At 56.4% G+C, this 57,671-nt stretch carries 54 protein-coding genes, 1 pseudogene and 1 riboswitch (1 of these 56 cut by a window edge); of the genes and pseudogenes, 23 read left to right on the top strand and 32 right to left on the bottom strand.

From position 1 onward, the window contains the following. Window positions 1–13: 13 nt before the first annotated feature. The 3 genes from HB631_RS15255 to HB631_RS15265 all read right to left on the bottom strand — a co-directional run bounded on the left by HB631_RS15255 (window position 14) and on the right by HB631_RS15265 (window position 3,869). A complete protein-coding gene (locus tag HB631_RS15255; protein WP_213992020.1) occupies window positions 14–526 on the bottom strand; it encodes a spore coat protein U domain-containing protein in 513 nt (170 codons plus the stop codon). A gap of 338 nt (window positions 527–864) precedes the next feature. Next, window positions 865–1,854 carry a helix-turn-helix domain-containing protein gene (locus HB631_RS15260; RefSeq protein WP_213992021.1) on the bottom strand — a complete coding sequence of 330 codons (990 nt, stop codon included), beginning with the start codon at window positions 1,852–1,854 and terminating at the stop codon, window positions 865–867. A gap of 890 nt (window positions 1,855–2,744) precedes the next feature. Next, entirely contained in the window at window positions 2,745–3,869 is a 1,125-nt protein-coding gene (locus HB631_RS15265) for a helix-turn-helix domain-containing protein (RefSeq protein ID WP_213992022.1), read from the bottom strand. Between the two features lie 632 nt (window positions 3,870–4,501). Between HB631_RS15265 and HB631_RS15270 the strand changes: the two genes are divergently transcribed. From HB631_RS15270 to HB631_RS15300, 7 genes are all read left to right on the top strand, one after another. Continuing rightward, window positions 4,502–5,704: an HlyD family secretion protein gene (locus HB631_RS15270; RefSeq protein WP_213992023.1), complete on the top strand. Its 1,203-nt coding sequence runs from the start codon at window positions 4,502–4,504 to the stop codon at window positions 5,702–5,704. Then, window positions 5,701–7,269: a DHA2 family efflux MFS transporter permease subunit gene (locus HB631_RS15275; protein ID WP_213992024.1), complete on the top strand. Its 1,569-nt coding sequence runs from the start codon at window positions 5,701–5,703 to the stop codon at window positions 7,267–7,269. Before HB631_RS15270 ends, HB631_RS15275 begins: the two co-directional genes overlap by 4 nt. 46 nt (window positions 7,270–7,315) lie before the next feature. Next, window positions 7,316–8,863, top strand: coding sequence for an efflux transporter outer membrane subunit (locus HB631_RS15280; RefSeq protein ID WP_213992095.1), 1,548 nt, complete (start codon window positions 7,316–7,318; stop codon window positions 8,861–8,863). Between the two features lie 131 nt (window positions 8,864–8,994). Beyond that, window positions 8,995–9,282, top strand: a complete 288-nt coding sequence (locus HB631_RS15285) for a YjcB family protein (protein ID WP_213992025.1) — start codon at window positions 8,995–8,997, stop codon at window positions 9,280–9,282. 92 nt (window positions 9,283–9,374) lie between these two features. Then, window positions 9,375–9,836 carry a nuclear transport factor 2 family protein gene (locus HB631_RS15290; RefSeq protein WP_213992026.1) on the top strand — a complete coding sequence of 154 codons (462 nt, stop codon included), beginning with the start codon at window positions 9,375–9,377 and terminating at the stop codon, window positions 9,834–9,836. A 54-nt stretch (window positions 9,837–9,890) separates the two neighbouring features. Continuing rightward, the gene (locus tag HB631_RS15295) at window positions 9,891–10,460 is read left to right on the top strand and encodes a TetR/AcrR family transcriptional regulator (RefSeq protein WP_213992027.1); all 570 of its coding nucleotides are present in this window, start codon (window positions 9,891–9,893) and stop codon (window positions 10,458–10,460) included. A gap of 397 nt (window positions 10,461–10,857) precedes the next feature. Next, entirely contained in the window at window positions 10,858–11,481 is a 624-nt protein-coding gene (locus tag HB631_RS15300; protein WP_213992028.1) for a glutathione S-transferase, read from the top strand. A gap of 94 nt (window positions 11,482–11,575) precedes the next feature. Here the strand turns inward: HB631_RS15300 and HB631_RS15305 are convergent, their stop codons facing one another. From HB631_RS15305 to moaA, 15 genes and pseudogenes are all read right to left on the bottom strand, one after another. Continuing rightward, a complete protein-coding gene (locus HB631_RS15305) occupies window positions 11,576–12,868 on the bottom strand; it encodes an ABC transporter substrate-binding protein (protein WP_255557034.1) in 1,293 nt (430 codons plus the stop codon). 18 nt (window positions 12,869–12,886) lie between these two features. Continuing rightward, entirely contained in the window at window positions 12,887–13,963 is a 1,077-nt protein-coding gene (locus HB631_RS15310) for an ABC transporter ATP-binding protein (protein ID WP_213992030.1), read from the bottom strand. Then, the gene (locus tag HB631_RS15315) at window positions 13,963–14,787 is read right to left on the bottom strand and encodes a phosphodiesterase (protein WP_213992031.1); all 825 of its coding nucleotides are present in this window, start codon (window positions 14,785–14,787) and stop codon (window positions 13,963–13,965) included. The genes HB631_RS15310 and HB631_RS15315 overlap by 1 nt, the downstream gene beginning before the upstream one ends. A gap of 10 nt (window positions 14,788–14,797) precedes the next feature. After that, a pseudogene (locus tag HB631_RS15320) lies at window positions 14,798–15,598 on the bottom strand (carbohydrate ABC transporter permease); the annotation flags it as partial. Between the two features lie 19 nt (window positions 15,599–15,617). Next, window positions 15,618–16,490: a sugar ABC transporter permease gene (locus HB631_RS15325; RefSeq protein ID WP_213992033.1), complete on the bottom strand. Its 873-nt coding sequence runs from the start codon at window positions 16,488–16,490 to the stop codon at window positions 15,618–15,620. A gap of 102 nt (window positions 16,491–16,592) precedes the next feature. Beyond that, entirely contained in the window at window positions 16,593–17,264 is a 672-nt protein-coding gene (locus HB631_RS15330) for a DUF1345 domain-containing protein (protein WP_213992034.1), read from the bottom strand. A 123-nt stretch (window positions 17,265–17,387) separates the two neighbouring features. Continuing rightward, window positions 17,388–18,329, bottom strand: coding sequence for a tRNA dihydrouridine(16) synthase DusC (gene dusC / locus HB631_RS15335; RefSeq protein ID WP_213992035.1), 942 nt, complete (start codon window positions 18,327–18,329; stop codon window positions 17,388–17,390). Window positions 18,330–18,648: 319 nt separating this feature from the next. Beyond that, window positions 18,649–20,070: an ATP-dependent RNA helicase RhlE gene (gene rhlE / locus HB631_RS15340; RefSeq protein WP_213992096.1), complete on the bottom strand. Its 1,422-nt coding sequence runs from the start codon at window positions 20,068–20,070 to the stop codon at window positions 18,649–18,651. Between the two features lie 237 nt (window positions 20,071–20,307). After that, window positions 20,308–21,063, bottom strand: coding sequence for an L-cystine ABC transporter ATP-binding protein TcyN (gene tcyN / locus HB631_RS15345; protein ID WP_213992036.1), 756 nt, complete (start codon window positions 21,061–21,063; stop codon window positions 20,308–20,310). A gap of 139 nt (window positions 21,064–21,202) precedes the next feature. Next, the gene (locus HB631_RS15350) at window positions 21,203–22,192 is read right to left on the bottom strand and encodes a D-cysteine desulfhydrase (RefSeq protein WP_213992037.1); all 990 of its coding nucleotides are present in this window, start codon (window positions 22,190–22,192) and stop codon (window positions 21,203–21,205) included. Window positions 22,193–22,250: 58 nt separating this feature from the next. Continuing rightward, entirely contained in the window at window positions 22,251–22,961 is a 711-nt protein-coding gene (locus HB631_RS15355) for a Bax inhibitor-1/YccA family protein (protein ID WP_213992038.1), read from the bottom strand. 278 nt (window positions 22,962–23,239) lie between these two features. Beyond that, window positions 23,240–23,701, bottom strand: a complete 462-nt coding sequence (gene moaE, locus HB631_RS15360; protein ID WP_213992039.1) for a molybdopterin synthase catalytic subunit MoaE — start codon at window positions 23,699–23,701, stop codon at window positions 23,240–23,242. Window position 23,702: 1 nt separating this feature from the next. Further along, window positions 23,703–23,948: a molybdopterin synthase sulfur carrier subunit gene (moaD, locus tag HB631_RS15365; protein ID WP_213992040.1), complete on the bottom strand. Its 246-nt coding sequence runs from the start codon at window positions 23,946–23,948 to the stop codon at window positions 23,703–23,705. Then, complete coding sequence (gene moaC, locus HB631_RS15370) at window positions 23,948–24,427, bottom strand: cyclic pyranopterin monophosphate synthase MoaC (protein WP_213992041.1); 480 nt, start codon at window positions 24,425–24,427, stop codon at window positions 23,948–23,950. Before moaC ends, moaD begins: the two co-directional genes overlap by 1 nt. A 20-nt stretch (window positions 24,428–24,447) precedes the next feature. Further along, entirely contained in the window at window positions 24,448–25,434 is a 987-nt protein-coding gene (gene moaA / locus HB631_RS15375) for a GTP 3',8-cyclase MoaA (RefSeq protein WP_213992043.1), read from the bottom strand. Beyond that, a riboswitch (molybdenum cofactor riboswitch) is annotated at window positions 25,425–25,569 on the bottom strand. Its footprint overlaps the gene before it by 10 nt. 255 nt (window positions 25,570–25,824) lie before the next feature. Here moaA and yvcK point away from each other — a divergent pair. After that, complete coding sequence (gene yvcK / locus HB631_RS15380; protein WP_213992044.1) at window positions 25,825–26,736, top strand: uridine diphosphate-N-acetylglucosamine-binding protein YvcK; 912 nt, start codon at window positions 25,825–25,827, stop codon at window positions 26,734–26,736. Between the two features lie 105 nt (window positions 26,737–26,841). On the opposite strand, the gene uvrB is transcribed toward yvcK, so the two are convergent. Then, window positions 26,842–28,863, bottom strand: coding sequence for an excinuclease ABC subunit UvrB (uvrB, locus tag HB631_RS15385; RefSeq protein ID WP_213992045.1), 2,022 nt, complete (start codon window positions 28,861–28,863; stop codon window positions 26,842–26,844). 954 nt (window positions 28,864–29,817) lie between these two features. Here uvrB and HB631_RS15390 point away from each other — a divergent pair. Next, window positions 29,818–30,528, top strand: a complete 711-nt coding sequence (locus tag HB631_RS15390) for an ATP-binding cassette domain-containing protein (protein ID WP_213992046.1) — start codon at window positions 29,818–29,820, stop codon at window positions 30,526–30,528. 124 nt (window positions 30,529–30,652) lie between these two features. Here HB631_RS15390 and bioD read toward each other — a convergent pair whose 3' ends face one another. The 4 genes from bioD to bioB are packed head-to-tail and all read right to left on the bottom strand — an operon-like array spanning window position 30,653 to window position 34,274. Continuing rightward, entirely contained in the window at window positions 30,653–31,336 is a 684-nt protein-coding gene (bioD, locus tag HB631_RS15395) for a dethiobiotin synthase (protein WP_213992047.1), read from the bottom strand. After that, the gene (gene bioC / locus HB631_RS15400) at window positions 31,329–32,102 is read right to left on the bottom strand and encodes a malonyl-ACP O-methyltransferase BioC (RefSeq protein ID WP_213992048.1); all 774 of its coding nucleotides are present in this window, start codon (window positions 32,100–32,102) and stop codon (window positions 31,329–31,331) included. The genes bioD and bioC overlap by 8 nt, the downstream gene beginning before the upstream one ends. Then, window positions 32,080–33,237, bottom strand: coding sequence for an 8-amino-7-oxononanoate synthase (bioF, locus tag HB631_RS15405; RefSeq protein ID WP_213992049.1), 1,158 nt, complete (start codon window positions 33,235–33,237; stop codon window positions 32,080–32,082). The genes bioC and bioF overlap by 23 nt, the downstream gene beginning before the upstream one ends. After that, complete coding sequence (gene bioB / locus HB631_RS15410) at window positions 33,234–34,274, bottom strand: biotin synthase BioB (protein WP_213992050.1); 1,041 nt, start codon at window positions 34,272–34,274, stop codon at window positions 33,234–33,236. The genes bioF and bioB overlap by 4 nt, the downstream gene beginning before the upstream one ends. Before the next feature lie 101 nt (window positions 34,275–34,375). Between bioB and bioA the strand changes: the two genes are divergently transcribed. The 4 genes from bioA to HB631_RS15430 all read left to right on the top strand — a co-directional run bounded on the left by bioA (window position 34,376) and on the right by HB631_RS15430 (window position 38,019). Next, window positions 34,376–35,665: an adenosylmethionine--8-amino-7-oxononanoate transaminase gene (gene bioA, locus HB631_RS15415; protein WP_213992051.1), complete on the top strand. Its 1,290-nt coding sequence runs from the start codon at window positions 34,376–34,378 to the stop codon at window positions 35,663–35,665. Window positions 35,666–35,733: 68 nt separating this feature from the next. Next, entirely contained in the window at window positions 35,734–36,777 is a 1,044-nt protein-coding gene (locus HB631_RS15420; RefSeq protein ID WP_213992052.1) for an NADP-dependent oxidoreductase, read from the top strand. Between the two features lie 34 nt (window positions 36,778–36,811). Next, complete coding sequence (locus tag HB631_RS15425) at window positions 36,812–37,492, top strand: type 1 glutamine amidotransferase domain-containing protein (RefSeq protein WP_213992053.1); 681 nt, start codon at window positions 36,812–36,814, stop codon at window positions 37,490–37,492. A 44-nt stretch (window positions 37,493–37,536) separates the two neighbouring features. Continuing rightward, window positions 37,537–38,019, top strand: coding sequence for a kinase inhibitor (locus HB631_RS15430; protein WP_213992054.1), 483 nt, complete (start codon window positions 37,537–37,539; stop codon window positions 38,017–38,019). A gap of 732 nt (window positions 38,020–38,751) precedes the next feature. Here HB631_RS15430 and pgl read toward each other — a convergent pair. Beyond that, on the bottom strand, window positions 38,752–39,747 hold the full coding sequence (pgl, locus tag HB631_RS15435; RefSeq protein ID WP_213992055.1) for a 6-phosphogluconolactonase: 996 nt from the start codon (window positions 39,745–39,747) through the stop codon (window positions 38,752–38,754). Window positions 39,748–39,924: 177 nt separating this feature from the next. On the opposite strand from pgl, the gene HB631_RS15440 reads away from it, so the two are divergent. Next, the gene (locus HB631_RS15440) at window positions 39,925–40,761 is read left to right on the top strand and encodes a pyridoxal phosphatase (RefSeq protein WP_213992056.1); all 837 of its coding nucleotides are present in this window, start codon (window positions 39,925–39,927) and stop codon (window positions 40,759–40,761) included. Window positions 40,762–40,778: 17 nt separating this feature from the next. Here HB631_RS15440 and modC read toward each other — a convergent pair whose 3' ends face one another. The 7 genes from modC to HB631_RS15475 all read right to left on the bottom strand — a co-directional run bounded on the left by modC (window position 40,779) and on the right by HB631_RS15475 (window position 46,551). After that, a complete protein-coding gene (gene modC, locus HB631_RS15445) occupies window positions 40,779–41,837 on the bottom strand; it encodes a molybdenum ABC transporter ATP-binding protein ModC (protein ID WP_213992057.1) in 1,059 nt (352 codons plus the stop codon). Then, window positions 41,837–42,526 carry a molybdate ABC transporter permease subunit gene (gene modB / locus HB631_RS15450; RefSeq protein ID WP_213992058.1) on the bottom strand — a complete coding sequence of 230 codons (690 nt, stop codon included), beginning with the start codon at window positions 42,524–42,526 and terminating at the stop codon, window positions 41,837–41,839. The genes modC and modB overlap by 1 nt, the downstream gene beginning before the upstream one ends. Continuing rightward, window positions 42,526–43,305 (bottom strand): molybdate ABC transporter substrate-binding protein, encoded by a 780-nt coding sequence (modA, locus tag HB631_RS15455; RefSeq protein ID WP_213992059.1) that lies wholly within the window; start codon window positions 43,303–43,305, stop codon window positions 42,526–42,528. Before modA ends, modB begins: the two co-directional genes overlap by 1 nt. 153 nt (window positions 43,306–43,458) lie before the next feature. Then, on the bottom strand, window positions 43,459–44,568 hold the full coding sequence (gene ddlA, locus HB631_RS15460; RefSeq protein WP_213992060.1) for a D-alanine--D-alanine ligase: 1,110 nt from the start codon (window positions 44,566–44,568) through the stop codon (window positions 43,459–43,461). Between the two features lie 123 nt (window positions 44,569–44,691). Next, a complete protein-coding gene (locus HB631_RS15465; RefSeq protein WP_213992061.1) occupies window positions 44,692–45,060 on the bottom strand; it encodes a hypothetical protein in 369 nt (122 codons plus the stop codon). A 254-nt stretch (window positions 45,061–45,314) separates the two neighbouring features. Then, window positions 45,315–45,701: a hypothetical protein gene (locus HB631_RS15470; protein ID WP_213992062.1), complete on the bottom strand. Its 387-nt coding sequence runs from the start codon at window positions 45,699–45,701 to the stop codon at window positions 45,315–45,317. Between the two features lie 667 nt (window positions 45,702–46,368). Further along, complete coding sequence (locus HB631_RS15475; protein ID WP_213992063.1) at window positions 46,369–46,551, bottom strand: AcrZ family multidrug efflux pump-associated protein; 183 nt, start codon at window positions 46,549–46,551, stop codon at window positions 46,369–46,371. A 352-nt stretch (window positions 46,552–46,903) separates the two neighbouring features. Here HB631_RS15475 and modE point away from each other — a divergent pair, with 352 nt between their 5' ends. From modE to gpmA, 7 genes are all read left to right on the top strand, one after another. Continuing rightward, window positions 46,904–47,695 carry a molybdenum-dependent transcriptional regulator gene (modE, locus tag HB631_RS15480; RefSeq protein WP_213992064.1) on the top strand — a complete coding sequence of 264 codons (792 nt, stop codon included), beginning with the start codon at window positions 46,904–46,906 and terminating at the stop codon, window positions 47,693–47,695. Window positions 47,696–47,770: 75 nt separating this feature from the next. Continuing rightward, a complete protein-coding gene (modF, locus tag HB631_RS15485; protein WP_213992065.1) occupies window positions 47,771–49,237 on the top strand; it encodes a molybdate ABC transporter ATP-binding protein ModF in 1,467 nt (488 codons plus the stop codon). 259 nt (window positions 49,238–49,496) lie between these two features. Next, window positions 49,497–50,513: a UDP-glucose 4-epimerase GalE gene (gene galE, locus HB631_RS15490; protein WP_213992066.1), complete on the top strand. Its 1,017-nt coding sequence runs from the start codon at window positions 49,497–49,499 to the stop codon at window positions 50,511–50,513. A gap of 8 nt (window positions 50,514–50,521) precedes the next feature. Beyond that, a complete protein-coding gene (gene galT / locus HB631_RS15495) occupies window positions 50,522–51,574 on the top strand; it encodes a galactose-1-phosphate uridylyltransferase (protein WP_213992097.1) in 1,053 nt (350 codons plus the stop codon). Next, window positions 51,571–52,719, top strand: a complete 1,149-nt coding sequence (gene galK, locus HB631_RS15500; protein ID WP_213992067.1) for a galactokinase — start codon at window positions 51,571–51,573, stop codon at window positions 52,717–52,719. The genes galT and galK overlap by 4 nt, the downstream gene beginning before the upstream one ends. After that, window positions 52,713–53,759 carry a galactose-1-epimerase gene (galM, locus tag HB631_RS15505; RefSeq protein WP_213992068.1) on the top strand — a complete coding sequence of 349 codons (1,047 nt, stop codon included), beginning with the start codon at window positions 52,713–52,715 and terminating at the stop codon, window positions 53,757–53,759. The genes galK and galM overlap by 7 nt, the downstream gene beginning before the upstream one ends. A 129-nt stretch (window positions 53,760–53,888) precedes the next feature. Then, the gene (gene gpmA / locus HB631_RS15510) at window positions 53,889–54,641 is read left to right on the top strand and encodes a 2,3-diphosphoglycerate-dependent phosphoglycerate mutase (protein WP_213992069.1); all 753 of its coding nucleotides are present in this window, start codon (window positions 53,889–53,891) and stop codon (window positions 54,639–54,641) included. A 246-nt stretch (window positions 54,642–54,887) separates the two neighbouring features. Here the strand turns inward: gpmA and aroG are convergent, their stop codons facing one another. After that, a complete protein-coding gene (aroG, locus tag HB631_RS15515) occupies window positions 54,888–55,958 on the bottom strand; it encodes a 3-deoxy-7-phosphoheptulonate synthase AroG (RefSeq protein ID WP_213992098.1) in 1,071 nt (356 codons plus the stop codon). A gap of 310 nt (window positions 55,959–56,268) precedes the next feature. Here aroG and HB631_RS15520 point away from each other — a divergent pair, with 310 nt between their 5' ends. After that, on the top strand, window positions 56,269–56,625 hold the full coding sequence (locus tag HB631_RS15520) for a protein YbgS (protein ID WP_213992070.1): 357 nt from the start codon (window positions 56,269–56,271) through the stop codon (window positions 56,623–56,625). A 421-nt stretch (window positions 56,626–57,046) separates the two neighbouring features. Next, on the top strand, window positions 57,047–57,671 hold the 5' portion of the coding sequence (zitB, locus tag HB631_RS15525; protein ID WP_213992071.1) for a CDF family zinc transporter ZitB. 335 nt of this gene lie beyond the right edge of the window; 625 of the gene's 960 nt are visible here — the first part of the coding sequence; the start codon lies at window positions 57,047–57,049; its stop codon lies beyond the right edge, outside the window.

Raw genomic sequence — 57,671 nt, forward strand, 5'->3', positions numbered from 1 at the left:
AGGCTTTACTTTCTTAATAGGTCACAGTCACAGCGACGGTGTCGGCATAATCGGTAGCGACCTGGGCGGAAAGCTGGTTAGCGGCGATTTCACCATAAACGGTCACGTCTTGTGCCGCACCGTTACCGGTTCCGGCTACCGTATCGGTACCGGTGGTATTGCCCCAGGATACGGTATGGTTCGCATCGCTATACAGACCGTAGTTCAACACCGACGTTGTCGACGGGCTGGTCAGAACGCGCACCGTGGTGGTGGCGCCGGCGCCGGTACCCGCGCCGAGGGCCATAACATACGGCGCGGCGTTGGTGCAGGTGACCGTTAACGTCGCCGTGGTATCCACTACCGCAGAACCGGTATAGGCGGGGAACGTCAGCGCGGTGGTGGCCAAAGTACAAGCCGATTCAACCGCGGCGGTAACCGCGATGTTGGCATTTTGCGTACCGGCGGCGAAGGCTTGGCTGGAAACAGCGGCACCCAGACACAATACGGACAGGGCACCGGCTTTAAAAAGACGTTTGCAGGACATGATATTTCCTTGAAAGATGCGACTAATGATTTGAATGGATTTGGCACTTTAGTTATGCCATTTCTCGCAACCAGAATAACGGTTATTTGGGTTAAGTAGGTTTTTATACCATCGCAAATACGGACTAAATAATCGCAATATCGGCCAAAAAAGATAATATTGATTTATGGCGAGCCACCGGCAGCAGGCGGCGACAAGTTTTGACGGGCGAAATATATTTTTCCAACGAATTATTATTCCTCGGCAATATATTTTGCAAAAAAAAATCTCATTTCATTCACTCAAGGACGATGTTATCGCCATTATTTGTAGCGAGGTGAAAATGCACTACGCAATAATCAAAGCCCGCTGCCTCGCCCCTCGGGCAGGCCCCGTTTCGCCGCGAATTGCAACTCCCGCAGCCACGGCGGCGTGGTACGTCCATCAAATAAAGCGGCATAAACCGGATGGGGTATCGGCAGCCCGTCATTGCATTTTTCGATGCGGTACTGGTGCGGTGAGGTTTCGATAAATTTGCGGAACATGCGCGCTAACTGCTGACCGTCGTGCAAACCGCCGCGCCGGGCAATTTTGTCGATGGGAAGATTGCTGTCGATTAACGCCTGGCGCGCGAGTTCCAGACGTAGCAGCAGCAAGAACAAATAGGGCGAGTAACCCACTTCCGTTTTGAAATGACGCCGGAAACTTCGTTCGCTCATGGATAAAAATTCCGCCGAACGCTCCATACTGATATCTTCGTCAATATGCGCCAGCCACCACAGAATGACGCGGTGGGCAATGGAGTCCGTCCGGGCAAAGGCATGGTGGAACGCCGTTGCGCCCTCACCCGCCCGTGGCGCCGTGCCCTGATGCGGCGAGCGAGAGCCGAGGGACAAGGGCTTTTTTATCAACAACATCGCCAGCTCGCGCAAATTCATATGTTCGTTGGTGGTGTAAATATTGCCGTCTATCTGTAACGGCGATAGCGCATCGACATTCACCAGCGGGTAATTTTCGGCCAGCAGCGGCGCCAAAGCGGAGTGGGTGGTTACCCTTCGATGATTCAGCAAACCGGCCGCCGCCAGCCGGATAACGCCGGAACCAAGGGCGACAATCTGCTTCGCCCCGGGGCACACCGCCCGCAGCCAACCAGACAACTCACCGGCGTGATCCGTCACCGCCCGGGTGCCGTGCGCTATAATCAGCAGGTCCGAATTCACCGGCTTCGGCCCCTGGATCATCAGGGTATCCATAAATATCAAACGTGACGCAGGTGAAAAGACGCGTCCTCCGGAAAGAGAATAAATTTGGATCAGGTTGCGGGTTTTCGGTCCGTTTTGCTCCGCCATGGATTCCCCTAGGGATATGAATATCTCCAGCAACCTGATCGCTTCACCGAGAAAACAGCCCGGATAGGTTAAAATCGAAATCCTCCGGACTTCCGCGCCGGTCTCCATTACGAACGGGAACGCGGCGTCGGCGTATATGCCGACCCTGAATTTCCGCAGGGCGGGTTGTCAATCAACGGAGAAGCTGTGTTATTTTTAAGCATGGTTATCATAATCCGGCCGACAGCGTCATTGTGAATGACAAGGCATAATGGGAAAATATATCAATCGCCAGTGAAAATAAATCAAGACCTGAACGTTGATATATTCATGGATAAGTATTCAAAAAAACGACAGCCAAAAAGCATTTTTTGTTCATAAAAAAATAATAAAAAAATAACCGTTCGTACATATTCAGCTATCTGGTTTCATTTTATGGAAGATAAAAAATATAAAGAGGGTCTCGTTATATTCTTTATTAACGTACCTATCGCTCTTTGGCGATGATAATATTCCCAAGGTCTGACAAAAGCCTCCCGCGTATTGGACAACCGGCTACTCGCCAAACCGGGCAAACCGCCGATATCTTGAAGCGAAAAGCCGCCGCCAACGCGGCCCGAGGCGTCCGATAGCGTCTGAGAAAGAGTTCTCTCGTAATAACATATCGCTAACCCATTGGATTTCGTATGTTATACCCGATTTGTTGAGTGCCAATATAAACTGTTCGCTGCTATTGTAGGAAATTCATTTCACAGCAAATCCGGACAGAATGGCTGCAGTTCCGGCCAACCGCCGTAATGCCGCTCAAGGGCGTCCTTTGGTCGGCCGATAACAGGTGTTTTGGAATTTTTTCGCGAAGAATCAAGATACTCAGTCGCGGCCCCTGGGCGTGCGCCTGTTAATCAGGAGTGTTAGTGACCAAGGATTTTCAGCAGCCAGCATGGCGTCCGGCGGCCGTCAAAGACGGCGCCGTAGAGCGGATCTTTTTGCGGCAAGTCGCCCAGACCTTTAACTACCCGGTATTGATTAGGCGAGATGCCGAGAAACTTGCGAAACATCCGCGCCAGCTGCTGGCCGTCATGCAATCCGCCGCGCCGGGCGATTTTATCTATCGGCAAATCACTGTCAAGCAGCGCCTGACGGGCTAATTCCAGCCGCAGCAGCAGCAGAAAAAGATTAGGGTTATATCCCACTTCACTTTTGAAATGACGACGAAAGCTGCGTTCGCTCATGGCTAAAAAATCGGCGGAGCTCTGCATCGTGATGTCATAGTCCAAATGGATTAACCACCAAAGGAGGATCCGGTGCGCGATGGCTCCCTTACTGACGAACGCCGCCGAATGAAAGACGATGGCGGCTCCGGCCTGCCTTACGGGCTTGGCCGGCCGCTGTACCCTTTTTAGCGATGGCGGGTCTTTCACCAACAGCAAGGCCAGTTTACGCAAATCGATATGTTCGTTGGTGGTGAAAAGATTGCCGTCGACGCGCAGCGCACCTACCGCTTTCACTTCCACCAGGGGGAAATTAGCGGTGAGAAACGGCGCAAGCGCGGAGTGGATAGTCACCCGCCGGTGATCCAGCAAGCCGGCGACCGCCAGTTGAAGCACGCCTGAGCCCAGCGCGACGATTTGCTTTGACGCCGGACAAACCGCCTGCAGCCAACGGGATATTTCCCCGGTCGGGTCCCCCGACGACCGGGCCCCGGAGGCGATGATCAGCAGATCGTTTTCAATGGGCACCGGACCGTACACCGCCAGGCTGTCTACATGGATAAGCTTGCTGGACGGGGAATCCACCCGCCCCCCCGCCAGCGAATAAATCCGCGTCACGTAATGGATAACATGATCGCTGTTCAGCGCCGTCATTAGTTCCATCAGCTCGATGGCCTCGCCGAGAAAACATCCCGGATAGGTCAGAATAATGGCTCTTCGCACCTCGGCGGCAGCCATTCCTGATATCGGGGATTGAGACGAAGGGGAGGAGAGCATATCGCCGGCCGTGCTATCAATGATAATCGGCCTGGTATGTTTCAGCATAATTGGCACGGTTCCATTGCCCATACCATTACCCACCGGCCGCTGGGAAGGGGAAACACGCGGGCTGAAGGATAAGCATACAAACAATCAATACTGCATTATATAAGAAGTATGAGGATGAATTGAGTCCTCCATTTGTATAAATATCAGCCTGAAATCACTTTTTCCAATGTTCATTGCTGTCCCGGGCTGATTAATTTTTCTTATCTGTTCTATCCCTGAATGAGTTTAGCAGAGCCTGTTTATTTCGCACCTATCCCGCTGTTTTAACACCCGCTAGGGGATCCATAAACCCTGTCATCCACCCAAAAAAGAAAGGAAACGCGAGGTCAGACATAATTTCTAACGATTTTTTTTCGTCTCCGCGCTCTTCCATTATATGTGCATGCCAAGGTATTGTTTTATCAGGATCCAACCGCAGACTGAGGCACGGCGGCAGGTTCTGTCCCACTATGCCGTTTATTCACCGGCTGTCGGGTGAAAAATGTTAGCCGATGCACACTTTATGGGGAGGCGAAGGGAGCAATAAACTGACGTCGGTCACAGCTTTGCTATAATTCCTTTTAATCAACAACAAGATTCTCTGTTAATCAACGGCGCAGCGCCTTGCTGCCGATATCTTGATGGGGCCTATGGACAGCAATAATAACGACAAATCAGATGACGCATTGCCGGCGAACAAAGATCGCCGTGATGATGACCACCAAGACCAACCACCGGCCCGTAGCCGGGAAAATGAAGACAAACAATCCGATGAGGAAGGCGATAAGCAAGACGACGCGTCGGAGCCGACCCGTAAAGGTCCCGGTAAAAAACCCCTGATCATCCTGGCGGTGGTGGTAGTGATACTCATCGCGGTGGCGCTGTATTTTTGGTTGTCTACCCGCAATCAGGAGACCACCGATGACGCTTATACCGAGAGCGACGCGGTAACCGTAGCGCCGAAAATCGGCGGTTATGTGGTGAATCTGGCGGTAAAGGATAACCAGCGCGTGCATAAAGGGGATTTGCTGATACAAATCGACCCCAGGGATTATATCGCGCAGCGGGATCAGGCCCTGGCTCAGTTGGGTTTGGCCCAGGCGCAGCTGCATCAGGCCGAGGTGCAGCTGGATTTATCCCGCGTGCAGTATCCGGCGCAGCTGGCGCAGGCCCAGGCGCAACAGGCCAGCGCCGAGGCTAATTTACAAAATGCCGAAGCGGAATATCGCCGCCAGCGCGGCGTGGACCCCCGTGCCACTTCACAGCAAAATATCGATAGCGCCAATGCGCAATTACGCGCGGCAAGCGCCAATGTCGCCAATGCCCGCGCGCAGGTGCAGGTGGCCGCTCAGGTGGCGCTGCAAATCCGCCAGGCCGAAACCACCGTCGAGGCGCGGCAGCAACAGGTGCAGCAGGCGAAAGCACAGTTGGAAACCGCCGATCTGAATCTGTCCTATGCCGATGTCCGCGCGCCGTTCGACGGCTTCGTCACCCGCCGCAATGTCCAGCCTGGGATGCTGGTACAGGCCGGCAGCGCCCTGATGTCGGTGGTTTCACCGGATGTCTGGGTAACGGCCAACTTCAAGGAGTCGCAGTTGGAGCGCATGCGCCCCGGCAACCGTGTGGATCTCGAAGTGGACGCCTATCCGAAAATGAAACTGCACGGCCATGTTGATAGCGTGCAGCAGGGCTCCGGTTCGCGCTTTTCAGCGTTCCCGGCGGAAAACGCCACCGGTAACTTTGTAAAAATCGTTCAACGGGTGCCGGTGAAAATCATTATCGACAGCGGTCTGGATCCGAATATGCCGCTGCCCCTCGGATTATCGGTACAGCCCACGGTAATCCTGAAATGAGTGAGGATCGGCACTGGCAGCCGGCCGGGAATCCCTGGGTAGTGGCATGGGTCGTGACCTTGGCGGTGTTTATGGAGATACTCGACACCACCATCGTCAATGTCGCCCTGCCCCATATCGCCGGAACCGTATCGGCGAGCTACGACGAATCCACCTGGGTGCTTACCTCTTACCTGGTGGCGAACGGTATCGTATTGCCTATTTCCGCTTTTCTTGGCCGAGTGTTCGGCCGCAAGCAATATTTCTTGCTGTGTATCGGCATGTTTACCGTCTGCTCTTTCCTGTGCGGCATCTCTACCGAGCTGTGGCAGATCATCCTGTTTCGCGTGCTGCAGGGCTTTTTCGGCGGCGGTCTGCAACCAGTGCAGCAATCGGTGCTGCTGGATTATTTCAAGCCCGCGGACCGCGGCAAGGCCTTCGGACTCTCCTCCATCGCCATTATCGTGGCGCCGGTGCTGGGTCCGACGCTGGGGGGCTGGATCACCGACAATTACAGCTGGCGCTGGGTGTTTCTGATCAATATCCCCATCGGCATCCTGACCATGGTGGCCATTTATCAACTGCTGGAAGATCCCCCCTGGGAACGCCGGGTCAAGGGGCGCAAACTCTCCATTGATTATACCGGCATCGGCCTGATAGCCCTCGGTCTGGGATGTTTGCAGGTCATGCTGGATCGCGGCGAGGACGATGACTGGTTCTCGTCCAATTTCATCCGACTGTTTACGGTGCTGGCGGCGGTAGGCATTGTGGGGGCCATTTACTGGCTGCTTTACACCAAAAAACCGGTGGTGGATTTGCGCTGTCTCAAAGATCGTAATTTTGCCGTATCCAGCCTGCTGATGGCCGGCATGGCCATGATCCTCTACGGCAGTTCGGTGGCGATACCGCAGTTGGCGCAGCAGGAACTGGGATATACCGCCACCCTCTCCGGCCTGGTGATGTCGCCGGGGGCAATTTTAATCGTATTATCCATCCCGCTGGTGATAAAACTGATGCCCATAGTGCAAACCCGCTGGCTGGTGGCCTTCGGCTTCTCGTTACTGGCGATAGCCTTTATTTATTCCAGCCGTCTGGTGCCGAACGTGGATTATATTACCTTGGTCCTGATGCGCAGCGCGCAGTCCATCGGGCTGGGATTCCTGTTCGTTCCCCTTACCACGGTGGCCTATATCACGCTGGCGCCAAAATTGAATGCCGATGCCTCGGCGCTGTTTACCATGTTCCGCAATGTGGCGGGATCCATCGGGATATCCTTGTCCACCGCCGCGATTACCGAGCGCAGCCAGGTGCATAGCGCCTATCTTGTGGAGAATATGACCCCGCTCAATGAGCAGTTCCAGCAGGCGCTGAGCAACGGCGCGGCGGCAGTGCGCAATTTTTCCCTGCAAATCGGCGATCCGGTGCAAATCGCCACCGGCAAGTTATATCAGCAAATGATTATCCAATCGCGGATTATGTCCTACATCGACGTGTTTTCCGTTTGCGCGCTGGTGGCGTTTATCCTGATTCCTTTCTGTCTGTTGCTTTCGCCGGTGAAGGGCGAAGGCAGTGTGGGAGTTCATTAGTATGCCGGCTCGTTTCTTAACCGCTCAGCTGCGGTCCGCTCCACAAATGCGCCGTTTCGGCCTGGGTATGCTGGCGGCCATGATGACCGCCTGTTCAGTGGGTCCGGATTATCACGCCTCCACCCCCGCGACCCCCGCCGCATTCAATAACCTCGACCCCGGCGGCAAAAACCGACCCGCGTCGGCGACCCTGGCGGCGCTGCCCGATCCGTCCTGGTGGCGTACCTTTAACGATCCTCAGTTGGATGGTTTGATTGACCGGGCTATCGCCGGCAATATCAATCTGCAGCAGGCGGTCTTGCGTATTGCCGGCGCACGGGAACAAACCGTGCAGGCGGGTGCCGCCTATTTGCCGTCGGTGCAAGCCAAGGCCAGCTACCAGCGTGAGCAGCTGGGTTTGGCCGGCGAGCTGGATTCCGCGCATGTCGACACCTCCAGCGTGGCAAGCCTCAGCCCGCAAGCCGCCTCCGCTCTGAATACCTTGACCCAGCCGGTGAACCTTTATCAGGGCAGTTTCGATGCCAGCTGGGAATTGGATCTTTGGGGAAAGGTGCGCCGCTCGGTTGAGATGGCGCAGGCGCAAACCCAGGCCTCGGTGGAAGAGCGCAACGACGCGCTGGTGTCGCTGGAAGCGGAAGTGGCGCGGACCTACTTGCAGCTACGGGGCGCGCAGACCGTGGCGCAGACCATCCAAACGCAAATCGATGTGGCCGAACAGTCCCTGGAATTGACCCGCAGCCGCCAGCAACACGGGCTGGCGCCGCAATATGATGTGGAAAATGCCGCCGCCCAGCTCGGTTCGCTCCGGGCGCAGCTGCCGCAATACCAGGCGCAGCAGCGTCAGGCGATGAACGCCCTGGCGGTATTACTGGGGCAGGCACCCGGCACGCTGGATAACGAATTGGGCGGGGCCAAACCCCTGCCCGCCATTCCCGCCGTTGTGGCGGTAGGGGTACCCGCAACCCTGGCGCGCCGCCGTCCCGATGTACGCCAGGCGGAAGCCAGCCTGCACGCGGCCACCGCCAATATCGGCGTCTCGGTGGCCCAGTTGTTCCCTGACTTATCCCTTACCGGCCAGTTCGGCATGCGCAATACCGATGCGGATTATCTGACCCACTGGAGCAGTCATTTTTACAGTTTCGGTCCACAGGTATCGCTGCCGATTTTCCAGGGCGGCCGCCTGGTCTCCAGCGTGAGGCTGGCCCGGGCACAGCAGGCAAATGCGGTATTGGCCTATCGGCAAACCGTCCTGACCGCCTTGCAGGATGTGGAAAATGCCCTGGTGAGCTACCGCGCCGATCAGCAACAGGTGGATGGATTGGAGCAGACCGCCGCATCGCTCCAGAATGCCTTCAATTTATCCAGCGAAAGCTATCGTCAGGGACTCAGCTCGTTTATCACCATGCTTGATGCCCAGAGGCAGTTGGCCCAGGCCCGGCAGCAGGTGGCCGGCGCCCGGGTCCAGACCGGCATCGATCTGGTGGCGCTTTATAAGGCCCTGGGCGGCGGCTGGGAACCTTACACCCAGGTGAATCTACCCAAATATCCGGTATTCGGACCCGCGGAAACGGCGGCGGCCGCTCCGCAAAAGTAAAAAAACCAAAAAAGTAAACAACTTATCTATGTTGATCAAATAAATTAGACCTTCATCACATATTTTTGTAGCACAATGCAAAAAAACAGGAGAAAATTACCACAACCTAATCAACGAGAGGATAGTTCCACATGGGTACGCTGGCCGCAGGCTTTGAGATGATGCGCTGGGAATTGCTCAGTGCTGTGATGATGTTTTTCTCCAGCACGTTAAACGTTGTATGCCGCAAATCCAGTAAAAATACCCTCGCTTTTATCTTCACCGGCGTCGGTATCGGCATGGCCTATTGGTTTGTCACCGGCTTGCTGGGCATTACCCTCTCGATGGAATTGGCGCACTGGCGCAACGTGTGTGCCGGTCTGAAAGAACTGGGGGAATATATTGTCGCCCATACCCCGCCGGATTGGCAGATTACCTGATCTTCATGCCTTAAGCGCACCCAAGATAACCCTTGCCAAAAACTGTACCGATCGGTACAGTCTTATCTCTACTCATGCAAAAGGCTCTTATCATGGCTAACCTGGTTCCCCCTTTTACTGTGGACACCGCAATCGCCAAAGTCCGTTTGGCGGAAGATGGCTGGAACAGCCGCGACCCCCGCAGGGTATCCCTGGTCTACTCCGAAGATACCCAATGGCGTAACCGCGCTGAAATCGTTACCGGCCGCGAGGAAGTGGTGGCGTTCCTGACCCGCAAATGGGCCAGGGAGCTGAATTACCGGCTAATCAAAGAACTGTGGGCGTTTACCGGTGCCCGTATCGCGGTACGTTTCGCTTACGAATGGCACGATGACAGCGGAAACTGGTTTCGCTCCTACGGTAATGAAAACTGGGAATTCAATGAGCAGGGACTGATGTTCCGCCGTTTTGCCTGTATCAATGATTTGCCCATTACCAGCGACGATCGCCGCTTTTTCTGGCCGCTGGGCCGGCGTCCCGACGACCATCCCGGTCTGTCCGATTTCGGTTTGTAGTCGTTTGCCGTAAAGGTTTTGGTAAAGGCATAGCAAAGGCAAGGCGCCAATTGATTGAACAGTAAAGAAAACGCAAAAACCGAGCTGGTGGCCCGCATCGCCGAAGTATTCCGTGAGTGCGGGTTTGAGGGCGCTTCCCTGGTGCGCATAACCAAGGGCACCGGCCTGGGAAAAGGCAGCCTTTATCACTTTTTTCCCGCCGGCAAGGAGGAGATGGCCACCGCGGTGCTACTGCATATCCACCAGTGGTTCGCCACGCAGATCTTTGTGCCGTTGGAGCGGGATACCCCACGCGACGCCCTTAACGCCATGTGGCGGGCGGTGGATGGCTATTTCCAATCAGGTAAACGCATTTGCCTGGTGGGGGCGTTTGCCCTGGACGGTACGCGGGATCGGTTCTCAGGCGCCATCAGCGGCTATTTCAAACGGTGGATAACCGCGTTGGATCGCGCCCTGCAACGCACCGGGGTTGACGGCGCCACCGCCGCCATCCTGGCGGAGGACACGGTTGCCGCTATCCAGGGCGCCCTGATCCTGGCCCGCGCCCTTGACGATCCTGAATTCTTTCCCCGTAGCCTGCAACGTCTGAAACAGCGGCTGGAAGACCGGTTGCCGCCACCATAGCGGGAATTTAACATGCTGCGCCCCACCCCCGATGGCCCGATGGATAGCACCGCAGTGAGATAACCGGCACAAACTACTGGCAAACGTTCTGGGAGCCAAAGAGGCGGGACAGGATGCTGAAAGAGTAAACCGTCCGCGCCAGGGGCCAATACGCCGTCAGACGTCGGCCCGAAGGGCGGCTACCAGGGAGGGTAGCCGTAATCGCGCGGACCGAGCCCCCAGGATGGGTTCTCGGCAGGTTTATTATATCGCTACGATCTAGCAGCCTGTCCCGACCAGACGCTTTGCCAATAACCTCGCCAAGAGATAACCCGACGGTTTCTTATTTCCAGCGGCTTGAAAAAATGCCAGTATGGCTGGGCCATTGTCACCCTAACGTTGATTGTAAAGGAAGCCTATGCTGAAAATACTGGGCAGATCTTCATCCATTAATGTACGTAAGGTTTTGTGGGCCTGTGAGGAGTTAGGCATCGAGTATGAGCGCGAGGACTGGGGCAACGGGTTTAAATCCACCCAGAGCCCTGAATTTCTCGCGCTGAACCCCAATGCCATGGTGCCGGTTATCCAGGATCAGGACTTTGTCTTATGGGAATCGAATGCCATTATCCGTTACCTGGCGCGCGCCTACCGAGGCGAGTTGTTATACCCGGCGGCCCCCAAAATCCGCGCCGGCATCGACCAATGGATTGACTGGCAAGCCGCCGAACTCAATCCGGCCTGGAGCTATGTCTTCAGCGCGCTGGTACGACACAACCCTGAATATCCCGATGCCGACCGCATCACAGCCGCCACCGCCGCCTGGAGCGGGAAAATGTCGATCCTCAATAACCAGCTTAACGCCACCAACGCGTACGTTGCGGGTTCGGCATTCACCCTGGCGGATATTCCCATCGGTCTTTCGGTCAACCGCTGGTTCTCCACCCCGCTCCAGCGCCCCGACCTGCCGGCGGTGAGCGCCTATTATGAGCGATTAAGCCAGCGGCCGGCCTTTATGGCCCATGGCAGAAACGGACAGCCCTAATAACCGGCTCTAAACTGCAGACAAATGTATTCGGAGTCAATAAGGCGGCACAGGCACTTTGTAAACAAGCCCAAGTCTGAGAATTTCCCCGGCCTCAGGGCTGTTTCAACGCCGTTTGCGCCACATAGGGTTTCATGATTTCATCCGCCTGGCGCTGGGCGTCCCGAGCCGCATCCGCCACCAGGCGCGATTTGTCGGTGACTACCGACGCCAGCTGATTTTCCATGGCCTGACGCACCGCCACCGTCTCATAGGTGGCGTACCAGGGATGGGCATACTGCAGCTGTTGCAGCGCCACCGTCGCTCGGGGATCCTTGGCAAGATAATCCTTCATGGCCGGGGTATCGTAAGCGGCCATGCGCGGCGCGAAATAACCGGTGAACCGGCTCCATTGGCCATTCACGTCGGGGCTGATGAGATAGGTGAGAAATTCATAGGCGGCAGCCTTTTGCGCTTCGCTGATGCCCTTGAAACTCACCAGGCTGGCGCCGCCGATAATCACCGCCTGCCGCTGCTGGGCCGGCATCATCGCCACCTCCATGGTAAAATCGCGGCTATTATCGCGCATAAAACCCAATGCGCCGGTGCTCAGCAACGCCATGCCCAGTTTACCGGAGAAAAACGCGGCGCTGATTTGTTTGGTATTTAATACCCCCGCCGGCATCACCCCGTCGCGATACACCAGATTCTGCCAGAACTGCAGGGCCCCCCGGGCGCTGGGAGTGTCGTAATACACCTCCCCCGGATAGTTGTCGTTTGACCAGTTGCCCCCGTTGGCATGGGTCAGCGCGGAAAGCATCCAGCCGCCGTAATCGTCATTGGTGGACGGAATCATTATGCCCCATTGGCCTTTGTCTTTATTAGTGAGCTTTTTGGCGTCCGCCGCCAGTTCCGACCAGGTCCGCGGCGGCTGGCTTATGCCCGCCTGTTGGAACAGATCGCGATTATAATAAAGAATGGGGGTGGAGTTATGAAAAGGGATGGCATAGGTCTGGCCCAGCACCTGGGCATTCTGCTGTACCGCGGGCCAGAAGTTTTTTTGCAGGAAAGCCGTCGCCGATTGCTTGTCCGGTGAGAATTTAAATAATTCGTCCATGGGTAAAATCTCATCCTTCAGCGCCAGATCGACGGTAAAATTGGCGGACATAATCACCAGCGCCGGCGGGGAACCCGCTTTGGCCGCCGACTCCGCCTTAACCTTGGTGGTATCGTAGCCGCCGGTAAAAATGCCCCGCACCTCAACCCGCTGCTGGGATTGATTGAACTCTTTGATGATGCGGGTCATTTCCATCGTCAGCTTACCGTCCACCGGGGCGGGAAACATAAAGTCAATGGCCTCTTTCCCCCAGGCGCCGCCGCTTGCCGCCACGCCGCCCATCAGCAGCATCCAACCTGATATCTTCATTTAGTGCTCCCATAAAAGCGTATGGTGGTTAACCACCGAAAACAGATAACTATCCAGCGGTGAAAACGAGAGAGAAACCTCCTGCCCGGGGGCCGGAATAGCGCCGCGGTTTTCCCGGCGATACTGAATAACCCCCGCCGGGGTGTTTAAAACGATGAGATACTCGGCGCCATGCAGCTCTCGCCGCACTACCTGGCCGTGGAGAAAACCGTATTGCCGGTCCTCCGCCAGGTGCTCGGGACGTATTCCGAAATAGACTTCCTTTTCCCCGTAGTCCTGCACCGCATTGCCCCCCGGCCCGTCGATGGGTCGCCCCGCCAGCCAGGCCTTACCGTCGCCCCAGGGAAGTTTCAGGATATTCATGGCCGGTGTGCCGATAAACCCCGCCACGAACAGATTGGCCGGTCGCCGGTAAAGGGATTCCGGCGTACCGATTTGTTGCAGACGGCCCTGATGTAAAACCGCGATACGGTCCGCCATGGTCATGGCTTCGATTTGATCATGGGTAACGTAAACGGTGCTGATCTTCAGCTTCTCATGCAGCGCCATAATGCCGTCGCGTACTTCGCCACGCAGCCGGGCGTCAAGATTGGATAAGGGCTCGTCCATTAAAAACAGCGCCGGTTCGCGGATAATGGCCCGCGCCATGGCCACACGCTGCCGCTGGCCGCCGGAAAGCTGGGACGGTTTTCTATCCAGCAGCGGCTGCAATTGCAGCAAATCCACCACCTTGGCCAGCCGCTGGGGAAATCCCGCCGCCGGCTCGCCGCGTATTTTCATGCCGAACAGAATGTTATTTCTCACCGTCATATGGGGAAACAGGGCATAATTTTGGAAAATCAGCGAGAAATTGCGCTCCCGTGGGGTCCGGTTGACGATGTCAGCGCCGTTAAACAGCATGCGGCCCGCGGTGGGCTGCTCCAGACCGGCCAAGATCCGCAGCAGGGTACTTTTGCCGCATCCCGAAGGCCCTACCAGCACCAGAAATTCCCCTTCCCGGATGTCCAGCGTCACCTCCCGCAGGACATCCACCTCGCCGAAGCGTTTGGTCAAGCCGTCGATTGACAATAAAGACATCAGAACGTATCCAGCGGGCAGCTGATTCGCGGATCGTATAACCAAGGCCCGGCATAGTGCGCCAGAGAGTGGTAGCTGCTCACCAACCCTACCCCATCCACCAGGTTGTGCATCATCATGGCGCCCGGTTCAAGGCTGTAATAAGCCCGATCGTCCGAGTGGTAATAAGGCACCTGATGCACGGTGGCGGGAGCGGAGCAAATCAGCGCCTGCCGATACTGGGTGGCAATCATGCGATGCACATGACCGCAGAATATTCGCGTCAGGTGGCCGAAGCGCTCAATCAGCGCCAACAGGGCCATGCCGTTGTCACAGGCAATGGGATCCATCTGCGCCGAGCCGAACGCCAGCGGCGGATGATGCATAAAAACATAACTCTCTTTATCGTCCTGAGATAACGCCCGTTCCAACCAGCGCAGGGTATTTTCACTTAAATGGCCGTGGGCGGCGCCGGTCACCGAACTGTCGATAAACAGCAGCCGTACCGGGAAATCATCCACTTGATAGGCGATATTTTCCGGATCCTGGCCCAGTTGCGGACAAAGCTCACTGAAGGCGTCAAGGAAAAAAGCCTTGTTATCATGGTTGCCGGGAATGACATAGAGCGGATAGTCCAGCATGCCCAGCATGCGGCGGGCCAGACGATACTCCCCCGGCTCGCCGCAGTTGACGATATCGCCGGTGATAATCACCGCATCGGGCCGTTCCGCCAGCGCATTGATCCGGTTGATAATTTCTCCATTGGCGGCATTGACATCGATAAAGTCATACAGCTTCGTTCCCTGATGGCGAAAGTGAAGATCGGAAAGTTGAGCAATAAACATAATCGTCCTCTTATTTGATACCGGAGAAGCCAAAACTACTGAGAAAATGCTTTTGACACAGAATGAACGCCACCATCAGCGGCAGGCAGACCATCAGGGATCCGGCGCTGATAAGCCCCCACTGACCGCCGGATTCCGCTCCCAGGGCAAAGGACGCCAAGCCCACGGTAAGCACCTGCTTATCGGGATCGTTCAAGACCATCAGCGGCCAGAGAAACTCGTTCCAATGATAGGTAATGGAGACGGTAGCGAACGCCAGCAGCGCGGGTCGGGTCATGGGCAGCAGAATATGCGCCACCACCTGCCACCAGCGGCAACCTTCCATCAGCGCCGCATCCTCCAGCTCGCGGGGAATATTGAGAAAAGCCTGCCGCATCAGGAAAACGCCGAAGGCCGAGGCGAAATAAGGCAGCATGGTCCCGGTCAGGGTATTGAGCAGGCCGAGCTGGTGCAGCGTCATCATATTGGGCACCATCAGCATGACCGGCATGATCATCAATTGAATCAGCAGCAGGTAAAACAAGGTGGTTTTGCCGCGAAACCGGTGATAGGCAAACACATAGCCCGCCGTGGTAATGGTCACCAGCTGTACCGCAAACGTCCCGAGGGCGAAAATCAGCGTATTGCCATATAACCGCAGCCAATCGGCGCTCTCCCATGCCTCGTCCAACGTGCCGAAGGTCAAGGGCCGGCGGGGCAGGATCGACGCCATGGCGGGGGAAAAACTGTCGGCGCTGAACGTGGATGAAATCATCCAGAATATCGGCGTAAGCCACAGCAGGGCGGCGCAGATCAGCAGCAGCGCGAGGGTATGCAGCGGGAAGCGCGGTTTAACGCTCATAGTGCACCCCCTTTTCCAGGGTACGCAGATTAAGAATGGAAATCACAAACAGGGCGACCATGGTGAAGAATGTGGCGGCTGACGCTTTACCGAAATCGTGGCTGTTGTTGGCCAGGTTCTGGATATAAAACAGCACCACCGAGGTGGCATTGTTGGGGCCGCCCTGGGTCATGATCACCACATGATCGATTTGGGTGATGGCATAGACCAAGGCGATAATGATGACAAAATTCAGCGTTGGCCTGATCAGCGGCAGGGTGATATAAAAAAATACCTGCCGCTGGCCAGCTCCTTCCATAATAGCCGCTTCCCGCGGCGAAGCCGGCAGGCCTTGCAGGGCGGCCAGGAAAAACAGCATGTAATAGCCGGCAAACTTCCAGATACCCACCGCCGCCAGGGCCACCATCGCGCTGTTCCCCATGCCGAGGTAATTCACCGACAGCGGACCGGCCACTTTGCCAAGGTAATAATCCAGCAGGCCCAGATTGGGAATGAAAATAAACGTCCACAGGGTGGCTGCGCCCACCAAGGGAATAATGGTAGGGAAAAAAAACGCCGTGCGCAGCCAGCGATTTACGCGGGTGTTCTCCGTCAGCCACACCGCCAGAACCAGGGCCAGCACGATACCGGGTATGACGGTCAGCAGGATATAAACGCCGTTGTTTCTGAGGGACAGCCAGAACACCGGGTCTTGAAACAGGCGGATAAAATTGTCCATGCCGACGAAAGGCGGATTGTCGGTGGAAAGCCTGGAATCATGCAGGCTGTCAATCAGGGCGCGGAATAACGGAAGATAGGTGAAACCGACGAGGAAAATAAACGTGGGTGCCAGCAGCAAATAGGGAAACAGGCGTTTGCGCATAAGAAGACTTCTGCATAACGGCTTCAAGTGCATCCTATCCTATAGGCCGTTTTTGACAGTTTTAAGTCAGTTATGTTTAACGCCCCGTTTACTCCCTTCCCTTTAGCTCAATAACCCGGCGCAGACGTTTATGGATAAGCCGAGAATAACCAGGTTGAAAATAAAGGATAATACCGACTGCAAAAGAGCAATGCGCCTGACATCCGAACTGCCGATGGCGACATCGGCGGTTTGTGACGCCACGCCGATGGTAAAGGAAAAATATAAAAAATCCCAATAACGGGGTTTTCGTAAATCATTGGGAAATAGCAATGCTAATTCCGGCTTCGCCCGGGTTCGGTAAAACAGATGGGCATAATGCATGGCGAATGTCGTAGGCAACAGAGCCCAGGACGCTATAAGCGTCGTGCCGGTCAGGACAAGGTGCATAACCTTGGAGGTTCCCGACAGCTGTTTCACCGTGCTCAGTTCCAGCAAAATCACCAGGATGCTCACCAGACAGGTTACGCTCACCAGCGACAAAACCGTCGTGGCGCTCTCGTCCTGAATACGGGCGATATGCCTGATATCCTCTTCCTCGGCCCGCATCATCAGCCACCAGAGGAAAACCAGGTATAACCAGGCCAGCACATTCCAACTGATGGTCAGGCGCATCAGCGTAGAAAAGCTCGCAGGCAACAAAAAATAAGCCAGGATCCCGGCGCCGACGGCGATCAGCAATCTCGGACGAGCGGTTAAATAATGTTTTACCGGATGTAGCAAAAGCAGACTCATCGATTGGACCGTGCCTTGAAGAAGATGATGATAGCGTAGCCTACCGGGAGCCGAACGCCAGTCGCCGCGAGGAGGGGCCGGCGGACAGCATACGTAAAAAAACCGGTCCGGACCGGTTTTTTATCATGACGCGCACTCGCGGCGGACTACCGCCGCGATGGCTTCGGCGCTATTCAGCGTCCGGATCGCATTAAACAGCGTCGCCGCCTGCGGGTACTCCTTTCGCAGGAAACCCAGCCATTGTTTAATGCGCGCCACGTGATACAGGCCGGTATCGCCGGATTTTTCCAAACTGACATAGCGATGTAACAGGGCCGCCACCGACGGCCAGGGCATGACCGGCTCGTTATATTTTACCACCCGGCTGAGATTCGGCACGCTCAGGGCGCCGCGCCCGAGCATCACCGCATCACAGCCGGTGACCGCCCGGCAGGCCTGTCCGCTTTGCCAGTCGCGAATCTCGCCGTTGGCGATAACCGGAATGGTCAGGCGCCGGCGAATGGCGGCAATGGCCGGCCAGTCGATGCGCTCCGCCCGATAACCATCCTCTTTGGTGCGGCCATGAACCACCAGTTCGGTGGCCCCCGCCTGCTGTACCGCGTCGGCGATTTCCAGGCTCCGTTGCGAGGAGTCCCAGCCAAGCCTGATTTTCACCGTGACCGGCAGAGAGGCCGGTACCGCCTCGCGCATCGCTTTGGCCCCCTGGTAAATCAGTTCGGGATCTTTAAGCAGCGTCGCCCCGCCGCCGCTGCCGTTCACCGTTTTCGACGGGCACCCGCAGTTAAGATCGATACCGGGCGATCCCAGTTCCACCGCCCGCAAGGCATTCTCCCCCAGCCACTGGGGATATTGACCCAGCAATTGCACCCGCACCGGCGTGCCGTCCGGGGTAAGGCCGGCCCGGTGAAGTTCAGGGCACAGACGATAAAAACTTTTTACCGGCAGCAGACCGTCCACCACCCGCAGAAATTCGGTGATGCACAAATCGTAATCGTTAATGCCGCAGAGCAATTCCCGCACCAACGAATCGAGAACACCCTCCATGGGGGCCAGTAAAACGCGCATGAGATATCCGGAAAAAAGATCGCGCCATAGTAGGGGATTGGAGCAGGAAAAATCAATGGCTATTAATGAAGCTTAAATCGAGCCTGTTAAAGGGAGAGCGCGCCAATGTGGTCGAAGCGGGCGTGGTTTTTCCGCCCGCGGAGCGCCACATGGCACGCTAGGCCCGCCATCACTGAAGCTTAAACCGAGCCTGTTAAAGGGAGAGCGCGCCAATGTGGTCAAAGCGGGCGTGGTTTTTCCGCTCGCGGAGCGCCACATGGCACGCTAGGCCCGCCATCACTGAAGCTTGAACCGAGCCTGTTAAAGGGAGCGCGCGCCCCTATTTTTTATTGCCGCTGCGGCTGTCCCGCGCGCCGGAACCGGCATAGGAGGAAGACGAACCGGCGGAGCGACGCGGGGCGCCGCCACGCCCTGGCTGCGATGCGCCGTCAGTGTCACGGCGACGCTGGGGAGGCCTGGCATCGCGGCTACCGCTATCGTGAGAACCGCCGTTGCCTTCCCGCCCGCCGCCGCTGCGTGGACCACCCCGGGACGGAGCGCCACGAGAAGGGCCGCTGCCGGTACGACTGCCGCGTCCGGTTTGTAACGGCTCGGCTTTGATGGTCGGATCCGGATCATATCCCGGCAACGCAATGCGCGGAATCGGTTTTTTCAGCATACGTTCGATATCGCGCAGCAAACCGTATTCATCGACACACACCAGCGACAAGGCTTCGCCGGTAGCGTCGGCACGACCGGTACGACCGATACGGTGAACATAGTCTTCCGCAATCTGCGGCAGTTCATAGTTCACCACATGGGGCAGCAAATCGATATCCAGCCCGCGGGCGGCGATATCGGTGGCCACCAGCACGCGTATTTGCCCTTGCTTAAAATCCGCCAGCGCCCGGGTACGCGCGCCCTGGCTTTTATTGCCATGGATCGCCGCCGAAGTGATGCCGTCTTTATTCAGCAATTCCGCCAAATGATTGGCGCCATGTTTGGTGCGGGTAAAGACCAGCACCTGACGCCAGTCGTGATGGCCTATCATATAGGACAGCAATTCCCGTTTGCGTTTTTTATCCACCAGATGAACACATTGCTCAATCTGGTCGGCGGGGGCGTTGCGACGCGCCACTTCCACCGATGCCGGATTATTCAGCAGGGTATTGGCCAGCACCTTGATATCATCGGAGAACGTCGCCGAGAACATCAGGCTCTGCTTTTTAGCCGGCAACAGTTTCATCACCCGGCGAATATCATGGATAAAGCCCATATCCAGCATGCGATCGGCTTCGTCCAGAACCAGAATTTCCACCGCCGACAAATCGACGGCGCGCTGCTGTGCCAAATCCAGCAGACGTCCCGGGGTTGCCACCAGGACATCCACGCCGCCGCGCAGCTTCATCATTTGCGGATTAATGCTGACGCCGCCAAAAACCACCAGCGAACGAATGGAGAGCTGGGTGCTGTATTCAACCACATTCTCGCCAATCTGCGCCGCCAGTTCACGGGTGGGCGTCAAAATCAGCGCCCGCACCGGACGGCGGTTCTTGGCCAATGGATTTTGGCTAAGCATTTGAAGTATCGGCAGGGTAAACGCGGCGGTTTTGCCGGTGCCGGTCTGTGCACTGGCCATAATATCGCGGCCCTGCAGAATATAGGGGATTGCCTGTTGCTGCACCGGCGTCGGCTGCTCATAGCCCTTGTCGGATAACGCACGCAAAATCTCAGCACTCAGGCCAAGTGATTCGAATGACATAATATTGAAAAACTCCAGATCCGCCCCGACGTCGCCAGCCATTCTGCGCTCAGGGGGATAATCAGATGGGAGGCTAAGCCTTTCCATGGTGAACGGACGAAAACTATTACAAGGATTGTAGCAAAAATAGTAACAAAATGGGATGGGTATCGGATAAATAACTGTAATCCGGTTGTTGTTACATCGTCCGTTAGCCCTTAGGCCAGCGGACCCGGCGAGCATAAAACGCAATAACCCTTAGCCGGCATTGAGAAATTTATTCAGAAACTGCTGCGTGCGTTCATGCTGCGGGTGGGTAAAAAGATCTTTGGCCGCGCCCTGTTCAGTTATCGCCCCGTTATCCATAAAGATGGCCCGGTCAGCCACATCGCGTGCAAAACTCATCTCATGGGTAACGATGATCATGGTGCGTTTTTCCTCCGCCAGCGCGCGGATGGTATTCAACACCTCCCCCACCAGTTCGGGATCCAGCGCCGATGTCGGCTCATCGAACAGGATAACCTCGGGACGCATTGCCAGCGCACGGGCAATGGCCACCCGCTGCTGCTGGCCGCCGGATAGGCGTTTGGGATACGCGTTTTCCTTGCCGCTCAATCCCACTTTGGCCAGCAGGGCACGCGCCCGTTCGATGGCCTCTTCCCGCGGCTCGCCTTTGACAATCACCGGCCCCTCGATGATATTTTCCAATACCGATCGGTGGGGAAACAGGTTGAAGTTTTGGAATACGAACCCGACCTGCTGGCGCAAGGCCCTGATTTGCCGCTTCTGTGCGCTCAGGGGCCGGGCGCCGTCGATAAGAATCGAACCCACCTTGATAGTGCCGCTATCCGGTTCTTCCAGCAAATTGATGCTGCGCAGCATCGTGGTTTTACCCGACCCGCTGGGCCCGACAATCGCCAGCACATCGCCTGTCTCCACTGAAAGATCGATGCCGTTAAGCACCCGGTGTCCGTTGAAGGTTTTTACCAGTTGCCTGACTTCAATAGTGCTCATGACGACTCCCTTTGTGCTTCCCTATGGCGGATAACCTTGGCCGGATGGATTTTTTTCAGCAGATTAACATGGCCGGGGAACCGACGCATCAATCAAAAAAGTCTGGTACATGGGGTAAAAGACATAAGGGGCACGGGATTTACACAGCGGGATGATAAGCAAACAGCGCCGGTGATCCGCCGGTATGCACAAACAGGATCGGGCCGTCGGGGAAACGGTCTTGATTGACGCCGTCTATCAACCCCGCCATGGCCTTGCCGGTATAGACAGGATCGAGCAAAATCCCCTCCAGACGCGCGACCAGCTTGATAGCCGCCAGCCCTTCCTCGTTGGGCATGCCGTAACGGGGAGCGAAATAGTCATCCCACAGGACGATATCAGCCAGCGGCTGATTGACATTCAGCGCCTGGGCCAGTTGCTGCCGCAAAGCCGCCACTTTCGGGCGCTGCTGTTCGGCGGTGCGGGATACCGTAACGCCGATGACCCGGGTTTCCGGCAGCAGGATCTGCAGCCCCAGCGCCAGTCCGGCATGGGTGCCGGCACTGCCCGAGGCGGTCACCACGCTGCCCGGCCGGATAAGCCCGTCGCATTGGTGGGCAATCTCAATGGCGCAGCCGACATAACCCAACGCCCCCAGCGCGTTCGAACCGCCCACCGGCACCACATATGGCCTGAATCCCTGCGCTTCCAGGCGTTCGGCGATGTCCGCCAGCTGTTGATCCGGTTGATCGAGAGCCTCGCAAGACATCACCTCCACGTCGAACAGATCCAGCAGCAGCCGGTTGCCGTTGGTAAGATAATTGTCGGCGCGGGTGCCGATGGGATTTTCCAATAACGCGACGCAGCGCAGGCCCAGTTTTGCCGCCACCGCCGCCGTCTGGCAGACATGGTTGGATTGGATGGCGCCGGCGGTCACCAGGGTATCGGCTCCCTGGCGCAAGGCATCGGCAGCGAGGAATTCCAGTTTGCGCAGCTTGTTGCCGCCCATGGCCAGCGGCGTAACATCGTCCCGTTTGATAAAGATTTCCCGGCCAAGGTAATCGGATAACCGCGCCAGGTATTCCAGCGGTGTCGGTGGGCCAATAAGGTCCAGGCGTGGATAATCCGCCAGCCGCAGTGATAAATCCATTATCCGTCTCCGGCGCCGGGGGGAAAATCAATGTTTCCCGGCCGGCGCGCTTCAAGGGTCAGCGGCGGTTGCCGAAAATGCGCAGCAGCATCAGGAACAGGTTAATAAAGTCCAGATAGAGGGTCAGCGCGCCGACGATGGAGTATTTGCGGTAGCTATCCTTATCATCCGCTGAAAGCTGCGAACCCATATATTTTAGCTTCTGCGTGTCATAGGCGGTCAGGCCGACAAACACCAGCACGCCGATATAGGTCACTACCCACATCAGTTGGGTGCTTTTTAGCCAGATATTCACCACCGATGCCAGCACGATACCGATCAGCGCCATGAACAGCAGGTTGCCGAAGCTGCTTAAGTCGCGTTTGGTGGTGTAACCATAAAGGCTCATGGCGCCGAACATGCCGCCGGCCACCACAAACGTCCCGGCAATGGACGAGGCGGTGTAGATGATAAAAATGCTCGACAGCGTCAGCCCGGTAAGGGCGGAATAGAGCATGAACAACCCGGTGGCCACCGTGCCGCTCAGGCGCCTGACCATGCCGGAAATCACGAACACCACCGCCAGCTGCGCGATAATCAGGCCGAAGAAGGTGATCTGGCTGGAAAAAATCAGATTCATCACCGCCGGTGTACGCGCGGCGTACCAGGAAACGAACGCGGTCAACAACAATCCGCAGGTCATCCAGCCATACACCTGTGCCATAAATGGCTGAATACCGGCATCAGCACGTTCCACAATGGAACCCTGAGAACGGGGGAATCGATCCATGACTGTCACCTTTAACGTATACGGAAAACCAAGGCCGTAATTTGACCTGATTACACTATCCATATTAAGGCATGCATAATCAGGGAATGCTTTATCAAGGCATGCATTTTTACAAGCATGCGTTACTAAGGCATAGCTACGACCCACCTACCTATAGCTTACCACAAAGCTTATCACAAAAACCCCTGGCCCGATAAAGGGTCAATGGTAAAAAAAAGCGGCCGGCGCGGCGGATTAACAAGGCGGTTAAACGGCCCCGCGGGCCATTGAAGCCGTGTTTAATCAGACCGCCAGCGATCCGCCGCCTGGCGATCGCCGGGACGGGCATCCAGCCAGCGACCGCCGTCCGGTGTGGTCTCGCGCTTCCAGAAAGGGGCGCGGGTTTTAAGGTAATCCATGATGAATTCGGCGGCGTCAAACGCCGCGCCGCGATGGACCCCGCTGACACCCACCAGGACAATCGGGTCTCCCGCCCGCAGCTCTCCTACCCGATGAATCACCGTCACCCTCTGCAACGGCCAGCGGCGCCGGGCTTCATCCACAATCTCCGCCAGGGCTTTTTCGGTCATGCCCGGGTAATGCTCAAGGGTCAGGGCCGTCACCGCGTCTCCCTGGTTATGATTGCGCACTTTGCCAGTGAAAGTGACCACCGCGCCGTCTTCATCGCAGTCCGATAGCCAGGCATACTCATCCGCCATACTGAACGGCTGCTCGCTGATACGAATACGGGTATTTACCATTTCAGCCCCCGGTGACCGGCGGAAAGAACGCCACTTCGTCGCCGGGCGCCAGAGGGTGATCCCGGCTCACCAGCGCCTGGTTGACCGCCGCCAGCAGTGTGTCCGGCTCCAGCGCCCGCGACCAGCGATCACCCCGATCGCACAGCGCCAGACGCAACGCTTCCACCGTGCCGTAGACGCTATCCACCGTCAGGCGGTCCACACCCGCCAATTCCCGGACCTGAGCAAAAAAAAGCACGGTTATCATCAGGCGGCCGCCTCGAAATCGCCGGATTTGCCGCCGCTCTTCGCCAACAGACGCACCGGGCCTATGACCATATCTTTTTGCACCGCTTTGCACATATCGTAAATGGTCAGCGCCGCCACCGATGCGGCGGTCAGGGCTTCCATTTCCACGCCGGTCTTGCCGGTGAGACGGCAACGGGTTTCGATGCGTACCCGGTTATGGGCGGTTTGCGCTTCCAGGTGCACCTCGACGTTGCTCAGCGCCAGCGGATGGCACAGAGGAATAAGTTCCCAGGTCCGTTTGGCGGCCTGGATGCCGGCGATGCGCGCGACGGCGAAAACATCGCCTTTATGATGTTTGCCTTCGACGATCATGTCGAGAGTAGACGCCGACATGCTGACATAGGCCTCGGCCCTTGCTTCGCGCCGGGTCTCGTCTTTGGCGGAAACATCCACCATGAACGCTTCGCCGTCGGCGTTGATATGAGTGAGGGATGACATTACGTACTCCTTGCCGGGTCTCAGCCGCCGATAAACGAAAGGTTGCGGGTACTGCCGGGATTGCCCTGATGCAGGAAATGGGTCTGTTTTTTCATCGTTAGCCCACCGGCGATGCGCAGTTTTAACGCTTCCAGGGATTCGTCGCGGTCCAGCAGATCGCGCAGTGGAATGCCCTCTTCGCCGAACAGGCAGAGATGCAGGTTGCCGGTTGCCGAAACCCGCAGACGATTGCAACTGGCGCAAAAATCCTTGGCGTAAGGCATAATCAGACCGATCTCTCCCTGATAGTCGGCATGACGGAACACCAGGGCGGGACCGTCGGTACGCCCGCGTGGCTGTAATTCCCAGCCAAGGGTCAGCAAGCGCCGGTGGATGCCGTCACCGGAAACGTGGCGCCGGCGAAATAGTTCACCGCCGTCGCCGGTTTCCATCAATTCGATAAAACGCAGTTGAATCGGCCGGGATTTAATCCAGGCCAGGAATGCGTCGAGATGGATATCGTTAACGTCGCGCATCAGGACCGTGTTCACCTTGACCTTGGCAAACCCGGCCTCGAACGCCGCGTCGATGCCGGCCATAACCTGCAGGAACTTGTCCTGTCCGGTAATGGCCTTGAATTGACGGGCATCCAGGCTGTCGACGCTGACGTTAAGCGCCGTCAAGCCGGCGGCGCGCCAGGAAGCGATATCCCGCGCCAGCCGATAACCGTTGGTGGTCACCGCCAGAGTGGTAATGGACGCATGGGAGCGAACCGCGGCGATAATGTCGCAGAAGTCACGGCGCAGGGAGGGTTCACCGCCGGTCAGACGGACTTTTTCCGTCCCCAAATCGGCAAATGCTCCGGTAGCGCGCCGGATTTCATCCAGCGACAGGAAGCTTTTGTTGGTGTTTCCGTTAGGCCGGTAGCCGTCGGGCAAACAGTAGGTACAACGAAAGTTACAGACATCCGTGACCGACAGACGCAAATAGTAAAATTTGCGCGCAAACGCATCAATGAGTTGTGGCACCGTTAACACCTTTCCAAATACGGGAGATGCGGACATTTCTATCCTGCACCCTGGTGGCCTGAGGGACCACGGCCAATACACCCTATCGCTCATCCGGGAGCCACTTAGGCATAAAGGCTAGGAGTTCGGGTTCACACGCCGGAGCAGCACTCCGACGGCAAAACCGGGTTCAGCCTTCATTCTAGTCCTAATCATTTACCTTAGCCATGGCCGGGGTCGGGAAATTTCGCTATATAAACATATATATAGCGAAACATTGATGCATTTATAGTCCGATTTTTCAAAAGATTGCGAGTCAATACGCGTAAATCGCTTTGCAGCCTCGCTTTTAGCACCGAATCCGCTATTTTAAGCATAACGGGGTTATTGATACCTATTTTGAGGAGTGTTATGGGCAATCCCACCCTGGCGAAACTGAAGCATGTCGTGGCTTTGGGCGGCGGCCATGGTTTAGGGCGGGCCATGTCGGCGCTTTCTTCCCTGGGTTCCGGATTGACCGGTATTGTTACCACCACCGACAATGGCGGTTCCACCGGACGCATCAGGCTGACCCAAGGCGGCATTGCCTGGGGTGACACGCGTACCTGCCTTAACCAGCTTGTTCCAGAACGCAGTATCGCGGCGGCGATGTTTGAATACCGTTTCAGCGGTCGGGGAGAACTGGCCGGCCACAATCTCGGCAATCTGATGCTCACCGCCCTGGACGATTTAAGCGTCCGCCCGTTGGAAGCCATTAATTTGATACGCAGTTTACTGAAGGTTGAGGCGCAGTTAATCCCCATGTCGGAACAACCGGTGGATTTACAGGCGGAGGCCGCCGGCGGCGAAATCATTTACGGCGAAGTGGCGGTGGATAATCTGCGGGAGCTGCCCATCGGCCTGGGGCTTTGCCCCACGGTGACCGCCACCCCTGAAGCCCTGGAGGCGATATCGGCGGCGGATCTTATCCTCTTGGGACCCGGCAGCTTTTTAACCAGCCTGATGCCTCTGCTGCTGCTGCCGGATCTCACCCAGGCCCTGCGCCAAAGCCGGGCCCCGCTGATCTATATCGATAACCTGGGCCGTGAGCTGAGCGTCGCCGCCGCCAATCTGCGCCTGCGGCAAAAACTGGACCTGATGGAGCGGGCCATCGGCGGACAACAAAGAATCGATGGGCTGATACTCGGGCCGGACAGCGATGCGGCCGACGCACGGCAACGCCTGGCGATCCAACAGCCTTTGGCGGCCTTGGATATCCCTCACCATCACGACCGCGTGCTGCTGCGGGACGCGCTGGAAAAGCTGGTGTCATTAGTGGGCTGAGGCAATTTGCCATCAGTCCACGAAACTCTTGCTTACGCGCGTTCGATTCTTTCCCGCCTTCAATAAATGACGGCAATATACGCCGGGTGCGCCATCGGCCCCCTGTCACGAAATAGCGATAAAGTGTTCTCGCATCGCGTGTATTTCGTCCCGCACCGCCGCCGCCTGCTCGAATTCAAGATTCTGCGCATGGGCCTGCATTTTTGCTTCAAGCTCGCGAATTTTTTGATCCACGGCTTTCGGCGTCATAGCGCCATAAAGAGTGTTGTAATGCGCTGCGTCTTCCATCGCCTTACGTTTTTTCTGTTTGGCATGGGCCGGGGATTGCCCCAAATCCATAATATCCGCCACTGACTTATTGAGGGCCTGCGGGATTATGCCGTGTTCCAGATTGTAGGCGTGCTGTTTGACCCGCCGGCGTTCAGTCTCGTCAATAGCACGGGCCATGGAGGGGGTAATCTTGTCGCCATACAGAATGGCTTTGCCGTTCAGGTTACGGGCGGCGCGGCCGATGGTTTGGATCAAGGAACGTTCCGAACGCAGGAAACCCTCTTTATCGGCGTCCAAAATGGCCACCAGCGAGACCTCAGGCATATCCAACCCTTCCCGCAACAGGTTAATCCCCACCAGTACATCAAACTCCCCTAGCCGCAGATCGCGGATGATCTCCACCCGCTCCACGGTTTCAATGTCCGAATGCAGGTACCTCACCCGCTCGCCATGCTCTTCCAGATACTCGGTCAGGTCTTCGGCCATGCGCTTGGTCAGGGTGGTCACCAGCACACGCTCGTTAATCAATACCCGCTTACGGATTTCAGATAACAGGTCATCCACCTGGGTGGTCACCGGCCGCACTTCAATTTGCGGATCCAGCAAACCGGTGGGACGCACCAGTTGATCGATAACCTCGCCGCCGGTCATTTCCAGTTCATATTTACCCGGTGTCGCGGAGACGTAAATGGTTTGGGGCGCCAGAGCGGCGAACTCCTCAAACCTCAGCGGCCGGTTATCCAACGCGGAAGGCAAACGGAAACCGTATTCCACCAGGGTTTCCTTGCGCGCACGGTCCCCTTTGTACATGCCGCCGATTTGCGGAATAGTGACGTGGGATTCATCCACCACCAGCAGGCCGTCGGCGGGCAGGTAATCGAACAGGGTCGGCGGCGGTTCGCCCGGCCCGCGGCCGGACAGAAAACGGGAATAGTTTTCGATGCCGGAACAATAACCCAGCTCATTCATCATCTCCAGATCAAACTGGGTCCGCTGCGACAGGCGCTGTTCTTCCAGCAGCTTGTTGTTCTCCAACAGGTTCTTACGGCGATCCGCCAGTTCGACCTTGATGTCTTCCATGGCCTGCAACAGCCGCTCCCTCGGAGTAACGTAGTGGGTTTTCGGATAAATGGTATAACGCGGCACCGTCTGCGCCACCTGGCCGGTCAGCGGGTCGAACAGTGACAGACGTTCCACTTCTTCATCGAACAATTCCACCCGCAGGGCAATTTCGTCGGATTCAGCCGGAAAGATATCGATAACTTCCCCCCGCACCCGGAAGGTCCCGCGCTGAAAAGCCTGATCGTTGCGGCTATACTGGAGCTCCGACAGGCGGCGCAGTATCGAGCGCTGATCGATAATCATTCCCCGCGTCAGATGCAGCATCATTTTCAAATAGGCGTCCGGATCCCCCAGGCCGTAAATGGCCGACACCGAGGCCACGACGATCACATCGCGCCGTTCCAGCAGCGCTTTGGTGGCGGACAACCGCATCTGTTCGATATGTTCGTTTACCGAAGCGTCTTTCTCGATAAAGGTATCCGAGCTGGGAACATAGGCTTCCGGCTGATAATAATCGTAATAAGAGACGAAATATTCCACCGCGTTATCGGGGAAAAAAGCCTTCATTTCGCCATAGAGCTGGGCCGCCAGGGTCTTGTTGGGCGCCAGGACCATGGTGGGCCGGTTAAGATCGGCAATCACGTTCGCCACGGTAAACGTCTTGCCCGAACCGGTCACCCCCAATAATGTCTGGTGGGCCAAACCGTCCAGCAGGCCCTCTTCCAGACGACGGATAGCCTCCGGTTGATCGCCGGAGGGCTTAAAGCTCGAGTGCAATTTGAACTCTTTACTCATTTACTGGGCTACCTGCTGGAGAAAAGAAAGACGGGCTGATGTTTCATAGCTGTTGTTTCATTACTGATGTCAACTGTAGTACGTGTCAACCTTGGTATGTCAACTGTAGATGTAGAGTATGGGGACAGAGCGGTTAATTTGCCAGCGCATCGGCACTGGATACAAAACCAGTATTATAATACTCTATCTCGGCTCGGGCGCAAGGATCATCACCGATCCCTATTTGGAATAAGTGCCGCTTCCATTCATCCGTTTTGAAAGATTTTCTTACAAAGCGTTATGTAATTCATCAGGCTGTCAAGACTGACGTAAAATGACATAGCGTTGACAACGTTTGGACAAATTTGCTTGATTTTAATTAACCAGTTGTATTTATAGCAATTAAAAAAAGCGTGGAGAATACAGGCAAAATGCGACGAGCCCGCGCCTGCTCTCGCCTAGCCAAGCTTTTCTAAACCTAATGCACACGGTTATCCACAGGAATGGTGGATAAGTCGCACCGCACCGCTGGCTACGTGCATTCCTTAATGCCGGCAATAATGACGCACAGATGACAAAACTCTCTTTTTTTAGCTATTTTTTGTCGTCAGCACGAGCCCTGTTATGCTTAAACCAACTATCCCTTTTTACCCTAACTCACTCCGCCACGAACCGCTATTGCACAAAAAGCGCACTGCAATAGTGCCCTAAAAACCGTCTGCACCAATGAATCCGCCGTCGGCACCGAAAAAGTGCAAAAATCCGCACTTTGTTTGGCAAACCCCGCCTGTGGGTATTTATTTATGCTAATGCCCGCAGGGGACGTCAGTTCATCCTGTTCTCTTTCCCCCTTGAGACCCAGATTGGCCTGATAGTTGCTTAACCCATAGGTGGCGCAATGAGGGCGATGACAATGAGTTTCGCGCCACGCCATCCAAAAACACAGTGAAGAGGGTAAAAGGGGGAAGGAATCTTATGTTACGTTTACACGCGGTAAATCAGTTTTATGGGCCGAAGCATATTTTGCGGGATATCAGTCTGGAATTACCCCGCGGCCAATGCACTTATCTGCTGGGCCGCAACGGCGTTGGTAAAACCACTCTGGTTAACTGTATCATGGGCCATTTGCCGGTCAGCAGCGGTACCCTAAGCTGGCAACTTTACGGCGAACCGGAGCTGGATTTACTGCTGTATCCGGTAGAGGAGCGGGCGGCGCTGGGCATCGGTTATGTGCCGCAGGGACGCCAGGTGTTTTCGCAGCTGAGCGTGGATGAAAATTTGCGTGTGGCGTTGATGGCCGGACGTAACAAGACCAACCGCATACCGTTGATGGTCTACGAACTGTTTCCGTTACTCTACGATATGCGGCATCAACGGGCCGGGGATTTAACCGGCAGCGGCCAGCAGCAATTGGCCATTGCCCGCGCCCTGGTGCTTGAACCCGAGCTGCTGATTCTGGATGAACCCACCGGCGGATTCCAGCCCGCGGTAGTGGAGGAAATAGGCCGTAATATTCGCCGATTGCAGCAGGATTTCGGGCTGACCTTGCTGGTAGTGGAACAGCAGTTGCCGTTTACGCCCCATGCCGACGATCTTTTTTGTCTATTGGAAGGCGGTTGCAACGTCGCGCAGGGCAGGCTGGAACAACTGGATGAAAGTCTGATCCAGACCTATCTGGCCGTATAGCAGACCGCCATGAAAAAAACATTTCTGTATATGACGTTATATTACGATATTTTCCGACCTTGCTTCGCTTCTCAGCACCAGACCTTCCAGGGCGTTTATCGCGGTTTTGACGCCCTTGCTTAAGTCATTGCCCCTTCAGTAAAGCCAAATCGATATAGTGTTCCAGGCAAGCCGTCGCCGGCGCGTTCAGCCAGGGAATCTCTCCCAGCAATGGCGCCCCTAGACGTTGTTCAAGCGTCGCCAGATAGTCCGCGCGCCGATGTGGTTCGGGGGAAAGATCGTTGGCCACCCAACCCGCCAGGCGTAATCCTCCCTGCCGGATAGCCAATGCCGTCAGCAACGCATGATTGATGCAGCCCAGTTTCAAACCCACCACCAGGATCACCGGCAGCCGCTCGGCGGCCACCCACTGGGCAAAGGACAGGTCATCACTCAAGGGGGTAAACCAGCCGCCGGCCCCTTCGACGAACACCCATTCGGCGCGGGCTTGCACCGCTGCCAACCCCGAAGAGAGCAAGGCCGCGTCAATGGGCCGGCCCTCATCGCGGCTGGCGATATGCGGCGAGGTGGCCTCACGGAATGCCTGGGGGTTGATAAGCTCATAAGGCAACAGGACATTGCCGTGGGCGGATAACGCCAGGGCATCGCTATTGCGCAATCCCTCAGGGGTCTGGATACAGCCGGAGGCCACCGGTTTATACCCCACAGTGCGGCGGCCGTCACGATTGGCCGCCTCAAGCAGGGCGCAGGTCGCCAGGGTCTTGCCGATATCGGTATCGGTGCCGGTGATAAAATAGGTTTTAGTCACGATAAATCAGGCCATGAATCAATTGATAGGTGAGCGGTAAACCCGCGGAGTGACGCTCCCACACCGCTTCGAGGCGTCGGATGCGCTGGCTGCCGGCAAGTCCCAGCGGCCGGCCGTCACGTAAATAGCCCGCCCCTACCCCTTTGATATCCCGCAGCAGCGGCACCAGGCCGGGATAATAGAGTCGGTGAGGTACGGTGTGCAGTTGGTGCCGGTAAGGTTGCATCGCCTGGGCAATGGCGGCGGCCGACATAAAGCGGTTAGCATGAACGGCGCTGTCCACCTGTCGCCAGGCGCGCGTCAATTCACCCAACGATCCCTCCGCCAGAGTAGAGAAGGCAATCATGCCGCCGGGACGGGTAACACGGTAAAACTCCGCCAGCGCCCGGGGTAACGCATCGCACCACTGGACGGCCAGATTGGAAAAGCAAATATCCAGGCTGCAATCCGCCAGGGGCAAACCCTCGATATCCCCCGCCAGATAAACCGAAGCCGACTCCCGCCGGCGCGCCTCCGCCAGCATGGCGGGCGAAAGGTCCAGCGCAATGACCCGATTGCCGCACCGCTGCCAATACCGGCTGAACCACCCGGTGCCGCATCCGGCGTCCAGCAGCACCTTCCCCTGCAGAGGCCCCGCTGACGCCGCCAACAACGCCGCCAGTTGATCGCCGCTGGCGCGCTGAAAGGCGGCATGGCGATCATAACCGGCCGCCGCGCGTCCGAAGGTGCGGGCAATGCCCTGTTTATGCAGGTCGGCGTACCGCATCCAGGGCCTCCAATAACTTATCTATGTCGGCGCTTTGATGGGCGGCGGTGAGGGTGATACGCAGGCGGGCGCTGCCGGCGGGCACGGTTGGGGGACGTATGGCGGTCAGCCAGCAGCCCCGTTCCCGCAGGCTCTCGGTCAGCTCCAGCGCCCGGAGATTATCCCCCACCAGCAGTGGCTGGATTGCGCTGGCGGAAGGCGCGAGCCGGTAACCCAAATCGGCGGCCCCGGTACGGAAGCGGGCGATATTACGCCCCAGTTGCGCCCGCAGCTCGTCGCCCCCGATAATGGCGTCCAGGGAGGCATTAATGGCGCATGCCTGCGCCGGCGGCATGGCGGTGCTGTAGATTAAATGACGGGCATATTGCAGGAGATATTCCGCCACCGGCTCGGCGCAGAGCACCGCCGCCCCCGCCACTCCCGCCGCTTTGCCGAAGGTCACCACCAGCAGGTCGGGATGGCAGCCCTGCCGCCAGGCGCTGCCCCTACCCTGCTCACCCACCACGCCGAAACCATGCGCGTCATCCACCAGCAGCCATCCGCCGGCATCGGTGATCCCGCGCTGCAAATCCACCAGCGGCGCGCTGTCGCCGTCCATGCTGAATATCCCTTCCGTAATCGCCAGCCGGTTACCGGAACACTCTGTTTGCGCCAACCGCCGCAGCGAATCGGGATCGTTATGGTGAAAACGGCGTAACTGGCCGGGGGATAACAGGGCCGCCTCCAGCAGCGAGGCATGGCTGAGCCTGTCCGCCAATACCATATCCCCTTTCTCCACCAGGGCGGCCACAAGGCCCTGATTGGCGGCATAACCGGCGTTGAACAACAGGGCCCGCTCATAACCCAGCCAGCCCGCCAGCCTTTGCTCCAGGGCCTGGTGCACTTCGCTGTAACCGGCCACATGCCCCGAGCCGCCGCTGCCGACGCCATGAGCCGACGCCCCCCGCCCCCAGGCGGCGATAATGTTCGGATCCCGGGCCAACCCCAGATAATCGTTGCTGGAAAAATTCAGGTACTGCCGCCCCCGGTATCGGAGGCAACGGCCGTTGCCGCCGATAATGGCCCGGCGCCGGCGATAGGCGTCCGCCTGCTGCCGGCTTTGCAGGCCCTGAGTAATGCGTTCGCACCAGGTCATCCGCGCGCCGCGTTATAAAATTGCTCGGTGTCGGCGGTCAGCAGCGCGTCGGCCAATTGCCGCCGACGCTCTTCATCGCCGGCATCGGTATGATGGGGCTGCGGATTAAGTCCCAGCTTATGGAACAACGCCAGGTCCCGGTCTTCTTCCGGATTAGGCGTGGTCAGCAGCTTGCAGCCGTAGAAAATCGAATTGGCGCCGGCCAGGAAACACATGGCCTGAGTCTGTTCATTCATCTGCTCGCGACCGGCGGACAGCCGCACGTGGGAGCGGGGCATCATGATGCGCGCCACCGCGATGGTACGGATGAAATCGAACGGGTCGACATCCGCGTTTTCCGATAACGGCGTGCCTTTCACTTTCACCAGCATATTAATCGGCACGCTTTCCGGCGGTTCCGGCAAATTGGCCAACTGCACCAATAACCCGGCGCGGTCTGCAACGGTTTCACCCAGGCCGACTATCCCCCCCGAGCAGACTTTGATACCGGCTTCACGCACTTTATCCAGCGTAGCCAAACGATCCTGATAGCTGCGGGTGGTCACGATGGAGCCGTAAAATTCCGGCGAGGTATCCAAATTATGATTATAAAAATCCAGACCGGCCGCCGCCAGCCGTTGCGCCTGCGTGGTGCTTAACATGCCCAGGGTCATGCAGGTTTCCATGCCCATTTCCTTCACCCCCTGCACCATCTGCTCCAGATAGGGCATATCCCGGTCGCGGGGATTTTTCCAGGCGGCCCCCATGCAAAACCGGGTAGATCCGGCGGCCTTGGCCTTGGCGGCGGACACCAACACCTGCTCCACCTGCATAAGCTGCTCGGCGGCCAGGCCGGTATTGTAACGGGCGCTCTGCGGGCAGTATTTGCAATCTTCCGGACAGGCGCCGGTTTTGATGGATAGCAGGGTGCTGACCTGGATGTGGTTGGGATTGAAGTGCTGCCGGTGGATTTGCTGGGCTTCAAACATCAGATCCATAAAAGGTTTGGCAAACAGCGCTTGAGCCTGACTCACCGTCCAGCGGGGATTGTGTTCCATGTGAAAAGGTCCTCGATAACGGACTTAAAATAGTTTCGCCAGTGTAATTCCAGTCGTTATACTGTCAACTGAATTTTTCCTGAATGGTTTACAACGACCCTATGACACCGGCAGATCTCGCTTTCGACCAACGCCACATCTGGCACCCCTATACCTCCATGACCCAACCGCTGCCATGTTATCCGGTGACGGACGCCGAGGGCTGTGAATTGCAGCTTGCCGACGGACGGCGCCTGGTGGACGGCATGTCCTCCTGGTGGGCGGCCATTCACGGCTATAATCACCCCGCCATCAACCGGGCGGTCACCGATCAGTTGCAGCATATGGCCCATGTGATGTTCGGCGGTATTACCCATCCGCAGGCCGTTGCATTATGCCGGCGGCTGGTAGCGATGACGCCGCCGTCCCTGGAATGCGTCTTTCTGGCGGATTCCGGCTCGGTGGCGGTGGAAGTGGCGATAAAAATGGCCATGCAGTACTGGCAGGCTCGCGGAGAGGCCCGTAAACGCCTGCTGACGCTGCGCCACGGCTATCACGGGGATACGCTCGGCGCCATGTCGGTATGCGATCCACAGAACTCCATGCACCGCTTATATCAGGGTTATCTGCCGGAGCATGACTTTGTCACGGCGCCCCAGTGCCGGTTTGACGAACCCTGGCGGGAAAACGACATCGACGAGCTGGCCGCTGCCCTGGCGGCGGGTAGCACTACCCTGGCGGCGGTGATACTCGAACCCATAGTACAGGGGGCGGGAGGCATGCGCTTCTACCATCCGGTCTATCTGCGGCGGGTACGGGAATTGTGCGACCGCTACGGCATCCTGCTCATCGCCGATGAAATCGCCACCGGTTTTGGCCGAACCGGCAAGCTGTTCGCCTGCCAGCATGCGGACATCGCCCCGGATATCCTGTGCCTGGGCAAAGCCCTCACCGGCGGCTATCTGACCCTGTCCGCCACCCTCACCACCCGGACGGTGGCGGATACCATCAGCAATGGCGAAGCCGGGTGTTTTATGCACGGTCCGACGTTTATGGGCAACCCCCTGGCCTGCGCCGCCGCCAACGCCAGTCTGGCCTTGTTGGAACAGGGACATTGGCAAGGGCAGGTGCGGGCTATCGAGGCGCAATTGCGGGAAGCGCTGCTGCCGCTGCGCGCCCATGCCCGGGTCGCCGATACGCGGGTCTTGGGAGCTATCGGCGTGGTGGAAACCCACATGCCGGTTAACCTGCCGGCATTGCAGCGCTTTTTTGTCAATGAAGGCGTCTGGATTCGCCCGTTTGGACGATTAATTTACCTCATGCCGCCGTATATTGTCTCCACACGGCAGTTGGCGCTGCTGACGGGCGCGCTGGCCGCGTCCCTGGATGATCCCGCGCATTTCGCCCCCTGAACCGCCCGGGCCGTTGACCTTGGGTTATCCACCATACCATCAACCATTGGATTAAGGAGTTCGGGTAAATGAATCAAAATAAAAACGTTAATCGCCGAATTGTTTTAGCCTCCCGTCCCGAGGGCAAACCCGTCCCGGATAATTTCCATTTGGAGACCGGCGACATTCCGCGGCCGGAAGACGGGCAGCTGTTGCTGCGCACCGTCTATCTTTCCCTTGATCCCTATATGCGCGGCAGAATGAACGACACCCCTTCCTATGCTCCGCCTGTGGAACTGAACGCGGTCATGGGCGGCGGCACGGTGTCCCGGGTGGAAGCCAGCCGTCATCCCGACTTCCGTCCCGGGGATTGGGTGCTCAATTACGGCGGTTGGCAGGATTACGCCCTGGGCAATGCCGAAGAGGTCAGCAAGTTGCCCGAGGATGCCCTGCAACACCCCTCCTGGGCATTGGGGATCCTTGGTATGCCCGGTTTCACCGCCTACATGGGTTTAATGGATATCGGCCGGCCCAAGACCGGCGAGACGCTGGTGGTGGCTGCCGCCAGCGGCGCGGTGGGCGCGGTGGTGGGCCAGGTGGCCAAACTCAAGGGCTGCCGGGTGGTGGGCGTTGCCGGCGGGCAGGAAAAATGCCGGTATGTCACGCAGACTTTGGGGTTTGACGCTTGTATCGATCATCGGGCGCCCGATTTTGCCCATCAGTTGGCGAAAGCCTGCCCGCAAGGTATCGACATTTATTTTGAAAACGTCGGCGGCACGGTATTTGATGCGGTGCTGCCCCTGCTGAATACCTCGGCACGTATCCCACTCTGCGGCCTGATTGCCAACTACAATATAAAGGATCTCTCCGAAGGACTTGATCGGCTGCCGCTGCTCACCGGCATCTTGTTGCGTAAACGTATCCGTATGCAGGGTTTTATCATTACCCAGGATTACGGCCACCGCCGCAAGGAATTCCTCGATACCATGGGCCCCTGGGTAGCCGCAGGCAAGGTTAAAACGCGCGAAGATCTGGTGGAGGAATTGGACAATGCGCCGCAGGCGTTTATCGGTCTGCTGGAGGGGAAAAATTTCGGCAAGCTGGTGATACGCGTCGGAGGAGATACTCTCTGAGCCGGCCTGCGTGCTCACAAACCGGAGATAAACAATGAAAGTTGCAATGGTTTTAACCTCCCATGACTCCCTGGGCAACAGCGGCAAGCCCACCGGCTTTTGGCTGGAAGAATTTGTTGCCCCTTATTATATTTTTTTCGATGCCGGTATGGAGATTACCCTGGCGTCTCCCCGTGGCGGCCAACCTCCCCTTGATCCCGCCAGCAGCCAGCCCGATGCCCAGACCCAGGATACCGAGCGCTTTCGCACCGACCGCGCCGCGCAACAGGCGCTGGCCCATACCCTCCCTTTGGATCGGCTGCGGGCTGAAGATTTTGATGCGATCTTCTACCCCGGCGGGCACGGCCCCTTATGGGACCTGGCGGAAGATTCACATTCCGTTGCGCTGATTGAAAGGATGTATGCCGACAACAAACCGGTGGGAGCGGTATGCCACGCCCCCGGCGTGCTGCGCCATGTGAAAAAATCCGACGGGACTCCCCTGGTGGACGGTAAGCGGGTGACCGGATTCAGCAACAGCGAAGAGCAGGCGGTCAAGCTCGACGGTATTGTGCCGTTTTCCGTGGAGGATGAGTTAAAACGTCTGGGCGGGGTTTACGAAAGAACCGATGACTGGCAGTCTTTATCCATTATCGACGGGCATTTGGTGACCGGACAGAATCCCGCGTCTTCCGTCGCGGCGGCGCAAAATGTATTGAAACTACTGAAATGCTGAAGGTTCGCGCCACCCTTAAACGATAACTTACCGATGAGGCAGAAATGGCTTTTAAATTATTCAGTAACGATCTGAAAGACGGCGAGAAAATGCCTGAACGCCATGTGTTTAACGGCATGGGCTATAAAGGGGACAATATTTCGCCGCATCTGACCTGGGACGATGCCCCCGTGGGCACCAAGAGTTTTGTGCTGTCGGTTTACGACCCCGATGCCCCCACCGGTTCAGGCTGGTGGCACTGGATTGTGGCGAATATTCCCGCTGATGTTCGTTCGCTGCCGCAAGGGGCCGGTTCCGGTCAGGATCGGCTGCCGGAGCAGGCGGTACAAGCCCGTACCGACTTCGGCAAAGCCGGTTACGGCGGCGCGGCGCCGCCGGCGGGGGAAACGCACCGGTATATCTTTACCGTGCACGCCCTGGATGTGGAGTCCATTGATGTGGATGAAAACGCCAGCGGCGCGATGGTGGGCTTTAATGTTCATTTCCATACGCTGGGCAGCGTGTCGTTGACCGTGACGTATATCTGAAATATCCGCCGACCGGGCACGGTCTCCCTTGACATGGTCGTTGCACGATCGGTGATGGCGGGCCTACCGAGCCATGGGGCGCTCGGGCAGGCGGAAAAACCACGCCTGCTTCGACCCCATCGGCACGGTCTCCCTTTAACACGGTCGTTGCACGATCGGCGATCACGGGCCTACCGAGCCATGGGGCGCTCGGGCAGGCGGAAAAACCACGCCTGCTTCGACCCCATCGGCACGGTCTCCCTTTAACACGGTCGTTGCACGATCGGTGATGGCGGGCCTACCGAGCCATGGGGCGCTCGGGCAGGCGGAAAAACCATGCCTGCTTCGACCCCATCGGCACAGTCTCCATTTAACACGGTCGTTGCACGATCGGTGATGGCGGGCCTACAGAGCCATGGGGCGCTCGGGCAGGCGGAAAAACCATGCCTGCTTCGACCCCTTCAGCACGGTCTCCATTTAACACGGTCGTTGCACGATCGGCGATCGCGGGCCTACCGAGCCATGGGGCGCTCGGGCAGGCGGAAAAACCACGCCTGCTTCGACCCCATCGGCACGGTCTCCCTTTAACACGGTCGTTGCACGATCGGTGATAGCGGGCCTACCGGGCCATGGGGCGCTCGGGCAGGCGGAAAAACCACGCCTGCTTCGACCCCATCGGCGCGGTCTCCCTTTAACACGGTCGTTGCACGATCGGCGATCGTAGGCCTAACGCCCATGGGGCGCCCTGCCATTTTAGCGACTGAGTATGCTTACCCACATCGGGCCTTTGCCCACCGGATAACGCGCCAGCGGTTGTAATAAGCCGGTTTCATCGTTGATGCGGTACACCTCGATATGGTCGGTCTTTTGACCCGCCGCCACCAGGAAATGACCCTTGGCGTCGATATTAAAACCGCGCGGCTGCGTTTGGGTGGGTTGATATCCCGTTACGCTCAGGGTGCTGCCGTCTTCCGACACGGAAAAACAGGTAATGAGACTGGCGGTGCGATCGCAGCTGTACAGATAGCGTCCATCCGGCGTGATATGAATATCCGCCGCCCAGCGCGTATCGGCAAACCCGGACGGCAGGGTATCCAGGGTCTGGACGATGCGCGGCAAGGTGCCGGCCTCTTCCAATGCAAATACATTCACCGAGCTGTTAAGCTCGTTAAGGCAATAGGCATAGGGCCGATGGGGATGAAAGTCCATATGGCGCGGACCGGCGTCGGTGACGGAATCAACCGCTTCCGGACGGTGTGGCTGCAATTGGCCGTCGGCGCCAAGATCAAACAGACGGATTCGGTCCTCTTTCAAACAGGGGACCCAGACAATCTGATTGGTGGGATCGATATTGACGGAATGGCAATTGGTCATTCCTTCCAATACTTGAATCGGCGCCCCGACAATACCCCCCTCATCGATAGGACTGACGCTGGCGCAGCTCATGCTGTAAGAGGCGCAGAATAAAAACCGGCCCTGAAGGTCAGTGGAGATATGGGTAGGACTGCCGGGAAGCGGCGCCATGCCGGCTTCCGTCAGCAAGCCCTGCTCATCGATGGCATAACTCACCACACCGAAGGTTGGACGCACGCCGATATAAAGATGGGTTTTATCCGGACTGATAGCCATCGGCTGTCCCTGTCCCGGGGTATCCACGACCTGTAATAGGGTCAGCAGACCCTCTTTATCCATTTGCCAAACATGAATCTGCTGACTATCCGGACTGGCAATATAGACGATCTGCTTCATGAGCACTCCTTATTAGCACCTGCATCTGCGGCAATCGTAATGAGAGGGAAAATGCGAACCTGCAATAAGCATGTCACTGTTGTTGTTTGTTATCCACTGACTTTTTCGCGGTTTTCGCCAACTCGCTTCCGGTGTACCATTAACAAAGAATATTATTAATATGAAAATGAGAGAAACATGAACTATAGCGTAATCGCACTTGATTTGGATGGTACCCTACTGGATAAACAGAAGAAAATTCTGCCGGAATCTCTTAAAGCTCTCATGGACGCCCAGGCCGCCGGTGTCCAGGTGGTGGTGGCCACCGGTCGCCATCATGTGGCTATTCATCCCTTCTATCAGGCATTAAAAATCACCACCCCCGCCATTTGCTGTAACGGCACTTACCTTTATGATTACCAGGCCAAAAAGGTGATAACCTCCAATCCGCTGCGAAAATCACAGGCCAAGCGGGTGATTGGACTGCTGAAACAATACGATATCCACGGTCTCATCTATGTGGACGACGCCATGGTCTACGAGCAGCCCAGCGAACATGTCATTCGTTCCCTGGCCTGGGGGAACACCCTGCCGTTGGCCCAGCGGCCAAATCTCATTCAGGTAAACAGCCTGGTCGAAACGGCCGAACAGGCGGACGCCATCTGGAAATTCGCCACCTCTCATCCCGACACTCAGGTCCTGCAAGCCTTTGCCGAAACGGTGCAACTGGAACTGGGTTTGGCGTGCGAATGGTCCTGGCATGATCAGGTGGATGTGGCCCAAACCGGCAACAGCAAAGGGAAATTGCTGCAACAGTGGGTGGAGTCCCAAGGCATAGGAATGGAACGGGTTATCGCGTTCGGCGACAATTTTAACGATTTAAGTATGCTTGAGGGAGCGGGCCTGGGTGTGGCGATGGGTAACAGCGTTGACGAAATCAAGGCCCGTGCCGACCTGGTTATCGGCGATAACGAATCGCCGGCCATCGCCGAGACCATTTATCAGCGGGTGCTGGGGCTGTCGTTAAAGGAATAGGGTTCAGGGCATATAGTTCAGGGAGTGATGGATACGCTTTTGATTTGCGCGTAAACCGGCATGCCGGCGTGCAAACCCAGCTCATCCCTGGCCCAGGGGCTGATGCGCGCCCAGAGGGTGCGGCCTTCGATATCCAGCATGACTTCAACCTGATCCCCCACCGTCAGGCACTCATTTACCGTAGCGGGCAGGATATTACGGATACTGCTGTCGCGGGGCGGCGTCAATACCAGCGAGATATCGGCGGCGGCAATGCGAATACGCAACGGCGTCCCCACCGGCTGCGACACCCGGCCAACCCACAGCCGCTGTGTGCCGAGGGACAATGCGGTCATGGCATACTCTGGATGGGACTCGGCAACCACCACCTGCAGCACGCTGCTTTGTTCTTCCCGCGGCAGCCACGGACGCAAAGCCCGGCTGGCCCATACCTCTTCCAGCGCGCCAAAGGCTTTCAGTTTCCCGTTATCCAGAATCAATACCCGTTCGGCCAGTTGCAAGATCTCTTCCAGACTGTGGGTGACATATAATACCGGAATTTCGACCTCTTTCGCCAGCCGCTCAAGGTAAGGCATGAGCTCGCGTTTACGCAGCAAATCCAGCGAAGCCAGGGGCTCGTCCATCAGCAGGATTTCCGGCGCGCTGAGCAGAGCACGCCCGATGGCCACCCGTTGCTTCTCACCCCCCGACAGGGTGGCGGGATAACGCTTCAGTAAGTGACCGATATCCAGCAGCGCGATAATGCCGTCAAATTGAGGGCGCATGGACGGCGCCATGCCGTAAAACAAATTGCCCCGCACCCGGTAATGGGGAAACAGACGTCCGTCCTGAAAGACATACCCCACCCGGCGTTTCTCCGGCGGCAAAAAAATACGCCGATCCGTATCGAACAAGGTACGGTCATTGAGAATGATCCGCCCTTGCTGCGGACGGGTCAGACCGACGATGACATTAATCAGCGACGTCTTGCCGGCGCCTGAAACGCCGAAAATGGCGGTTATGCCCTTGGCGGGCACATCGGCGGTCACTTCCAGGCTAAAATCCCCGAGCCGTTGACGGATATCAATCTGCAGCATTAGCCCCCCAGCCGCTTTCGGCCCCAGCCGGCCAGGGCGTCGGCAATCAACAGTGATGCCAGGGATAATAATATGGCCAGTACGCATAAGCGGGCCGCCGCCCCCTCCGCACCCGGGGTCTCAATCAGCGTGTACATCGCCAACGGAATGGTACGGGTCTCGCCGGGAATATTGGAAACAAAGGTGATGGTGGCGCCGAATTCCCCGAGGGAACGGGCAAAAGCCAATACCGTGCCCACCACGATACCGGGAAAGCACAGCGGCAGGGTAATGGTGAAAAATACCCGCCAGGGGCCGGCCCCCAGGGTTCGGGCCGCCTGCTCCAGCCGCAAATCAATGGCGTCCAGCGACATGCGGATGGCGCGCACCATCAGCGGAAACGCCACCACCGCCGAAGCCAGCGCCGCGCCCTGCCAACTGAAGCTGAAACTGAAGCCGGTAAGCTGATATAACCAGGATCCGATGACACCCCGCCGCCCCATGGCAATCAGCAGCAGATAACCTATCACCACCGGCGGCAACACCAGCGGTAAATGGATTATCCCGTCCACCAGGGATTTGCCGGGAAATCGGCAGCGCACCAAAACCCAGGCCACCAGAATACCGAGCGGCAGGCTGCACACCACGGCCCAAAGAGAAACCTTGAGGCTTAAGGCAACCGCCTGCCACTCATACTCGGTGAGGTGCATTATTTAGGTGTAAAACCGTATTGCTTGAATACCGTGGCGGCGGCGGGAGTTTTCAAATACGCATAAAAGGCTTTTGCCGCGGGGGTATCGTTGTCTTTAATCAGCGCCATTGGATATTCCACCGGTTTATGGCTCTCTTCAGGGAAAATTCCCACGACCTTCACCGCCTTGCTGGAAAGCACGTCTGAACCGTAAACAATACCCAACGGCGCTTCCTGGCGTTCCACCAGCGCCAATGCGCCGCGAACATCACTGGCACGGGCCATTATCGGCGACAGCTGGTCCCAGGCGCCGAGATTCTGTAACGCCTCCTTGGCGTAAATGCCCGCGGGCACATGATCCGGATCGCCCACCGCCAGCTTCTGGCCTTTCAACAACGAGGCCCAGTCGGTTTGTTTATCAATCTTGACGTTTTTCAGCGCGCTGTCTTTAGGGGCCACCAGGACCAGCTCATTACCGAGCAGGGTATAGCGGGTTTCCGTCACGATCTGTTGTTTATTTTGCGCGTAATCCATCCATTGCTGGTCGGCGGATATAAACAGGTTGGCCGGCGCACCCTGCTCAATTTGACGCGCCAGGGTAGAGGAAGAAGCAAAAGAAGAAACGATATCTACTTTATGATCTTTTTGATAATTTTTGGCTATTTCCTGCATGGCATTGGTTAATGAGGCGGCGGCAAATACCGTTACCTTGCTGTCCCCCGGTGCCGCCTGCGCCTGAAAAACCATGCCGGCGGTCAAAACCGCCCCCGCAACCCATTTCAACGTATGCTGTTTCATAATGTTCCCTTTGTGGTTTTTATGAAAAAAGCATATAACGTGAGGTTTTTTTTGTCATTAGTTATTGTAGGGTGTTAACCTTTGTTACCAAATATGAAGCAAATGCCGGGGCCAGACGACATGCTTCCCGTGCCCCGGCACCCGCCAACGGCGCTAAAGATGGGTCTTGATGGCAGCGGCGTCCCGCGCACGTTCAAACGCAAGGGTTATAAGCCGGTCGATTAATTGCGGATAACTCAGGCCACTGGCTTCCCAGAGCTTCGGATACATACTGATGGAGGTGAATCCGGGTATGGTATTGATTTCATTAATGATAATTTCATCATCTTCGGTGACGAAAAAATCCACCCGCGCCATGACGGCACAACCCAGCACCCCATAGGCCGCCTGGGCTATCAGCCGTATTTCATCGCTCAGGCGATTTCCCAGCTGTGCCGGTATCACCAGACCGGCCTGGCCGTCTTTTAAATACTTGGTGTCGTATGCATAAAATTCATCGTTGGCCAGAATCTCGCCGCAAACGCTGACGGCGGGCTGGTCGTTGCCCAATACCGCCGTTTCAATCTCACGCCCGTCAATAGCGGTTTCAACCAGTACTTTATGATCGTAAACCAGCGCCAGATCCAGCGCGTGTTGGAAACCGTCCTGATCGAGCACCTTGCTTACCCCCACCGAGGATCCCTGACTGGCGGGTTTGATAAACAGGGGCAACCCAAGCTCGGCGACGATGGCGCTGAAATCCACCGTGGCGGCATCGGTACGGTGGATGGTCACGGAGGGGGTCACCGGCAGGCCGGCGTCGCGCAGGATCCGCTTGGTCATGTCTTTGTCCATGCAAACGGCGGAACCCAACACGTCCGGTCCGGCAAAAGGAATACCCAGCACCCGTAGCAATCCCTGAACGGAACCATCCTCACCCGCCGCGCCGTGCAGCACGGAAAATGCCACATCAATAGCCGGTAAAGCCTTGCCGCTGGCAAGATCTATCAGCTGTCCGGCGGGGTGTCCGGGAACGACCGCCAAATAATGCGTGGCGGGAGCGAGCTCGATTCGCGCCGGATCCTCAGGGTTAACCAGGTAATCAGCCTCATCGCACAGCATCCAGCGCCCCAGCTTATCGACGCCTATCAACGTCAGATCATACTTTTGCCGATCAACGGCCTTGATAACATTGATCGACGATCGCAACGAGACCTCATGTTCGGTGGATTGACCCCCAAACAGTACCGCCAGCCGCTTTTTGCCGTTTACCGGTTGTTCCATCACATCCTCTTTGGTCGTTAAGACAAGATACTAACGCCAACAGAGTATTAGCCGGGGAAGTGCATGTAAAGCGCCGGTTTTACCGGTCGTGCAAAGATTGATCCGTCCCGGACATTCCCATCGTTAAACCGCCACGCCATTGCCGTCGGAATGGGTCTGAGAGAGCGTATCCGGCTCCGGACATCCCCCGCCTTGGCGGGATAACAAGCTGATGCAATCATCCTCCAGGGCGGTGAAAAAACAGGTCAAGGAAAGAGTGACTATCTTTGCCCGCGCCAAGGCGGTTTTTATCGCCGCCGGGTCTTTATTTTGCGCGGCGCGATAAAGATCGTCATAGCCGGAAAAAAACCTGCCCAGCCGTTCCTTATATACCGCATCAAAATCAACATTATTATCGATGTTCAAAGGAATATCTTCCCCGCGCGGAGTTTGGCCGGCATTAAGTTCAGTCAGCAGGTCTTTTATTGCGTTGAACGATTGTGCTTGTCCCATAGCCGGTTTCTCCGTTGTTCTCTTCCATTATTTTTTCACTGGACTTCTAACTCTTTTTACAACTATATTTTCAATTTTATTTTCAACCCTCTTTCCCACTGTCTTTTCAATTATCTAGATAATGTGCGGATCATCCTATTTCCACGGCGGTTCAACGCCGCCATAACCAATTATTCTATAATCAATCGCCGAAGCAAAACCATGTCTGGACATTAAACGAATCACAGATCACGCTGATAACGGCCGGCTTTCCGTCACGGAAACGGTGGATAGCTGAAGTGAAAAAAATCATCTGGCGGGGATGCCACAGTGCCAGTGGGGGTGGCGGGTTCCGATGGGGAAGTCTTGTTCTTTTCCGCCAAATAGGCATAAAGGATACGTCGCGCGCCTTCCATTTTTTGAAACGCCGTCGACGGCTGCCCCGCGACGCTGGTAAAGTCCCGTTGCAGGCTGGCGATGGGATGAACCAGCGTCGGGGCGGTAGCGGCACCGTTTTCATCCAGGCAAAATTTGAATATAGCCCCTTGGTACTGAACCTGATAAAGCCGGTAATCCCGAGAGCAGGAGACACCCTCCCTCACCTTCAGCATGGTATTCTGTAAGGCAGCATTCTGTTTTCCCTCCGGCCAAACTTTAGCCATGGGCCGGTCCGCGGGCTTAACACTCTCCAGGCTTTGCCGCGCATGAGCGAAGGCATGCCGCAGCGGCTGACTGTGTGAGAGAATGTTCATGGGCGAGGACCGCCGACGCGGCTGGCTTGGCGCAAGAGGAACCGCGGACACGGAATTCGCAATCCCGCCGCCGGTTCCGAAACAATAGCTACTGAATGATTCCATGCGGTTGATATTTCCCTGTGTATGACCTGCCGTCTCGGCATTCGAATTGCAGGGCTGGGTAATACCGCTGTTGTTAATGTTCATATTTTCCTCAGAAATGACCATGGCCATCGTTTCAAAGTCCGAACGGGTAAAAATGATCCAGAGCAGATAATGACGCTAGTTTTGTTGTTATATTGACATACGTATTATATCTAATTGATTTGTTTTTATGCTTCTTTTGAAAGAAAACACCCTTTAACCATAATATTAATTTTATATTACATATATATAGTTTTTATTTAATTGGTGATCGAGCAAATTATGACAGACGGATTAAATAAATAACGCACGCGCTTAACATTTCTCGTAGCTAAGGGTTTGTTATCGATAGGGCAAGGGAACGGAGATATGGAAAAAGCAGCAGCGGATGACAGTGAATTATGCCGCCCGTCGGGACGGCACCGTGCCGAAAATCAAAGAACCTACGCCGTTAGCGGCGCTCAGTGGTTAAATTCGTTTTGGCGGGGGGCTTTTTGTCGTGATCTTTGGGATGGCCGATTTTGGATATCACATTAAACAGTTCACCCAAACCGTAAATCAATCCCAAAATGATGGCCATCACGATGGGCACCATAATCACTACGACAATCAAGCTTTCCAGTAATTCAAGCATTTTGGCCTCATTTCTTGCCGGCGGCAGATGTTATCAGGATCATGCTTCCTTTATACCAGCTTCTGGCGCGGCTGCTTAGGCTTTTTATGTCATATACCCAATAGCTTTTCAAATTGCAGCAAGGCGACAAGCGAGAGAATCCCGATGAGCTTACTCAGGGAAGTGATTCGGGTGAACGAGTGCAGCCAACACCGCTGCAATTTGAAAGATGACGGGTATAACGCACGAGATGTCCCATGCCGGCCGCATATCATTTGCCCTCGGGCGCCGAATCGGCGACACTTTACAGGCTTTCCCATCGTGACATCTGTCATCAACAGCAGCCATCAACCATCAGACAAGGCAGACAGGCATGCAGGCGGAAATTCTCTTAACACTGAAACTTCAGCAGCGCCTTTTTGCCGACCCGCGAAGAATATCCCTGCTGAAACAGATAAAACTGACCGGTTCCATAAGTCAGGGAGCCAAACTGGCGGGAATCAGCTATAAAAGCGCCTGGGATGCCATTAGCGCCATGAATGAACTGGCGGAACAGACCCTGGTGGAAAGGGCGACCGGCGGTAAAGGCGGCGGTGGCGCAACCTTGACCCATTATGCCGAACGACTGCTGCAGCTCTATGATTTACTGGGCCAGATCCAGCAAAAGGCCTTTGACGTTTTACAAGACGACCAGATGCCGCTGGACAGCCTCCTGGCCGCCATTTCCCGTTTCTCCCTGCAAACCAGCGCCCGCAACCAGTTCTTCGGCACCGTCATTGCCCGTACCCATCAACATGTCCAACAGCAGGTTGAAATCCTGCTGGCGGACGGCCGAACCCGATTGGTGGTGGCCCTGACCCAGCAGAGCGGCGATCGGTTGCAGCTGGCGCCGGGCAAAGAGGTCCTGGCGTTAATCAAAGCCCCCTGGGTCTCGGTGCTGGCGGGAGAGCAGACCGTCGCCGCCGCGGACAATGTCCTGCACGGCACCCTGACCCACATGGAACAAGGAGAGCATAACGATGAGGTGTTGATGACCCTGACGGGAGGCGAAGTGTTATGCGCCACCTTGCCCAAAGCCATTACGGCGGAGCAACATTTATCCGTCGGCCAGGGAATTACAGCATATTTTAATGCCGATAAGGTGATCCTCGCCACGCTGTGCTGAAGGCGGCAAAAAGATTGACATCGGCGGGTAAAATATTGATGCTGACGGCATCAGTTGCATAAAAAGGAACAATAGATGCCGTCATTGCATATTTCGCAAGGCTTATTTCGTCTCAGTGATACCCGTCGTTTATCCATCCAGCAATTGGACATCCGCGCCGGTGAAGGCTGGGCATTCGTCGGCGCCAACGGCAGCGGCAAATCCGCTCTGGCGCGGGCGCTGGCGGATGAGCTTCCCATCATGTCCGGCAGCCGCAAAAGTGACTACCGCCGCATTGCCCGGCTCTCCTTTGAACAACTGCAAAAACTGGTTGCCGACGAATGGCAGCGAAATAACACCGATCTGTTAAGCGAGGGAGAAGAAGACACCGGGCGTACCGCCAGGGAAATCATCCAGCAGGATTACCAAGACGGGGCGTTATGCCAAACGCTGGCGGAACAATTCGGCATCACTCATCTGCTGTCCCGGCGTTTCAAATATCTTTCCACCGGCGAGACGCGTAAGACCTTATTGTGCCAGGCGTTGATGGCGAAACCCGATATTTTGATCCTGGATGAACCCTTCGACGGCCTGGATGTGGCCTCCCGCGCCCAGTTGAGCGACATGCTCCACGGCCTGGGGGACGAAAACATGGCGCTGGTGCTGATACTTAACCGTTTCGACGATATTCCGGCCTATATCCGCAATGTGGGTATTTTGGCGGAGTGTGAACTAACCTGTACCGGCGATCGCGAAACCCTGTTGGCACAAGCGCTGGTGGCCCAGTTGGCCCATGCCGAGTCCATGAACGGCATCCAATTGCCCGAAACCGAGCTGCCGGGGCAAAAAAACGCCCTGGCCGCCGGTGAACCGCTGATTACCCTGCGCAACGGCGTGGTCACCTATCAGGATCGCCCTATCCTGCACAACCTGGACTGGCAGGTGCTGCCGGGCCAGCACTGGCAGATTGTCGGGCCGAACGGGGCCGGCAAATCAACCCTGCTGAGCCTGGTCACCGGCGATCAGCCCCAAGGATACAGTAACGATCTTACGCTGTTTGGCCGTCGTCGCGGCAGCGGTGAAACCATTTGGGATATCAAGCGCCATATCGGTTATGTCAGCAGCAGTCTGCACCTGGACTACCGGGTCAGCGCCACTGCCCGCAGCGTTATCTTATCGGGATTTTTCGACTCCATCGGCATCTATCAGGCGGTATCGGAGCGCCAGCGGTTATTAACCCGGCAGTGGCTGGCATTATTGGGACTGACCGCTGCGGCTGACGCGCCGTTCCACAGCTTATCCTGGGGCCAGCAGCGGTTGGTGCTGATTGCCCGCGCCATGGTCAAACACCCGGCTCTGCTGATTCTTGACGAGCCCTTGCAGGGACTTGATCCCCTGAATCGTGAGCTGGTGCGCCGCTGGATCGATGTGCTGATTGGCGAAGGGGAGACACAGCTATTATTCGTTTCCCACCACGGGGAGGACGCGCCGGAATGCATCACCCATCGGCTGACCTTTGTGCCGCAGGATGACATTTACCGCTATCAGTTCGACGCACTGTAATCCGCACGCTGCCCCAGGCTGAACGCTATCTCGGGTCCTGGGGTTTTTCATTAAAATGTAAGCGTTACCACAATCACCACTATCCCACCCTGCGGTGAAACGCCCCTCCATGCCCTTTTACTTCCTTTGAATGCTGTAGGCGAGGTCTCAAATTTCAGCTAAAATCAGGTGTAATCGATTTCATTTTTATCGACAAGATCACCTTTTGAGGCGATGTGACATGATAATTTAGGCCCATGAAAGGATAAAGGACTCGCTAATGTCAATATTAATTACAGGTGGTAGCGGTTACATCGGTAGCCATACCTGTCTGCAACTCTCCGCTGCGGGATACGATCCGATCATTCTGGATAACCTGCATAATAGCAAAGCAAGCGTCGTGGATACCCTGGCCCGACTGTCCGGCGCCAAACCGACGTTCTACCAAGGCGACATCCGGGATAAGACTCTGCTCTCCGCGATATTTCGCGAAAATGCCATTGACGCGGTTATTCATTTCGCCGGGTTAAAGGCAGTGGGAGAATCGGTGAAAAAGCCGGTGGAATATTATGACAATAATGTCTGCGGCACCCTTGCGCTTATCGACGCCATGGGCGAGGCCGGAGTAAAAAATCTGATTTTCAGCTCTTCCGCCACGGTTTACGGCGATCAACCGGTGGTTCCCTACGATGAAAGCTTACCCACCGGCCGGCCGTCCAGCCCCTATGGCCGCAGCAAATTAATGGTGGAGCAGATTCTGCAGGATCTGCAACAGGCCGAACCGGAGTGGAGCATAACCCTGCTGCGTTATTTTAATCCGGTGGGCGCCCATCCTTCCGGGGATATGGGAGAAGACCCGCAGGGCACTCCCAATAACCTCATGCCGTTTATCGCCCAGGTGGCGGTGGGACGCCGGCCGGCCGTGGCGATTTTCGGTAATGACTTCCCCACCCCGGACGGCACCGGGGTTCGGGACTATATTCATGTTATGGATTTGGCCGACGGCCATGTGGCGGCGCTGAACGCCCTGCGTAACAAGGCGGGCACCCATATTTATAACCTGGGATCCGGCGTCGGTCACAGTGTACTGGAGGTCGTCCAGGCGTTTAGCAAGGCATGCGGCCGGGAGATCCCCTATCATTTCGTCCCGCGGCGCGACGGCGATTTAGCCGCCTACTGGGCCTCACCGGATAAAGCGGCTCATGACCTGAACTGGCGGGTAACCCGCTCGCTGGCCGATATGGCCGAAGATACCTGGCGCTGGCAGTCCCGGCACCCGAACGGTTATCCGGAATAAAGGAGTTTATCATGCAGTTTAACCCCGTCGATCATCCCCATCGCCGTTACAATCCGCTAACCGGACAATGGGTGCTGGTTTCCCCCCACCGGGCGAAACGGCCCTGGCAGGGCCAGCAGGAAACGCCGGCCTCCAATCAATTGCCCGCGCACGATCCGCAATGTTTTCTGTGCCCGGGCAATACCCGGGTCTCAGGGGATAAAAACCCCGACTATAAGACCACCTATGTCTTTACCAATGATTTTGCCGCCCTGATGGAGGACACCCCCGACGCCCCCCCGAGAGACAATCCTCTGATGCGCTGTGAAAGCGCCCGCGGCACCAGCCGGGTTATCTGTTTTTCGCCGGATCACAGCAAAACCTTGCCGGAATTGTCGCTGCCGGCCCTGGAGGCCATCGTCCATACCTGGCGGGAACAGAGCGCCGAGCTGGGGCAGCGCTACCCTTGGGTGCAGGTGTTTGAAAATAAAGGCGCCGCCATGGGATGCTCCAATCCCCACCCCCACGGCCAAATTTGGGCCAACAGCTTTTTACCCAACGAAGCCGAGCGGGAAGACCGATACCAGCAAGCCTACTTCAAGCAGCACGGTTCGCCGATGCTGGTGGACTACGTCGCCAATGAATTGGCCGACGGCAGCCGCACCGTGGTGGAAACCGAACACTGGCTGGCGGTGGTGCCTTATTGGGCGGCCTGGCCATTCGAAACCCTGCTGTTGCCCAAGGCCCATGTATTGCGCCTGGACGCCCTTGACGCAGCGCAAAGCGCCGATCTGGCTGTGGCGCTGAAGAAGCTCACCAGCAGGTATGACAACCTGTTCAAATGCTCATTCCCCTATTCCATGGGATGGCACGGTGCGCCTTTTATCAAACAGGACAACAGCCATTGGCAGCTGCATGCGCATTTTTATCCGCCGCTGTTGCGTTCGGCGACGGTGCGCAAGTTTATGGTCGGGTATGAAATGCTGGCGGAAACCCAGCGCGATCTGACCGCTGAACAAGCCAGCGACCGCCTGCGCGCGGTCGGTGACATTCATTTTCGGGACTCCGGAGTATCCCTATGACGTTAAAAAACATCACTGAAACCACCTTCCGTCAATCCTTTGGTTACGATGCCGCGCTCACGGTGAAAGCACCCGGCCGCGTAAACCTCATCGGCGAACATACCGATTATAACGATGGTTTTGTTCTCCCCTGCGCCATCGACTATGAAACCGTGGTGAGCTGCGCCAAACGCGATGATCGCAAGATTCGGGTTATTGCCGTGGATTGTGACCACCAGCAAGATATTTTTTCGCTGGATGAGCCAATTTTATCCCATGACAGCCAGCAATGGTCCAACTATGTCCGCGGCGTAGTGAAACATTTGCAGAAACGGGATCCGCATTTCGGCGGCGTTGATTTAGTGCTGAGCGGCAACGTCCCCCAGGGGGCGGGCTTAAGTTCATCGGCATCACTGGAAGTGGCGGTGGGTAAAGCCATCCAGACCCTGTATCACCTTAATCTTGACGACGTGGCTTTGGCCCTGAACGGCCAGGAAGCGGAAAACCAGTTCGTCGGCTGTAATTGCGGCATTATGGATCAGTTGATTTCGGCGTTGGGTAAAGATAATCATGCGTTGCTGATTGATTGCCGCACCCTGGGCACCCGGGCGGTGCCCATGCCGGAAAACGTGGCGGTGATTATCATCAATTCCAACGTTAAGCGCGGCCTGGTGGACAGCGAATATAACGCCCGCCGCGAGCAGTGCGAAATTGGCGCGCGTTTTTTTGAAGCCGAGAAATTACGCGACGTGGAACTGAGCCAGTTTAAGGCGGTGGAACACGAATTGGATCCGGTTGTCGCCAAGCGCGTGCGGCATGTGTTGACTGAAAATGTGCGTACCCTGGCCGCCGCAGAGGCGCTGGCGGCGGGAGATTTAACTAAAATGGGAATATTGATGGCGGAGTCTCACGCGTCAATGCGGGATGACTTTGAAATCACCGTTCCTCCCATCGATAGCCTGGTGGAAATCGTTAAACAGGAAATCGGTACCGAAGGCGGCGTTCGCATGACCGGCGGCGGTTTTGGCGGCTGTGTGGTGGCGTTGGTGCCCACTGAGCGCGTTGAGTCCGTACGCGCGGCGGTTGCGGGACAATACCAGCAACAAACCGGCCTCAAAGAGACTTTTTATGTTTGCCATGCTTCCGAAGGAACAGGTCTATGTTAAAAGAGTATGAATCCGGAACCGCGCCCGACGGCCAGCCGTTCAACTGCGTGACCCTGGGAACCGAAACCGGTTTGCAGATAACCATGATGGATTGGGGGGCCACCTGGCTCTCCTGTCAGCTGCCGCTGAAATCCGGCACTAAACGGGAAGTCCTGTTGGGATGTCCGACCCCGGCGGATTACCTGAAGCAGAGCGCATACCTGGGGGCGACGGTAGGCCGTTACGCCAACCGTATCGCAAAAGCCAGACTCACCCTTGACGGCCATCATTGGTCGTTAAGCGCCAATCAGGGCGAACACCAGCTGCACGGCGGACCGGTAGGCTTTAACTCCCTCCGCTGGGAGTGCGTGGAACATACCCTGACCACGGTGCTGTACCGCTTATCCTCCGCCGATGGCGATCAGGGTTTTCCCGGTAATCTGACGGCGATGGTGCGTTATACCGTCACCGAAGACAACCAGGTGGTCATCGCTTACCGCGCCACGGTGGATCACCCCTGTCCGGTCAACCTGACCAGTCATGCCTATTTCCATCTGGACGGCGCCAATAGCGATATTCGCCAACAGCAGTTACAAATCTACGCCGGCCAGTATCTGCCGGTGGACAGCGACGGCATCCCCTGCGCGCCGCTGGCGGATGTGGATAATACCGGCATGGATTTTCGCAAACCCAAGACCATTGCCAAGGACTTTCTGCGCGATCGCGATCAGCAGCGGGTCAAAGGTTACGATCATGCTTATCTGCTGTATAGCGCCTGCCATGACGGCGACAGTCCCGCGGCGCAGCTCTGGTCGGCTGACGGACAGGTGCTGTTGAAAGTCTATACCACCGCACCGGCCTTGCAGCTGTATACCGGCAATTACCTGGCGGGAACGCCGGCGCGCCAGGGTGGGGAATACCTCAATTACAGCGGGGTGGCGTTGGAGAGTGAATTTTTGCCGGACAGCCCGCATCATCCGGAATGGCCTCAGCCGGACTGCTGGCTTCAGCCCGGCGAGACCTATCGCTCCCAGACCCGCTTCCAGTTTGTGGCGTTATAACAAGATAGCAATAGTGCCGCGGGTTATTTATTTCACGCTGTTTAACGGTATGCGGTTGCCGCATTGACCGGGCAGGCAATATAATAAAAGGAGTTTTCACAAAAATCTTTAGACTTTAAGGAGTCAACGATGGCGGTAACGAAACTGGTTCTGGTACGACACGGTGAAAGCCAGTGGAATAATGAAAATCGCTTTACCGGCTGGACGGACGTCGATTTGTCCGATAAAGGCCGCACTGAAGCAAAACAAGCGGGTAAGCTTTTGAAAGAAGAAGGCTTTATTTTCGATTTCGCCTATACTTCCGTTCTGAAGCGCGCTATCCACACCCTGTGGAATGTACTGGATGAACTGGATCAGGCCTGGCTGCCGGTTGAAAAATCCTGGCGTCTCAACGAACGCCATTACGGCGCGTTGCAAGGGCTGAATAAAGCGGAAACCGCCGCGAAATACGGTGACGAACAGGTGAAACAATGGCGCCGCGGTTTTGCCGTTACCCCGCCGGAACTGACCCGTGATGATGAACGTTTTCCGGGGCATGACGCCCGTTACGCCAAATTGACCGATGCTGAACTGCCCACCACGGAAAGCCTGGCGCTGACCATCGAACGCGTTACGCCTTACTGGGACGAAACGATTTTACCGCGCATGAAGAGCGGTGAACGCGTCATTATCGCCGCCCACGGTAACTCCATCCGCGCCCTAGTGAAATTCCTCGACCACATGAGTGAAGAAGAAATTCTTGAGCTGAATATCCCGACAGGGGTACCGCTGGTTTATGAATTCGACGATAACATGAAACCCGTCAAGCACTATTATCTGGGAAATGCCGCTGAAATCGCCGCTAAAGCGGCTGCCGTCGCCAATCAGGGCAAAGCCAAATAACTTTTCCCGATAAAGTGTCCCGTTAAGCGAAGTGATTGCCGGGTGTAGATCCCATTCCCGGCAATGACTTTCATAGCGTCGGAACCCTTTACACCCTACCCCGCGCCCGATGCCCTGTTATGTCATGAAAAGCGGCCGCAATTCAATGCCGCCTTCGCCAACGGCCGAGACATCTTTTATCCGTGGCGCCGCCGTACCCAAAATAGCCGCGCCAACTGCCTTGATGGCTGCAATAGCGCTATTACCTCAGGCCGGCTTGCCGGAATGCCGGCGGCGATCCCGCACCGCCTGTGCCAACTGTCGCAGCAACGTTTCGGTATCGGGCCAGCCGATGCAGGCATCGGTAATGCTCCGGCCATAAACCAGCGCTTCACCGCTTTCCAGGCTTTGATTCCCCTCCAGCAGATGGCTTTCCACCATGACGCCGATAATACCCTGCTCACCGCCGCTCAGCTGCCCGCAGACATCCTGTGCCACATCCATCTGTTTTTTGAACTGTTTACTGCTGTTGGCATGGCTGAAATCAATCATCACCTGCGCCGGCAATGTGGCTTTCGCCAGACCGTCTTTTACCGCCTTAACGTGATGGGCGCTGTAGTTCGGCTCCCTCCCGCCGCGCAAAATAATATGGCAGTCACTGTTGCCGCTGGTATTGACTATGGCGGAGTGCCCCCATTTCGTCACCGAAAGGAAACAGTGCGCCGCACCCGCGGCATTGATGGCGTCGATAGCCACTTTAATAGTGCCGTCGGTGCCATTCTTGAACCCTACCGGGCAAGAGAGGCCCGATGCCAGTTCGCGATGGACCTGTGACTCGGTGGTGCGGGCGCCGATAGCACCCCAGCTCATCAAATCCGCGACATATTGCGGGGTAATCATATCCAGAAACTCGCCCGCGGCCGGCAGCCCGCTGTCGTTAATATCCAGCAATAATTTACGGGCGATGCGCAGGCCGTCGTTGATCTGGAAACTATTGTCCATATGGGGATCGTTGATCAGACCCTTCCAGCCTACCGTGGTGCGGGGTTTTTCGAAATAAACCCGCATAACGATTTCCAAATCGTCCTGTAATTGATTCCTCAGCGCCAGCAAACGTCCGGCATATTCTTTTGCCGCCTCGGTATCATGAATGGAACAAGGCCCGATCACCACCAGCAGGCGATCGTCATTGCCTTTTAGGATGCGGTGGATGGACGCCCGGGCGGCGGCAACGGTTTTGGCGGCCTGTTCAGTGGCCGGAAACTTTTCCAAAAGAGCCACCGGCGGCAGTAACTCTTTAATTTCTTTAATTCTTAAATCGTCATTGAGGTAGTTCATATACATTTGTTCTCTGCGCACGGCGGCGCTTTTGCCTAACGTCATGATATATGCCGGTTAATCTATCCCGGTCGCCTTAGTCTGTAAATGAGCTTTTCGGGCATAAGCCAACTCAAAGTTGATCAATGCCAATTCTTGGCTATGCTTAAACAATGATAAGCCAAAAATAACCGGCACTTAACCTGCCGTAGTCATTGGCTTAACATTTTCTTGCAAGGCCCCTGGATGCGCCTTAATCAGGTTTTCCGAACGTGAAAAATGTATAAATGCGGGCTTCAATTCACCCCCAGTCTGAAAGAGGGAAAACATTATGCAAACCACCACCCTTAAGAACATGGCAATGCTTTTTTTAACAGCGGTAATGACTTTGGGTAGCGGAGCAGCATTAGCCGCGACGTCAAGTTCATCCAGTGATACCGGCTCAACGTCCAATAATGGTCAGGAAAATCAATCTAATAGTCCTGGCGCTAAACAAAACCTGCCGCCTAATAATGTTGATAACAGTAAGATTAACACCAGCAACACCGACAGTTCCAATATGAGCGCTGATGAAATCGATAAAAACTCCAAATGTAAAGACGGTAAATGTCCTAACATTAATAGTAAAGTCCAAACTGGCCCAGGTTCAACACCCAATGGAACCAAAACCGACGGAACGTCTCAGTAATATTATTTAAGTATTTGATGCTCAAATCCCCGGTTTTATTTCGCACCGGACTGAGCCTTATATTATTAAGTATTGTATCCGGAATCAGGCTACGGCCTGATTTCTTTTTTTTCCCCATTTATCACCGGCACTCACAGCCATACCACCATTATTTCTCAGCTCCATGCATTACGCCATACCGGCAATGATTTCACCGCTATACCCCATCATGCCGACAATACATTTACAGCCAGGTCCGGCCATTCAGTCCTTGTCTACTCCGCCGCAGCCAGGCAAATCGCCTTGAGCGGCAACCCCGGACGCTCAGGCTCATCGCGGTGTCATAATACCTGCATAAATTCTTACGGTAACTTCCGCAATCACCGGTATACTCGAGGTAAATGCGTTTCATTTATGGATTCAATGACCACAAGGTACCCTGATGGCAGCGACACACAATCATGCGCATGGCGCGACGGAGAATGGCAATAACCGGCGATTGCTGGCGGCATTTGGCATTACCGCCCTGTTTATGGCGGTGGAGGTGGCGGGCGGCCTGCTTTCCGGCTCATTGGCCCTACTGGCTGACGCGGGGCATATGCTTACCGACGCCGCGGCGTTAATGATGGCCTTACTGGCGGTGAGATTTGCCCAGCGCAAGCCCAACAGCCAGCACACTTTCGGATATTTGCGCCTGACCACGCTGGCGGCGTTCATCAATGCACTGGCCCTGCTTGTCATCACATTGCTTATCGTCTGGGAAGCCATCCGGCGTTTTTACCAGCCCCACCCCATCGCCGGCTGGCCGATGATGATTATTGCCGTGGGCGGCCTGGTGGCGAACCTGCTCTCTTTCTGGCTGCTGCACGGCGGCGAAGGGGAAAAGAATATCAACCTGCGCGCCGCCGCCCTGCACGTACTGGGGGATTTGCTGGGCTCGGTGGGGGCGATTGTGGCGGCGGGGGTCATTCTGCTCACCGGCTGGCTGTATATTGACCCCATCTTATCGATCCTGGTGTCGTGCCTGGTGCTGCGCAGCGGCTGGCGATTATTGCAGGAGAGCCTGC

The sequence above is a fragment of the Sodalis sp. dw_96 genome (assembly GCF_018449575.1).
Lineage (GTDB): Bacteria > Pseudomonadota > Gammaproteobacteria > Enterobacterales > Enterobacteriaceae > Acerihabitans.

Coding starts and splice junctions, on each gene's coding strand:
- modC (WP_213992057.1), bottom strand. CDS start 41,837: ATGCTGCAGATTGATATCCGTCAACGGCTCGGGGATTTTAGCCTGGAA.
- aroG (WP_213992098.1), bottom strand. CDS start 55,958: ATGAACTACCTCAATGACGATTTAAGAATTAAAGAAATTAAAGAGTTA.
- HB631_RS15350 (WP_213992037.1), bottom strand. CDS start 22,192: ATGGATTTATCACTGCGGCTGGCGGATTATCCACGCCTGGACCTTATT.
- tcyN (WP_213992036.1), bottom strand. CDS start 21,063: ATGAGCACTATTGAAGTCAGGCAACTGGTAAAAACCTTCAACGGACAC.
- HB631_RS15465 (WP_213992061.1), bottom strand. CDS start 45,060: ATGGGACAAGCACAATCGTTCAACGCAATAAAAGACCTGCTGACTGAA.
- rhlE (WP_213992096.1), bottom strand. CDS start 20,070: ATGTCATTCGAATCACTTGGCCTGAGTGCTGAGATTTTGCGTGCGTTA.
- HB631_RS15255 (WP_213992020.1), bottom strand. CDS start 526: ATGTCCTGCAAACGTCTTTTTAAAGCCGGTGCCCTGTCCGTATTGTGT.
- moaC (WP_213992041.1), bottom strand. CDS start 24,427: ATGTCATCCCTCACTCATATCAACGCCGACGGCGAAGCGTTCATGGTG.
- uvrB (WP_213992045.1), bottom strand. CDS start 28,863: ATGAGTAAAGAGTTCAAATTGCACTCGAGCTTTAAGCCCTCCGGCGAT.
- HB631_RS15290 (WP_213992026.1), top strand. CDS start 9,375: ATGGCTAACCTGGTTCCCCCTTTTACTGTGGACACCGCAATCGCCAAA.
- galK (WP_213992067.1), top strand. CDS start 51,571: ATGACGTTAAAAAACATCACTGAAACCACCTTCCGTCAATCCTTTGGT.
- bioC (WP_213992048.1), bottom strand. CDS start 32,102: ATGCGGTACGCCGACCTGCATAAACAGGGCATTGCCCGCACCTTCGGA.
- bioA (WP_213992051.1), top strand. CDS start 34,376: ATGACACCGGCAGATCTCGCTTTCGACCAACGCCACATCTGGCACCCC.
- galM (WP_213992068.1), top strand. CDS start 52,713: ATGTTAAAAGAGTATGAATCCGGAACCGCGCCCGACGGCCAGCCGTTC.
- HB631_RS15355 (WP_213992038.1), bottom strand. CDS start 22,961: ATGGATCGATTCCCCCGTTCTCAGGGTTCCATTGTGGAACGTGCTGAT.
- HB631_RS15265 (WP_213992022.1), bottom strand. CDS start 3,869: ATGCTGAAACATACCAGGCCGATTATCATTGATAGCACGGCCGGCGAT.
- HB631_RS15475 (WP_213992063.1), bottom strand. CDS start 46,551: ATGCTTGAATTACTGGAAAGCTTGATTGTCGTAGTGATTATGGTGCCC.
- HB631_RS15520 (WP_213992070.1), top strand. CDS start 56,269: ATGCAAACCACCACCCTTAAGAACATGGCAATGCTTTTTTTAACAGCG.
- HB631_RS15420 (WP_213992052.1), top strand. CDS start 35,734: ATGAATCAAAATAAAAACGTTAATCGCCGAATTGTTTTAGCCTCCCGT.
- yvcK (WP_213992044.1), top strand. CDS start 25,825: ATGGGCAATCCCACCCTGGCGAAACTGAAGCATGTCGTGGCTTTGGGC.
- HB631_RS15390 (WP_213992046.1), top strand. CDS start 29,818: ATGTTACGTTTACACGCGGTAAATCAGTTTTATGGGCCGAAGCATATT.
- HB631_RS15330 (WP_213992034.1), bottom strand. CDS start 17,264: ATGAGTCTGCTTTTGCTACATCCGGTAAAACATTATTTAACCGCTCGT.
- moaE (WP_213992039.1), bottom strand. CDS start 23,701: ATGGTAAATACCCGTATTCGTATCAGCGAGCAGCCGTTCAGTATGGCG.
- HB631_RS15470 (WP_213992062.1), bottom strand. CDS start 45,701: ATGGCTAAAGTTTGGCCGGAGGGAAAACAGAATGCTGCCTTACAGAAT.
- modB (WP_213992058.1), bottom strand. CDS start 42,526: ATGCACCTCACCGAGTATGAGTGGCAGGCGGTTGCCTTAAGCCTCAAG.
- modE (WP_213992064.1), top strand. CDS start 46,904: ATGCAGGCGGAAATTCTCTTAACACTGAAACTTCAGCAGCGCCTTTTT.
- HB631_RS15310 (WP_213992030.1), bottom strand. CDS start 13,963: ATGTCTTTATTGTCAATCGACGGCTTGACCAAACGCTTCGGCGAGGTG.
- HB631_RS15280 (WP_213992095.1), top strand. CDS start 7,316: ATGCGCCGTTTCGGCCTGGGTATGCTGGCGGCCATGATGACCGCCTGT.
- modA (WP_213992059.1), bottom strand. CDS start 43,305: ATGAAACAGCATACGTTGAAATGGGTTGCGGGGGCGGTTTTGACCGCC.
- HB631_RS15325 (WP_213992033.1), bottom strand. CDS start 16,490: ATGCGCAAACGCCTGTTTCCCTATTTGCTGCTGGCACCCACGTTTATT.
- HB631_RS15315 (WP_213992031.1), bottom strand. CDS start 14,787: ATGTTTATTGCTCAACTTTCCGATCTTCACTTTCGCCATCAGGGAACG.
- HB631_RS15275 (WP_213992024.1), top strand. CDS start 5,701: ATGAGTGAGGATCGGCACTGGCAGCCGGCCGGGAATCCCTGGGTAGTG.
- HB631_RS15305 (WP_255557034.1), bottom strand. CDS start 12,868: ATGCTGCTGATGGGCGGCGTGGCGGCAAGCGGCGGCGCCTGGGGGAAA.
- pgl (WP_213992055.1), bottom strand. CDS start 39,747: ATGAAGCAGATCGTCTATATTGCCAGTCCGGATAGTCAGCAGATTCAT.
- HB631_RS15425 (WP_213992053.1), top strand. CDS start 36,812: ATGAAAGTTGCAATGGTTTTAACCTCCCATGACTCCCTGGGCAACAGC.
- bioB (WP_213992050.1), bottom strand. CDS start 34,274: ATGGAACACAATCCCCGCTGGACGGTGAGTCAGGCTCAAGCGCTGTTT.
- modF (WP_213992065.1), top strand. CDS start 47,771: ATGCCGTCATTGCATATTTCGCAAGGCTTATTTCGTCTCAGTGATACC.
- HB631_RS15300 (WP_213992028.1), top strand. CDS start 10,858: ATGCTGAAAATACTGGGCAGATCTTCATCCATTAATGTACGTAAGGTT.
- moaD (WP_213992040.1), bottom strand. CDS start 23,948: ATGATAACCGTGCTTTTTTTTGCTCAGGTCCGGGAATTGGCGGGTGTG.
- bioF (WP_213992049.1), bottom strand. CDS start 33,237: ATGACCTGGTGCGAACGCATTACTCAGGGCCTGCAAAGCCGGCAGCAG.
- HB631_RS15270 (WP_213992023.1), top strand. CDS start 4,502: ATGGACAGCAATAATAACGACAAATCAGATGACGCATTGCCGGCGAAC.
- HB631_RS15440 (WP_213992056.1), top strand. CDS start 39,925: ATGAACTATAGCGTAATCGCACTTGATTTGGATGGTACCCTACTGGAT.
- HB631_RS15285 (WP_213992025.1), top strand. CDS start 8,995: ATGGGTACGCTGGCCGCAGGCTTTGAGATGATGCGCTGGGAATTGCTC.
- ddlA (WP_213992060.1), bottom strand. CDS start 44,568: ATGGAACAACCGGTAAACGGCAAAAAGCGGCTGGCGGTACTGTTTGGG.
- gpmA (WP_213992069.1), top strand. CDS start 53,889: ATGGCGGTAACGAAACTGGTTCTGGTACGACACGGTGAAAGCCAGTGG.
- HB631_RS15430 (WP_213992054.1), top strand. CDS start 37,537: ATGGCTTTTAAATTATTCAGTAACGATCTGAAAGACGGCGAGAAAATG.
- galE (WP_213992066.1), top strand. CDS start 49,497: ATGTCAATATTAATTACAGGTGGTAGCGGTTACATCGGTAGCCATACC.
- HB631_RS15260 (WP_213992021.1), bottom strand. CDS start 1,854: ATGGCGGAGCAAAACGGACCGAAAACCCGCAACCTGATCCAAATTTAT.
- dusC (WP_213992035.1), bottom strand. CDS start 18,329: ATGCGCGTTTTACTGGCCCCCATGGAGGGTGTTCTCGATTCGTTGGTG.